The sequence below is a fragment of the Advenella faeciporci genome (genome assembly GCF_014652395.1).
In the GTDB taxonomy this organism is placed as follows: Bacteria; Pseudomonadota; Gammaproteobacteria; order Burkholderiales; family Burkholderiaceae_B; genus Advenella; species Advenella faeciporci.
On record NZ_BMYS01000020.1, the window covers coordinates 1 to 53907 of the forward strand.

At 43.6% G+C, this 53907-nt stretch carries 48 protein-coding genes, 1 tRNA gene and 1 pseudogene; 16 read left to right on the forward strand and 34 right to left on the reverse strand.

Features of this window, described 5'->3' with window-relative positions:
• Positions 1–176: 176 nt before the first annotated feature.
• Positions 177–455 (forward strand): annotated as a pseudogene (locus IE074_RS12275) (IS3 family transposase); the annotation flags it as partial.
• 279 nt (positions 456–734) lie between these two features.
• On the opposite strand, the gene IE074_RS15120 reads toward IE074_RS12275, so the two are convergent.
• The 29 genes from IE074_RS15120 to IE074_RS12420 all read right to left on the reverse strand — a co-directional run bounded on the left by IE074_RS15120 (position 735) and on the right by IE074_RS12420 (position 32606).
• Positions 735–848: a phosphoglucose isomerase-related protein gene (locus tag IE074_RS15120; RefSeq protein ID WP_425549736.1), complete on the reverse strand. Its 114-nt coding sequence runs from the start codon at positions 846–848 to the stop codon at positions 735–737.
• A 122-nt stretch (positions 849–970) separates the two neighbouring features.
• Positions 971–1633: a hypothetical protein gene (locus IE074_RS12285; RefSeq protein WP_189385753.1), complete on the reverse strand. Its 663-nt coding sequence runs from the start codon at positions 1631–1633 to the stop codon at positions 971–973.
• Between the two features lie 66 nt (positions 1634–1699).
• Entirely contained in the window at positions 1700–3478 is a 1779-nt protein-coding gene (herA, locus tag IE074_RS12290; RefSeq protein ID WP_229794019.1) for an anti-phage-associated helicase HerA, read from the reverse strand.
• A 19-nt stretch (positions 3479–3497) separates the two neighbouring features.
• On the reverse strand, positions 3498–4742 hold the full coding sequence (locus IE074_RS12295; RefSeq protein ID WP_189385755.1) for an SIR2 family anti-phage-associated protein: 1245 nt from the start codon (positions 4740–4742) through the stop codon (positions 3498–3500).
• Between the two features lie 98 nt (positions 4743–4840).
• Entirely contained in the window at positions 4841–5740 is a 900-nt protein-coding gene (locus IE074_RS12300) for a bacteriophage abortive infection AbiH family protein (protein WP_189385756.1), read from the reverse strand.
• A 141-nt stretch (positions 5741–5881) separates the two neighbouring features.
• Positions 5882–6124 (reverse strand): hypothetical protein, encoded by a 243-nt coding sequence (locus IE074_RS12305; protein WP_189385757.1) that lies wholly within the window; start codon positions 6122–6124, stop codon positions 5882–5884.
• A gap of 70 nt (positions 6125–6194) precedes the next feature.
• Positions 6195–7019 carry a hypothetical protein gene (locus tag IE074_RS12310; protein ID WP_189385758.1) on the reverse strand — a complete coding sequence of 275 codons (825 nt, stop codon included), beginning with the start codon at positions 7017–7019 and terminating at the stop codon, positions 6195–6197.
• Between the two features lie 474 nt (positions 7020–7493).
• Positions 7494–8627 (reverse strand): polysaccharide pyruvyl transferase family protein, encoded by a 1134-nt coding sequence (locus IE074_RS12315; protein ID WP_189385759.1) that lies wholly within the window; start codon positions 8625–8627, stop codon positions 7494–7496.
• Positions 8628–8629: 2 nt separating this feature from the next.
• Positions 8630–9625, reverse strand: a complete 996-nt coding sequence (locus IE074_RS12320) for a nitroreductase family protein (RefSeq protein WP_229794021.1) — start codon at positions 9623–9625, stop codon at positions 8630–8632.
• Positions 9625–11148 (reverse strand): lipopolysaccharide biosynthesis protein, encoded by a 1524-nt coding sequence (locus IE074_RS12325; RefSeq protein ID WP_189385761.1) that lies wholly within the window; start codon positions 11146–11148, stop codon positions 9625–9627. The genes IE074_RS12320 and IE074_RS12325 overlap by 1 nt, the downstream gene beginning before the upstream one ends.
• A 108-nt stretch (positions 11149–11256) precedes the next feature.
• Entirely contained in the window at positions 11257–13374 is a 2118-nt protein-coding gene (locus IE074_RS12330) for a polysaccharide biosynthesis protein (RefSeq protein ID WP_229794020.1), read from the reverse strand.
• Positions 13375–13377: 3 nt separating this feature from the next.
• A complete protein-coding gene (locus IE074_RS12335) occupies positions 13378–14556 on the reverse strand; it encodes a DegT/DnrJ/EryC1/StrS family aminotransferase (protein ID WP_189385762.1) in 1179 nt (392 codons plus the stop codon).
• A gap of 17 nt (positions 14557–14573) precedes the next feature.
• Positions 14574–15233, reverse strand: a complete 660-nt coding sequence (locus tag IE074_RS12340; RefSeq protein ID WP_189385763.1) for an acetyltransferase — start codon at positions 15231–15233, stop codon at positions 14574–14576.
• 18 nt (positions 15234–15251) lie between these two features.
• Positions 15252–15863: a sugar transferase gene (locus IE074_RS12345; protein WP_189385764.1), complete on the reverse strand. Its 612-nt coding sequence runs from the start codon at positions 15861–15863 to the stop codon at positions 15252–15254.
• A 20-nt stretch (positions 15864–15883) separates the two neighbouring features.
• Positions 15884–16117: a hypothetical protein gene (locus IE074_RS12350; RefSeq protein ID WP_189385765.1), complete on the reverse strand. Its 234-nt coding sequence runs from the start codon at positions 16115–16117 to the stop codon at positions 15884–15886.
• Between the two features lie 45 nt (positions 16118–16162).
• Positions 16163–17314 carry a glycosyltransferase family 4 protein gene (locus IE074_RS12355; protein WP_189385766.1) on the reverse strand — a complete coding sequence of 384 codons (1152 nt, stop codon included), beginning with the start codon at positions 17312–17314 and terminating at the stop codon, positions 16163–16165.
• The gene (asnB, locus tag IE074_RS12360) at positions 17315–19285 is read right to left on the reverse strand and encodes an asparagine synthase (glutamine-hydrolyzing) (protein ID WP_189385767.1); all 1971 of its coding nucleotides are present in this window, start codon (positions 19283–19285) and stop codon (positions 17315–17317) included.
• Between the two features lie 59 nt (positions 19286–19344).
• Positions 19345–20322, reverse strand: a complete 978-nt coding sequence (locus IE074_RS12365; protein WP_189385768.1) for a polysaccharide deacetylase family protein — start codon at positions 20320–20322, stop codon at positions 19345–19347.
• Positions 20323–20387: 65 nt separating this feature from the next.
• Positions 20388–20717, reverse strand: a complete 330-nt coding sequence (locus IE074_RS12370) for a hypothetical protein (RefSeq protein ID WP_189385769.1) — start codon at positions 20715–20717, stop codon at positions 20388–20390.
• Positions 20677–21351 (reverse strand): hypothetical protein, encoded by a 675-nt coding sequence (locus IE074_RS12375; protein WP_189385770.1) that lies wholly within the window; start codon positions 21349–21351, stop codon positions 20677–20679. Before IE074_RS12375 ends, IE074_RS12370 begins: the two co-directional genes overlap by 41 nt.
• A gap of 208 nt (positions 21352–21559) precedes the next feature.
• Positions 21560–22624, reverse strand: coding sequence for a GNAT family N-acetyltransferase (locus IE074_RS12380; protein ID WP_189385771.1), 1065 nt, complete (start codon positions 22622–22624; stop codon positions 21560–21562).
• Between the two features lie 17 nt (positions 22625–22641).
• Positions 22642–23739, reverse strand: coding sequence for a glycosyltransferase family 4 protein (locus IE074_RS12385; RefSeq protein WP_189385772.1), 1098 nt, complete (start codon positions 23737–23739; stop codon positions 22642–22644).
• An 89-nt stretch (positions 23740–23828) separates the two neighbouring features.
• A complete protein-coding gene (locus tag IE074_RS12390) occupies positions 23829–24941 on the reverse strand; it encodes a glycosyltransferase (RefSeq protein WP_189385773.1) in 1113 nt (370 codons plus the stop codon).
• Positions 24942–24945: 4 nt separating this feature from the next.
• Positions 24946–26301: a hypothetical protein gene (locus tag IE074_RS12395; protein ID WP_189385774.1), complete on the reverse strand. Its 1356-nt coding sequence runs from the start codon at positions 26299–26301 to the stop codon at positions 24946–24948.
• A 92-nt stretch (positions 26302–26393) separates the two neighbouring features.
• Positions 26394–27392 carry a glycosyltransferase family 2 protein gene (locus IE074_RS12400; RefSeq protein ID WP_189385775.1) on the reverse strand — a complete coding sequence of 333 codons (999 nt, stop codon included), beginning with the start codon at positions 27390–27392 and terminating at the stop codon, positions 26394–26396.
• Positions 27393–27663: 271 nt separating this feature from the next.
• Positions 27664–29904, reverse strand: coding sequence for a polysaccharide biosynthesis tyrosine autokinase (locus tag IE074_RS12405; RefSeq protein ID WP_189385776.1), 2241 nt, complete (start codon positions 29902–29904; stop codon positions 27664–27666).
• Between the two features lie 60 nt (positions 29905–29964).
• The gene (locus tag IE074_RS12410; RefSeq protein ID WP_189385777.1) at positions 29965–30408 is read right to left on the reverse strand and encodes a low molecular weight protein-tyrosine-phosphatase; all 444 of its coding nucleotides are present in this window, start codon (positions 30406–30408) and stop codon (positions 29965–29967) included.
• A gap of 11 nt (positions 30409–30419) precedes the next feature.
• Positions 30420–31535: a polysaccharide biosynthesis/export family protein gene (locus tag IE074_RS12415; protein ID WP_189385778.1), complete on the reverse strand. Its 1116-nt coding sequence runs from the start codon at positions 31533–31535 to the stop codon at positions 30420–30422.
• Positions 31536–32018: 483 nt separating this feature from the next.
• Positions 32019–32606 carry a transcription termination/antitermination NusG family protein gene (locus tag IE074_RS12420; protein ID WP_189385779.1) on the reverse strand — a complete coding sequence of 196 codons (588 nt, stop codon included), beginning with the start codon at positions 32604–32606 and terminating at the stop codon, positions 32019–32021.
• Positions 32607–32823: 217 nt separating this feature from the next.
• Here IE074_RS12420 and IE074_RS12425 point away from each other — a divergent pair.
• A tRNA-Arg gene (locus IE074_RS12425) sits at positions 32824–32898 on the forward strand.
• A gap of 106 nt (positions 32899–33004) precedes the next feature.
• Here the strand turns inward: IE074_RS12425 and IE074_RS12430 are convergent.
• The 3 genes from IE074_RS12430 to IE074_RS12440 are packed head-to-tail and all read right to left on the reverse strand — an operon-like array spanning position 33005 to position 36656.
• Positions 33005–33976, reverse strand: a complete 972-nt coding sequence (locus IE074_RS12430; protein ID WP_189385780.1) for a tripartite tricarboxylate transporter substrate-binding protein — start codon at positions 33974–33976, stop codon at positions 33005–33007.
• 38 nt (positions 33977–34014) lie between these two features.
• The gene (locus tag IE074_RS12435) at positions 34015–34791 is read right to left on the reverse strand and encodes a crotonase/enoyl-CoA hydratase family protein (protein ID WP_189385781.1); all 777 of its coding nucleotides are present in this window, start codon (positions 34789–34791) and stop codon (positions 34015–34017) included.
• Between the two features lie 23 nt (positions 34792–34814).
• Positions 34815–36656, reverse strand: coding sequence for an AMP-binding protein (locus IE074_RS12440; RefSeq protein WP_189385782.1), 1842 nt, complete (start codon positions 36654–36656; stop codon positions 34815–34817).
• A gap of 163 nt (positions 36657–36819) precedes the next feature.
• On the opposite strand from IE074_RS12440, the gene IE074_RS12445 reads away from it, so the two are divergent.
• From IE074_RS12445 to IE074_RS12500, 12 genes are all read left to right on the forward strand, one after another.
• Complete coding sequence (locus tag IE074_RS12445) at positions 36820–37989, forward strand: thiolase family protein (RefSeq protein WP_189385783.1); 1170 nt, start codon at positions 36820–36822, stop codon at positions 37987–37989.
• Positions 37990–37999: 10 nt separating this feature from the next.
• Complete coding sequence (locus IE074_RS12450; RefSeq protein WP_189385784.1) at positions 38000–39625, forward strand: 3-hydroxyacyl-CoA dehydrogenase NAD-binding domain-containing protein; 1626 nt, start codon at positions 38000–38002, stop codon at positions 39623–39625.
• Positions 39626–39640: 15 nt separating this feature from the next.
• The gene (locus IE074_RS12455) at positions 39641–41479 is read left to right on the forward strand and encodes an acyl-CoA dehydrogenase family protein (RefSeq protein ID WP_189385785.1); all 1839 of its coding nucleotides are present in this window, start codon (positions 39641–39643) and stop codon (positions 41477–41479) included.
• Positions 41469–41888 carry a MarR family winged helix-turn-helix transcriptional regulator gene (locus IE074_RS12460; protein WP_268247318.1) on the forward strand — a complete coding sequence of 140 codons (420 nt, stop codon included), beginning with the start codon at positions 41469–41471 and terminating at the stop codon, positions 41886–41888. The genes IE074_RS12455 and IE074_RS12460 overlap by 11 nt, the downstream gene beginning before the upstream one ends.
• Before the next feature lie 153 nt (positions 41889–42041).
• On the forward strand, positions 42042–42734 hold the full coding sequence (locus tag IE074_RS12465) for an IclR family transcriptional regulator (RefSeq protein WP_308429763.1): 693 nt from the start codon (positions 42042–42044) through the stop codon (positions 42732–42734).
• Positions 42735–42908: 174 nt separating this feature from the next.
• Positions 42909–43799 carry a fumarylacetoacetate hydrolase family protein gene (locus IE074_RS12470; protein ID WP_189385788.1) on the forward strand — a complete coding sequence of 297 codons (891 nt, stop codon included), beginning with the start codon at positions 42909–42911 and terminating at the stop codon, positions 43797–43799.
• Between the two features lie 2 nt (positions 43800–43801).
• A complete protein-coding gene (locus IE074_RS12475) occupies positions 43802–44746 on the forward strand; it encodes a cupin domain-containing protein (RefSeq protein ID WP_189385789.1) in 945 nt (314 codons plus the stop codon).
• 20 nt (positions 44747–44766) lie between these two features.
• Positions 44767–45738, forward strand: coding sequence for a Bug family tripartite tricarboxylate transporter substrate binding protein (locus tag IE074_RS12480; RefSeq protein WP_189385790.1), 972 nt, complete (start codon positions 44767–44769; stop codon positions 45736–45738).
• Positions 45739–45765: 27 nt separating this feature from the next.
• Entirely contained in the window at positions 45766–46965 is a 1200-nt protein-coding gene (locus tag IE074_RS12485; RefSeq protein ID WP_217734436.1) for an FAD-dependent monooxygenase, read from the forward strand.
• Between the two features lie 30 nt (positions 46966–46995).
• Positions 46996–47922: a hydroxymethylglutaryl-CoA lyase gene (locus IE074_RS12490; protein WP_189385791.1), complete on the forward strand. Its 927-nt coding sequence runs from the start codon at positions 46996–46998 to the stop codon at positions 47920–47922.
• Between the two features lie 26 nt (positions 47923–47948).
• Positions 47949–49142 carry a CaiB/BaiF CoA transferase family protein gene (locus IE074_RS12495; protein ID WP_189385792.1) on the forward strand — a complete coding sequence of 398 codons (1194 nt, stop codon included), beginning with the start codon at positions 47949–47951 and terminating at the stop codon, positions 49140–49142.
• A 144-nt stretch (positions 49143–49286) separates the two neighbouring features.
• Complete coding sequence (locus IE074_RS12500; protein WP_169293989.1) at positions 49287–49436, forward strand: hypothetical protein; 150 nt, start codon at positions 49287–49289, stop codon at positions 49434–49436.
• 86 nt (positions 49437–49522) lie between these two features.
• Here the strand turns inward: IE074_RS12500 and IE074_RS12505 are convergent, their stop codons facing one another.
• Positions 49523–49924 (reverse strand): lysozyme inhibitor LprI family protein, encoded by a 402-nt coding sequence (locus tag IE074_RS12505; RefSeq protein WP_189385793.1) that lies wholly within the window; start codon positions 49922–49924, stop codon positions 49523–49525.
• A gap of 265 nt (positions 49925–50189) precedes the next feature.
• On the opposite strand from IE074_RS12505, the gene IE074_RS12510 reads away from it, so the two are divergent.
• Positions 50190–50768: a DJ-1/PfpI family protein gene (locus tag IE074_RS12510; protein WP_189385794.1), complete on the forward strand. Its 579-nt coding sequence runs from the start codon at positions 50190–50192 to the stop codon at positions 50766–50768.
• 66 nt (positions 50769–50834) lie between these two features.
• Here IE074_RS12510 and IE074_RS12515 read toward each other — a convergent pair whose 3' ends face one another.
• Positions 50835–52112: a bifunctional O-acetylhomoserine aminocarboxypropyltransferase/cysteine synthase gene (locus IE074_RS12515; RefSeq protein ID WP_189385795.1), complete on the reverse strand. Its 1278-nt coding sequence runs from the start codon at positions 52110–52112 to the stop codon at positions 50835–50837.
• Between the two features lie 361 nt (positions 52113–52473).
• On the opposite strand from IE074_RS12515, the gene trhO reads away from it, so the two are divergent.
• A complete protein-coding gene (gene trhO, locus IE074_RS12520; RefSeq protein ID WP_189385796.1) occupies positions 52474–53499 on the forward strand; it encodes an oxygen-dependent tRNA uridine(34) hydroxylase TrhO in 1026 nt (341 codons plus the stop codon).
• Positions 53500–53907 lie beyond the last annotated feature (408 nt).

Here is a 53907-nt window from a genome sequence, read left to right on the forward strand (position 1 = left end):
GCACCCGTTACCGGCATCTCCGCCATTGATGCGGAACAAGCGGCTGTGTTAGCCAGCCTGAAGGTTAAAAAACCGACCACTGATGTTGAATATGTGAATTTGTAATGGAGCGTTTATAACATAATCCTTTATAAATCAATAACTTAAAATTTTAACTGTCGAGCTCGGGTGACCAGATTGAAGATGCCCGGCAATGGGTTCATCACTTTGTACGGTGGTATAACGAAGAACATCGTCATAGCCAAATCCGCTATGTCACACCGGCTCAGCGCCATGCTGGCCAGGATGAGAATATCCTACGGGCTCGCCACGAACTGTACCAACAGGCCCAACGTGCCAATCCCGCCCGCTGGTCAGGTCAGACACGTAACTGGCAACCGATTGGAGAAGTCTGGCTCAATCCCGATAAAAACCTGGAGATCATTCAACAGGAAAAAACGTTAGAGGCGGCATGATTCACGTTCCAACTAGGTTGACAAACACCGGTTATATTCGGGTTGTAACCCATTAAATAATGCACTTGAAATTTGTTTGTTGGTTTATAAAAGTTTTTTAGAATAGAAGTATTCTTTAAAAAAGATGCTTTACAGATACTTTGTTAAGGATAAATTGAAATGTAGTCTATTCTAACAAAACCTCAATCAACCCTCGGGTAGACCTATCCAATCCTGCCAAATCCCCAGCATCCCTATTCAACAGAGGCAGTAACTGATTGGCAATTTCCTTGCCTTTCTCTACCTCCACTGGTCAAACGGATTGATATTCCTCAGCACTGACTGCACAAACACCTTATGCTCATACATGACAATCAGTATATCCAAGCTATACGGGTTGAGTTCATTTAACAATATGGTATGCTGGGTTGATTCCCTTCATATTGTTTGTAGCCCGGCAAATTGAATGGGTTTCCTGATGCAGTAACTGATAAAACGTATGCTGGTTATCGAATAGTTGAACATTTCATTTACATTTAGGGAAAAAAATTGCTGCGTGGGCCAGGATACCCAGTTTCCATCTGGTTAGCCAAGTCTTCTCCAGAAATACGTCTTACAGCAGAAGCTGCCACAAACTGTGCGTCTAGAGCGAGGTCTATAACCGCCAGCCGCGTCAACTGTGTTGCTCGATAACGATCACCTACATAATCAGGAAATTTTTCCAAGGCTTTTAAGAGCAATGGATCATCTCTATGCTTACTCTTTTGCGTCATTTTTTGACTTAGTTTGATTAAGTCATGACCAAAGAGTTTCGGATTTTTTAATTCGTTCTCTGGTATACCTAGGTGTAAAAGGGTACCTTTCATCGCCAACTCTGCGGTTAGGCAAATTGGTTGCAATACGGCACTGCTGACTGCGCCTGTCTGTGAGAGGTTCTCCGCTACTAATTTCAGTTGTTCGGCTGCAAGCCCCCAAAATGTCTCGACGTTTCCTTGTTTGGGACTACTATTAATGCCATAGACAAGGTCATGCATATCTGCAAAAGCAAAGGCTGATCTTTCTGCAATTTTTTGGTTACCACGACACCATATAACCCATTCCTGTTGGTTTGGAAAGCCTAAGCCTTCATAGAGGGTTATATTTACCTCTCCAAAAACAATGCCAATGGTTACTTTCCTGATACGATCTATTGAGGCCACTAACCCGGTTCNCTTCGTGTGCAAAACGTTCATCAAGTTTCAGAATATCGTTATCCGTAAATTCGATCATATCAAATTCTTGTTTTTTGTTAGAGGTGAATTGATTGGTGGCTCTTCACCTAGATTCCAAGAATCGAATCTGCCATCTTCTGATTTCGGCGTTGGATCTGAGTTTTGAGCTCTAATGCATGTCGGTAAAGCAACGGTTCCTCCCATTACAATGGCGTGTTGCCTGGGGAGCCCGGCAATTCTTGATACTTCCCGTTTATCTGCCCATTCACATGCGGATGAAATAACGCGCAGGTCTTGCTCTGAGGTAAGCCGGAAAGAAACCCATGTGTTGCATTGAGAAAGCACGGTTGGCGATACTTCGGATGGCCTCTGCGTACTGAGCCATAATGCCAAACCAAATTTTCGTCCTTCCTTTGCAAGACGCTCATAAGCGAGTGATGAACTTCCAGAGTCGCCATCGGGAACGGGGCGAAGGTAATGGTGAGCCTCTTCAAGGACAAGCAAGGTTGCAGGATTTTTGCCTTGACCTCGACGAAAAAGCACTTGTGAATAAAGCTCTAACATAGACCCAAGTACAAGAGGCATTAAATCCTGAGGAACTTGGCGCAAATTCACGACATGTACTCGCCATTGAGTGTTTACGCTGCCAAAGATCCTATCTACAAGATGTTCACCTTCTGCGCGCATATCCAAGTTGCCAACTTTGACAGGTGGTCCACCAGACACATCTACCACTGCGCGTAGCATTTCATCTTCAACTAGACGATGGATTCGGGTTATTAACGGAGAGACGTTTCCATATTGAAAACCATTACGTTCAATTGTTCCTCTATTGTTAGGAGCTAAACTATGGCTTTCTGCAACTAGAGCTGACAGTGCAGACATATGTGGCCAGCTTTGCGCGGCTTGACCTTGCCTCTCTCTAAGAATATTAATGGCATGGTTCGCATCCGTTGCTCCGTTTTGCCGGCAATCATCAAAAAGCACTGGGTTTTGGCCATCTAAGGACGCACCTTGTTCGGCTTGATGCCAATGTACATATTTCAGGTTATCAATGGCAAATGAAAGTGCAGGTCGTTGTGTCTTTTCACTTGGTAACAGTAGCCGGTTTAGTCCTTGTCGTCCCAGTGCATAATAGGGGATGCGGTAACCTTGTGCGCCATCAGCATCTTCGCCAATAACGGTATGTTGATAGGCACCCTCGGAAAGTCGGCAAGTAAAATCTCCTTCAGAAATTGCGCTTTCGGATTTCCTGAATGCTCGGTCGTACTCTCCATTAATGTCGAATATAACAATACGAGAGTTAGGCATATCGGCAAGCTGCTGCAATACGGCAGCAGTGAAACAGCTCTTGCCTTGACCGGAGCTACCCAAAACCGCAATGTGTTGGGCTAATAGTCGATTCAGGCCAGTTTTAACGCTATTCCCGGTTTTATATTCGGTGCCAAGCTTGATTGGTCCGTTAGGTTCTGGTCCACCTAAAACGATTTGCGATTCGTTAGCAGTTAGCGGAAAGGCCTCGGCTCCCAATGGGGGCGATACTAAATTGTCGGGAACAAACTGCCCAGCTTCTATCCAGCCAATCAACGTGCCATGCAAATGGCGTAATGGCTGTCCATTCTCACTTTGCTTGCCATTCGTTGGTCGATGTATTTCTTTTGGTTCTGAGAAATTAAGGCCAGAAATTTTCATTACGAAAAGCCGGTAACCCCCATCAATAACAAGCAGGCCGCCTACTTCTCCCACAGGGGTGACACCTTGATAGTGACTAGCCATCTGTCCGCGATGATGGTCAAGCAAGTTCAAGGTTATCTGGCCAGCATCAATTTGCACTACATAGCCTATAGCGATTCTACTTCGCATTGATGTCACCGCTTAGTATTTTTATTTTGTCTCGAAACTCCTGTTCTTTCAGATCATAAAGCATAGGATCAGGTAGAAACTCGACCATATTATTGAAATAAGCGTTTTCTCCATTGCCAACAAAGGTCAATCTCGGCGATTTCAATGCGATTAAACGCCTGACTTCAGGTTTTAGCTTTTTAAGCTGCTCTGCCTCGGTTCCTGAAAATTCTGGTAAAAATGCCACTATTTGCAGCGTTGGGTTGAGCAAAGCAGATCGTAACAGGCGGTTGATATGCTCGTCTCCGAAAGAATAGCCAGTCAGAATAATGCAACTTTGCGGCCTGGCAAGGAAATCTGAAAATCGGCGGAATAATTCACCAGATAGAAATCCTACCGTTTGCAAGTACTTGGCCGCCCGAGGAAAAACCATCAACGACTCATCAACCGCTTTTTTTCCATTGACAATGTCACTCAGGTTTGGCCAAGCTTCAGATGCAGCCAACTCTCGATACTCACCATCAGCGCTTTCCCATGTTAGCGAACCATGTAACTTTGCCAAGTACACATCATTACAACCAAAACGAGCTTCGCCTTTAGCATTAATATTCCGATACCCTAAATCGAAGGATTGTGGAGAGAAGGTGCGGTTATGAATGCCAACAAAGCCAGTATGAGTATGAATACCTACTGACTCTGCCGCCCACTCAACAGCCAAGTCATAATTTGTAGTGAAAATCCATGGGCTGGCTTGGCCTGGTTGTCTAGCACCAACCAGCCGCTGGAGCAATTTAACGTGATAGGGGAGGCGATCAAATGCAGGGGCCTTTTCCCATGCATTCTGATCCAGAATAGCTGCCTTGACTACGTACTTTAGTAATAGCCCGATATCGGTTTTGAAAATTTTTAAATTTCTACTAGCGGGCTTACGACGCGACCAGTCAATCTGTGACATTTCCAGCTTATCAAGTAACCCCTCAATATTTGGCAGCTCTCTGGGGTTAGCACTCTCAAAATTGGCAATAACTGTGTCTTCTTTCGCGATGAAATTTTCATTAGCAAATCGCAGTGCAGTCTCGTGGTGGTGAAGGATGAAATCTTTCCATAACCGCATCATGGTCATACCACCTGCCACTACGGATGCGCCTGCGCCAAGAAGCACAGCAATGTTTTCCAAACGTAGCATGGCTGCTAAATGTGCTAGCAAATCCTGCTCGTTTAACGCAGTATCACCTCTTAAACATACAATGCTCATTTTTTCTCTTGTCTTGTTGGTTTTGATGCCTACTAAATCTGTTATCGTCGTGGACTAATCAGTTCTTTAAATCCTTTTGCTTCATTTTTGCATAGTTCTTAAAAGGCATCCCAAAGCAAAGGCACGACTTGTTGAGGATTTACCTCAAGAGTGAGTAATCGATCGTACTTTGTTTGGCGTTCTTCCTCCGAGCGGCAAGCAATATGCCAATGTGTAGAAGAATTAAGTACACTTTGCAATTTTTGGATGTAGGGACGATCCACGTCGGATAAAGAATGCCCCAATACATGTACGGTTTCAATTTCATTGAGTTGATTAAAAAAGGCTTGATGCTTGTTAATCAAATGAGCAGAAGGCTTAAACGTCTGGGAAAAATAATCGTCCAGGATGTCATTAGCCTCCATTAATCGAGTATCTATTTTATCGATATCAAACCGATCATTGAGGGATTTTCGTTGTTCTGGATCCCAAGCATGTCCGAGAATCAACTCGCTATTTTCCATCCCGGCCTCTCCGTGGATATGTAACACCCGGTTGTCGGGTACTGCATAGAGGTCTTGAAGCGTAGAAGTGTAGTTGAAGGTCAGGAAAACAGCGTTCGCATCAATGCTTTTCAAGCGTTTCGTTGCCATATAAGGAGTTGGAATTACTAAGGTGCGTATCCATTCGCCAAACAGTGCTCTGAGTTCGGTCGAGAGACGTTTCACGACCTGTTCAACTTTATACTGAAAATCATGATGACTAGCGTCACTCCAATCGTCGGCGCCATAGGGTTTCATGAAATAGCTAAAATCGTCGATGATGTTATATACGTCCAGATCAGCTAATGCGGATTCAAGATAGCTCCAGTCCTCATCGGCTGGAAGATAATTCTCAACAGCATCAAAAATATCATGATCGTGGCGTTTTACGTATTCCTTGAACTGTGAGTAGCTTGAAGGAATTTCATGCCATAGATCGAAGCCGTTACCGATGACGTAAAGCTTAGTTGGATGCATGAGCTACTTACTCTTTCATGTTATTCTTGGTTAATCGTTGAAACTGAATGGTGCCGAGCGTTGCAGATACCTTCAGCGAATCGTCGTATTCCGGGTAGCCTCCTCTGGCAGGGTAGTTGACATACATCAAGTATTGGACAACTAGTCTGACACAGGGGCACCGTTTTCGATGTTAAAAATGCGCTTCAGATGGAAGAGTTCTGACTGTAGGATGCCGAAGAAGCTTACGATTGCCGCTTTGTCCAGATTGTTTCCTTTCCTGGACATGCTTTGCTCAATACCCCTTTCTTCCAGCATTTTCCGGTAACAGGCATGTTGGTGACCAATTGAATCCGGGTACCTTGCCATCTGCCAGGCCACGATTTCACGCTTGGACAAGCTCATGAGGGTCGAGAGTTACCGCTTTTTCCTATTGAAACTACAAGTCAGATGTTTTATTTCTGCTTTATTCTGATCAAGAATTAACAATACGATCCATTTCAGATTTTAAATCTTTAATAATAATTTCAAAATCCACTTCATTCGAACTGGTTTCTACGGTAGGCAGTTCCATATAAATAACTGCTTTTGAACCATCACGGTAAGGAAAAACCTCTACAAAATAGCCTGCTGCCTTACCTTGATACTCCGTTTCAAAATATTGATTGAATATTTTTCCAGTAACAGGGTCAGCCATACCACGTGTGTTGGGTTGCACTGTTGCCATACGCATAAAGTTTGCCATAGTAGATTCAGAGTTGTATTTTGAATCTACTTCAAACTTATAGATCAAGGAAAATGCGCGAAGATACTCTCTCATAGCTTCTTCAGTGAAGTTAGGCAAGGGGAATTTACCAATCAAACCTTGCTGATACTCGGTTTTAAAATTAGGTGTTAATACCACTTGATATGCATTTCCTTTCCCAGGCAGCATCTCGTATGAAATATTATATTTAATGCCAGATCCTGCTATGCCATTATCATTTCGAGCGTGCACGACAAAATCCTTATCAGTTTTATTCTCAACAAATACACGACTATATGATGCATTGGGAATATGTGTAACGCTTAAATTCGGGATAATTAAATCACCTACGATCGTATTACTGTTTTTACGCAAAATACCCGCATCATCAGGCACTTTAATTTTAATAGGTGTGGTGTTGATGGTCTTTTTTTCTCCATCAGTAGATAAAAAATTAAGGCTACCGAGCGAACCGCCGTTTTGATTCATCGTATCACAACCGGATAATACTACTGCCACTCCAACCATCGTTAGCGTCAATAATTTTCGTTTCATCTAATTCTCCATACTAGAAAATAAAAAATTTATTAAATGATATTATTTATATATATAATCATAAGTTAATGAATAAATTTTTATTCATACCTAAAATTTCATTTTTCAATACTTTCTTTTTGACTTTTTATTTAAATCGTAACGCTCTGCCTATCCGAGCTCGATAGTTAAAAACATAAATCATTGATCTAATGAATTTTTTAAAAATCGCTCCACTGCAAGTTCATATCCCCCTTTGTCAACTATTTGTCCGATATTTCATGCAACCAACCTTCTGTTTTCAGGAGGTATTTATGCATTCTAAACAGGACCTTTGAATATGCATTATCACTATTGCTCAAAGGGTCGACTGAATGACGGTGTAACATTTCTAGGTGGGTCAAAAATATGCCCTATGTCCAACTAACTAAAACACAGATGACTTCTCAGATAAACTGTAATTCTCGCTTTTATCCCTAAAATATCGGTTAATTATTAATTTTTAAGCGATTCAGTTAAAAATCGTTCTGATTCCTCTACAAGCAGTCCCAATTTACGGTTTACATTCGCATAATCAACGGGCGTATTCAACAACTCATCTACAATATTTTTATCGTAACTATTCAAGAGTCTGTGGGTCAGACCAAGTTCATCTGCTATTGAATAAAACCTTGAGGCCCCTCTGCTTGGATTTATCAGGCTAATGAAGGGCTTATTGAAAATAATAGAAAATACCGTACCATGAAACGAGTCGGTGATAACAAAGTCAGCATCAGAAAAGCCTTTAACCCAACCTTCAAGGCTGGGCATTTTGTAGTCATCCAGGTTGCTTTTGGAAAATTTCGATAAATCGGTTTTTCGCTGGTTACTATACTGGGGCTTTTTAAGAACTTGTTTGGCAGTTTCCACTACCTGGTTTTTCCAGTCAGCCTGGTCCAAGATGTATGTGTATATTCCTTGTCTTTCAGGTATATCTTTATTTTTATAAAGCGCTTCGTAGGCTTCCCGTCCCACCAGCAGTGTTGGATCCAGGACATGGGTGGCTTCTACCCCTAGATGGGTTTTACACAGCGCTACACCTGATTTTTCCCGTACGCTGATGGCATCAAAATGTTTTGCAAGTGGAGCGCAGCGCCGGGTTTGTTCTTCGGTAAATTCCCATTCGTCAACACCGAAGGAAGACGCATAAGCAATGCGCTTAATATCATTACCTTGCAGAAAATCCAGAAAAAAATTGTCAATCTTGGGTGAATATTTTGGTCGCCAAGTCTGGTCACTCCCAACAATCACAGCATCGTACTGTTCGCGTTTAAAATGCGCCTTAAGTTTTTCTGTGCTGTTTAGCAGTTCGGACATACTAATGTGTTGATCAATAAATGCATGGGTGTGTTGCAGAATGTCCGGCAGATAGCGTTCAAGATTGATTGGTACTTTTCGTTTTCCTAATATTTTTTGCAATGTGTGGTAGCCAAAGCGGGCGGCACGGTAAGCAGGGCTTTTGGCATCTACTTGCCTGTCTATGGTTATGGGTTCATGCCCTGCATTTTTGAGTACCTGCTGCAGCGCCCATGCCTGAATCATGCCACCGTAGTTGTGGCCTAGGGGTTGGGTCATTATTGCGATTTTCATGATTAATGCTGCCTTAAAATTTTCTCAACTGGATGCTTTTCTGATTGCGCAACACTAAATTCATCCAACAAATTGCCTACTGCAATCATCATGATCACACGTTCATGTTGTGCAATACCTGCTGCTTTTTTCATTCTCTTTTCCATTAACCAAGGCATACACGTATTCAGAGGACAAGAGCCTAAACCAACGGCATGTAATGCCAACATTAGGTTCATTGAGTACAGGCCGCCATCAATAAACAACTGATTATGTTCATAACGGGTAAATGCCTTGACTGAACCGGTTACTATCAATAGTTTATCTATACTGTCAGTAAAACCAGCGTTCCCATTTTGAAAAGATAGAAGTTTTTTAATTTTTGATTTGTCGCTGTAGTAATGTACGAACCATCCTTGACGGTTGCATACTGATGGTGTGTTCTGACTGAGCGATAAAGCTTTCATAATTTCTGCATTTTCAACTGGAATATCGCTGAAATTTCGTATGCTGTGCCTGCATTTCAGAAAATCGTTAAACTGCTCACTATCAAATGTAAGCATTTTTGATTTGTTGAGGTATTTCAATCCACCTTTACTTTGTGCTGGCTTTTCTTCTATAAAGTTATTTACACCATTTAGAAAGTTATTGGGTAATTTTTGCAGATCATCTCCATGAAACTCTAAATATTCCCGAAGTGTATCACGTACCATCAGACCGATTTGGCTTTCAGCATAATGTTTTTCGTACTCACGGGTTTTTTTTATTAGGTTTGTGATTTTAGGTTGACCAAACCCTTTACGTGGTTCGGGCAATGCCAATCCTTTTTCAACAATATGGCAGTGCTTAACCAAGTAGTATTCCAGCCGCTCTTTATCTAGCCCAGGATTCCTGTCACTAAACGAAAATCTTAAATGTAATAAAAGGCTATTAAATATAGTCAGAGCTTCGCCGATGGGTGTTCTGTAAAATACATCATAATAAACTTTATTTCTGATTTTATTCATAAAAGACAACATCAAATTATTTTCCTATATAACTGAATCACAAGCATGGACAAGTGTTTTTTTTCTTTAGCATCAAGACCTAACAAATAGACAACTACCATGGTGCAAACCAAATTACTTGTTAACCCCAGGAGAAGTAGCATGCCATGGGCATTTTGAAAAACAATAAAGTAACTTAGAAGACCAGCAGTAGCTCCAACCATAGCCACTCGGCAAACAACGGTTCTGATATAAAGCATTACAGTCATTTCTGTTAAGTGCTTCAATATAAACAAACGTGCGATAAGAGCAAATATTGAAACTACGATACTGGACCATATAACAAGTGTTGGAGAGGGCCATATTTGTATGGCAATAAAAGCTAGTGGCACGTTTAATAACAGTATCCCGCCGACTACACTTTGGTATAAACGAATTTTTCCTGTGGCCTGTACCGATGTCATTAACGGTCTTGAAATTGAGTCAATCAAGGACACAATTATTGTCAACTGCAAGAATATTGCCGCATATTCTGGTGGTTCAACCAACCATATTTCTAGCAGTTGCTGAGTATAAAGGAGTACAGGCATTGCAAGAGTGACTAGCAGCAAGAAGTTATATTTTGATGCCCGCTGTACTAATTCATGCATCTGCTGGTGTTGTCCGCTTGCGTACTGCTTGACAATTTGCGGGTTAACCGCAGCCTGTATATTTGACACAAAGCTGTTCAAGGCGCCGTTGGCCTGGCTGGCAATACTGCGCCCTGCGTTGACGGTGGGACCGAAGAAAATGTTAAGCAGGACGTTATTTCCTTGCTCCGACATAGCTGCGGCAAGATTTCCCCAGGTATTCCAGGCGGTAAAACCTAGCATATTTCGAAAACTTTTTGTATTCCAGATCCACCGCAGGCGTACTGTCGGAAAGACTGAGCGATTGATGAGTACATAACCGTTAAAGCTAAGTAATGCCACCGCCAACAGCAAAGCAGCGTACATGCTTAGCTTGTCATGGGCCAGATACGACAAGAGCAATACGGCCACCAGTTTAAGCAGGACATCTGCCATGCTCATCAGGGCATACAGTCCCATTCGCTCATTGGCCATCAGCATGGCTGTTAGGGGCACGGTCATTACATTTACGGCAAAGGCACCGACCGACAGGTGATAAGCAATGAGCGCAGCATCCAGCCTGCCCGGAGGGATGGTAAGTTGGGTACTTACAAACCAATAACCTAGGGTTTCGGCTATTAAGACAATAAACATGGCCAGCAATGCATGAACCTGCAAACTGGTATTGAACAGTTCATTCAAATTTTTGCCGCTGTTTTGGCCCAAGTCGAAAGCAAAGTAACGCTGTGTAGCGGTAGTCATGGCACCTAGCATGAAACCAAGCAATGCAACGAAGCCTGCCACCACATGGTAGATACCAAAATCTTCAACCCCCAGTACATTAAGGACCACACGAGAGGTGTATAGACCAACCGCCATGGCAAACAGCATGCGTATGTAAAGCATGCTGGTGTTGCGCAGGATACGCTTGTGGTGGTCGGCTAGCATGGTTTATTCATTATAAGGGTTCTCTGTTTTCTCGTTCCCACGCTCTGCGTGGTAACAATTGTTCTGTAATGGTTTTGGTTGTTGTTTTGAGTTGGCCTGCATTCCCACTCAAGCAGAAAGCTTCTCCGCTTTCCGTTTTTTCACATCTTGCAAAATCGCCATAGGCACATAATCCGGCAGCTGCACATTCTCCCGCAGCTCTTCCTGTTGCTTATGCACCCAGTCCACAATATGCTCATCCGGTTTAAACCCTTCCACCAGCAAATGAAACACATCGCGTACTTTCTGGTAATCATACGCACGAATGGAATCATCCAAGGTAGCCAGGTGGAATTTCAGTTCTTCCCACTCTGTATGCAGTTCATTGGCGCGCTGGATCATGGGGTGTTCGGTTTTGCTGACGTTGCTGCCAATGAGCAGTTCTTCGTACAGTTTTTCACCAGGGCGCAGGCCGGTGAATTTTATTTCCATTTCACCCTCAGGGTTTTCTTTAGACTTTAAGGTTAAGCCTGAAAGCTGGATCATTTTCTTGGCTAGATCCACAATCTTTACCGGTTCACCCATGTCCAGCACGAACACGTCTCCACCACGCCCCATGGAACCGGCCTGAATCACCAGCTGGGCGGCTTCGGGGATGGTCATGAAATAGCGGGTAATTTCCGGGTGCGTGACGGTAAGGGGGCCACCGTTAGTGATTTGTTTGCGGAATAGCGGAATAACCGAGCCGGATGAACCCAGCACATTGCCAAAACGCACCATGGTGAAACGGGTCTGGTTGGAAAAGTGCCCGTATTCCTCTGCCCCAAACAGCACCGGGGTAGATTCCCGCGCCAGGGCCTGCAGCACCAGTTCGGCCATGCGCTTGGTACTGCCCATGATATTGGTGGGGCGTACGGCTTTGTCGGTGGAAATCAGCACAAAATTCTTTACATGCGCGCGAATGGCAGACTGTGCGGTATACAGGGTGCCAAAGATATTGTTTCGCACCCCCTCGGCAATATTGTGCTCCACCATGGGCACATGCTTGTAAGCGGCCGCGTGGTAAACCGTATTCACCTTCCAGCCGCTCATCACGTCAAACAGGCGGCTTTGGTTGCGAATGGAACCCAGTATGGGTACCACTTTTATATCCAGCTGCTTGTTGCGCACGTAAATACTTATTTCACGGTGAATATCGTAAAGGGCGAATTCAGAATGTTCAAATAAAATAAGTACTTTAGGCTGCAAGTGAACTATCTGGCGGCACAGTTCAGAACCAATAGAGCCACCGGCCCCGGTTACCATCACCACCTGCTGATTTACGCACTTTTCAAACAGCGCCATATTGGGGGCTACGGGGTCTCGGCCCAGCAGGTCGGCAATATCCACTTCGCGCAGGTCTTGGACTTTAATTTTGCCGCTGACCAGGTCCATCATGCCGGGTACGGTGCGAACCAGCACCTTGTAAGGTGCCAGGGCATTGATAATTTCAAGGCGGCGTGCACGCGTGGCCGAAGGAATGGCCAGCAGCACTTTTTCGGTTTGGGTGTTTACAATCACTTCGCCCAATTGTTGTGGGTCAAAAACCGTTACCCCGGCAATCACACGGCCGATCAGGGCGGGGTTGTCGTCTACAAACCCTACCACTTTCATGTCACTACCCATGTTAATGCCATTAAGCAACTGGTTGCCAGAGCGGCCGGCACCGTAGATAAGCACTTTTTTACGCTTGTCTTTACTGTTGGTGGGTTTGCCATTGTAAAAGGGAATAAATACTGATAAACCGGGTGATTCTTTGCTGAAGTAATGGCGCATTAACAGTCGCAATCCACCTGTCATTAGCAGCATAAGCAGCCAGTAAATAAAAATTACCCCACGTGGCACGACAGGGCTACTGGGCCCTATATAAATAACAATACCCAGTAAAATCGTGGCAATGGTAACTCCTTCAAAAATAGTGGTACTGGCCTGTGAACCCAGGTAACGCATCACGGCCCGGTAAAATCCTTTAACCGCAAAAATGGGCAGGCTCACCAGCGGGGCCATTATAAACAGCCAGGCATGGCCGCTAAAAGGCTGTATAAAACCGGTTGTGTCCAGCCGCAGGTAAAAAGCCAGCCACAAAGACAGCCAAATAATGGCCACATCGGCCACCACCTGCAACAGGCGTTTGTTTTTGCGGTCAAGCTGCAGTAAACGATTCCGCAGGTTTTGTTCCATGCAGGAATCCTTTTTGGAAGCCGTCATTGCCTAACTCCTGATGGCCTGTTCCATTACACTGCGCAAAACCTGGCAGGTTTTGTCTATTTCTGCCGGGGTAAGGGTAGGGTGCACCAGGAACATAAGGGAAGTTTCACCCAGTTCCATGGCTACCGGCAGGCGCTGGGCCGGGCGCAGGTTGGTATGGTCGAACGCCTTTTCCAGATACACTTCAGAGCAGGAACCTGAAAAGGCCGGTACACCCGCCGCCACCATTTCATTAATAATGCGGTCACGGTTCCAGTCAGGTTTTAACTGTTCGGGTTGCACGAATACATAACATTTGTAGGCGGCGTGTTCACTGCCTTCGGGGAATTCCGGCACCCGCAGGGCAGGCAGCTGTTTGGCGGTTGCCCATATTTTGTTGGCGTTTTGCTGGCGCAGTCGCGTCCATTCCTGCATGCGTTCCAGCTGAATCAGGCCAAGTACGGCCTGCACTTCGGTCATGCGCCAGTTGGTGCCAAAGCTTTCATGCAGCCAGCGGAAACCGGGCGGGTGTTCACGCTCATAAACCGCTTCCCAGCTTTTGCCATGGTCTTTATAGGCCCACATTGTTAGCCAGTAATCGCGGTTATTGGTGGTAACCATACCGCCTTCACCCCCGGTGGTCATGATCTTGTCCTGGCAAAAAGACCAGGCACCAATATGCCCAATGCTGCCTACCGGCTTGCCCTTGTAAATGGCCCCATGCGCCTGGGCGCAGTCTTCTATCACGTACAAACCATGTTCTTGCGCCAGTGCCATAATCGGGTCCATATCGCAGGGCCAGCCCGCCAGGTGCACGCAGACAATGGCTTTGGTGTTGGGCGTTAAGACGGCTTTGATGGTTTCTGCCGTAATGTTTTGCGAATCACGGCAAACATCGGCAAACACCGGTTTGGCACCGGTATTGATAATGCTGGACACCGAAGCCAGGAAGGTGCGGGACGTTACAATAACCTCATCACCCGGGCCAATATCCAGTGCCTTGAAAGCCAGATCCAGCGCCAGTGTGCCGTTTGCCACGGCTATTGCATGGGCGGTATCAGTCCAGGTGGCAAAGGCTTTTTCAAAATCGCGGCATTGGGTACCCGTCCAGTAATTAACCTTGTTGGATAAAATAACATCACGAACGGCATCGGCCTCTTCAACAGTGAAAGAGGGCCAGGGGGAGAAGGGGGTATTTAGCATGATGATTTGACTTTTAACTAATTTTTAACCAAGGGTTTGGCCGGATTGCCAACAACCGTGGCTCCAGCAGCAACATTCTTTGTAACCACGGCACCCATGCCAATCACGGCACCGCGACCAATAACCAGCGGTGCACCGGGTTTGCCCTGTTTTATAACGGCACCGCTACCGATATAGGCGTGGTCTTCTATAACAACATTGCCGTTGCATTTCACCCCGGGGGCGAAGGTCACGTAATCGCCAATGATGCAGTCGTGTTCAACATAACTGTATAAATTGGCGTGAAAATATTTGCCAATACGGATATTGGAGGTAATGGTTACAAACGGGCTTAATAAAGCACCTTCACCAATTACAACATTATCCATGGTGACTACATTATTGGCAGTCACTGCCCAGGGCGTAATGCCATCTGCCAGACATTGAAGGGACAATTTTTCCCTGACGGCGCTGTTGGCAATAGCGATAGCAACAAAACGCTGCCTTGCATCATGCTTCAGAAAACTGGCATAGCTTAAGACTTGATGCCCATTTATTTCAGAAGCTGTGGCATTGTCATCAATAAAAACCAGCTTTGATAGCTGAATACCGGCATTTTGCAGTTGAATGCGGGCAAGTGGCATAATGCCACGGCCACAACCACTGGCACCGTAAATGGCGTAAAGGGGTTGATTCATATTTTATAAATAAATGGATTATTGCTGCTCTTGTTTTGAAGAAGAACCTGTGAACTTGGATGTGGTGGCTTCACCTTCGGCACTAATCCCATCACGGATAAATACTTTTTTGACGGTCAGGAACAGGATTTTTACATCCAGCCAGAAAGAGTGGTTATCTACATACCATACATCCAGCTTGAACTTTTCTTCCCAACTGATGGCATTGCGACCATTAATTTGTGCCCAACCGGTCACACCCGGGCGTACCTCATGGCGGCGAGCCTGTTCTTTGCTGTACAGGGGCAGGTATTCCATTAATAAAGGGCGTGGCCCTACCAGACTCATATCGCCTTTTAATACGTTCCATAATTCTGGCAGTTCATCCAGGCTGGTGGAACGCAGGAGGTTACCAAAGGGTGTCATTCGTTCTGAATCAGGCAGGGGGTTGCCGTTTTTATTCAAGGCATCTCGCATGGTACGGAACTTGACCATGGTGAAGGGTTGGCCGTTCAGGCCAGGGCGAACCTGGCGGAAGAGAACGGGGGAGCCCAGTTTTTTTGATATGTTCCATGCAACGACCGTTATTATGGGTGATAGAAGAATTAAGGCAAAAGCTGATACAAAGATATCAATAAATCGTTTAAACATGGAGTATGGTTACAAGAAAATTAATGAAGATGGTTAAGACCTTGATTGTTTTGAATAAAATGCTTAGCTTCTTCAAGAAGTTTATTTAATATGCCAGAAAGTTCTTCTGCTATGTCGTACTTGCGCTTGGAAAGTGCCCAGTTACTGAATTCATCCATAGAATCAGGGTCTAAAATAATTTCGTTGTTTTTGTCTATAAACAAAACAAAACCGGCCTTATGCAAAATTTTGTTGGTTGAAATAAATTCAAACATGATGAGACTCCTTAGTTTTAAAAAGTATCATTTTAATAATCAAAATTAAGCATATCTATTCGTACTTTCCGAAATGCCCATTGCTTTTAGCATACTGTCATTGACTTTATGAACATCGTATTTTTCTTCTGCTATTTCTCGTGAACGCTGCCCCATTTTTTTAATCAGATCAGGGTTGTCAATTAAATTTTTCATGGCAACAACCAGTGCTTCTACTGACTTAACTGGAACAAGAAAACCATTGTCATTATCAATAACAGTTTCCCTGCAACCGGGGGCGTCCGTTGTAATAATAGTTCTACCCATTGACATGGCTTCCAGCACGGTTCTGGGTGTACCCTCTCGGTATGATGGAAGAACGTAAACAGAGCAGTTTGAAAGAGCAGGGCGTACATCTGCCAGCTTACCCAGGTAATTAAGCGTACCTTCCCCAATCCAAGTGTCTAGATCCTGTTGTTTGATGGCATCAGGGTTTTCATCTATCCAGCCAACCAGGTCAAAATTTACTTCCGGATGAGTGCTTTTTATTCTTTTGGCTGCTTGTGCATATTCACGCACACCCTTGTCACCCAACAGGCGTGCAATTAGCAAGAAACGGGGCTGTAGAGGCAAGGGTACAACTTCATATTCAGAAATATTGACACCTGATCCGTTCACTACAAAAGTGGGCGTTGATGGTTTAAGGATCTTTAACTTTTTGAATAAGGCCAGGTCATCTGGGTTCTGGAAAAACACTTTATGAGTTCTACCCAAAGCCAATGAATATAATCGTTGTACCAATTGTCGGGTTAAGCCACGTTTGGTGGAGGTACTGTCTTGCTGCCCCTGAAAAGCATAACCCAAACCGGTAATTAATGCAAAGCGGTTCGGCACTTTTGCGAGCCATGAGGCCATGGAGCCATAAATAACAGGTTTAATGGTGTATCCCAATACGTATTCCGGTTTAATGCGAAGGATAAGCTTTAATAAATGTACTAAAGTTATCATGTCAGCCAAAGGGTTCATGCCAGTTCGACGTAAAGGTATATCGTGAACAATAATACCTTTGCTTTCCAGCTCATTTTTAAGGATGTTGTTATTTGCAATATTTGGCACAGCAACATGGACTTGTAAGCCCTTTTGGCTTAGCGCATCAATTAATGGGCCACGAAATTTAATAAGTGAATCAGGATAACTGGCAATTAATAAAAATGACATTTAGGCATTTTCCTCAAGCCATGCTTGGAACATTAGTACAGGCCATAGCTGGTATTGCCAATTATATTTACCGCTTAAGTGTTCTTCCCAGAGTTTTCTAATTGGTTCAGGGTGGAAATAGCCTTCGTTACGTAAACGTTGCTCATCCAATAAAGATTCTGCCCATTCACGTAATGTACCCCTAAGCCATGCGTCAATAGGAATACCGAAACCGGTTTTAGGACGTTCAATCAACTCCTTAGGAACATGCCTATACAGAACCTGACGCAATAACCATTTACCTTGCCCATTGCGAATTTTCATATGCAAAGGCATGCGCCATGCAAGTTCAACAACCTGATGATCAATCATTGGGGTTCGTGTTTCAAGGCTGTTTGCCATGGCTGCACGATCAACTTTTACCAATACTTCTTCAGGCAAAAAACTCTGTGCATCCATTGCCATCATTGAGTGCTCAAAACAGTCTGTTGTGGGCCATGCACTATCCGTGGTTAGTAATGTGGGAGGCTCTTTTGCACCAATTACAATATTTTCAGGATTTTGCCAATGGCTGGTAAGTCGTGAGAAATAGGATTTTTCATCAGATAAACTGAGCACATCAGCCAGCTTTTGCGCTTTTGTGCCAGGTATAGCTATTTGGAAACGTCTAGGTAGTATAGGTTTTGCAACATCAAAAAGCTTATCCCAGGTAGATGGGGGCAACGCCCGTAGAAAGTGTGCGAATGTATTTCTTGCTAAAGGTGGTAGTCGCTGCATTTTTTCCCACACAGTCTTTGCTTTCAGATAGCGATTGTATCCACCAAATAATTCGTCCCCACCATCACCACTTAATGCAACGGTTACATGCTGTCTGGTTAATTCACTTAATAAAAAAATCGGGATTTGAGAGTCTGCACTAAGTGGTTCGCAATAAATTTTGGGTAATTTTGGAATGACATTAAGCGCATCTTGGGAACTAATATGTAGTTCTGTATGCTCAGTTCCTAAATGAGCGGCCACTGCTTTTGCATGCAATGTTTCGTCATATGTTGTGCCATTGCCTTCAAGCCCAATAGTAAAGGTTTTTACAGGACGACTGCTTTGAGCCTGCATTAAGGACACAATAGTACTGCTATCAATACCACCACTTAAAAAGGCCCCTAAGGGAACGTCAGACAACATTTGTGACTTTATACTGGCAGAAAGTTGGGTTTCCAAGGCATCAATAGCTTCAGAGTCGTTTCCTGTAAAGGGATTGGACAAGCCGGTTGCTACTGCACCATTAAACTGCCAATATGGTTCAGGTGATGTTTCTTTATTCAACCTACCTTCAGCTAAAGGAAGTGTTAAAAAATGCCCTGGTGAGAGCTTATGAATATTTTCATAAATACTGTATGGGGAAGGGACATAGCCATGCCGTAAAAACAAGGCAAGGGCGTTTCGGTTAATATTCGATTTGAAGGCAGGGTGGGCTTTTAAGGCTTTTAGTTCTGAACCAAATAACAAAGTGTTTTCTTGCCAACCCCAGTAGAGCGGTTTTTCACCTAATCTATCCCGTGCAAGCGTAAGTGCTTTATTTGTTTTGTCCCACAGTGCTATTGCAAACATGCCAACCGTTGCCTGTAAGGTTTTTTTGATACCCCAGGCAGAAAAGCAAGCCAGCAATGTTTCTGTATCAGAGTGACCCCGCCAAAAAGCAGGGGTCTGTAATTGTGCTTCCAGCTGTTTGCGTAATTCGAGGTGATTGTATATTTCACCATTAAATACCAATACATAACGATTGCATGAGGACAGCATGGGTTGATGCCCGGCTTCAGATAATTCCAGGATGGATAACCTGCGATGGCCTAAAGCAATACCTGATGTTTCATCAATCCAAATGCCGGAATCGTCTGGTCCACGATGAATAATTTGATTATTCATTTGGGAAATGTTTTCCTGATAATTATATTCTTTAATTGAATTGTTTAGAAATCCAGTAATGCCACACATATAAAAATGCCTTTTCTGCTGTCGTAAAAAAAATTATATATTTATATAATTTTATATTTTTATTTGTCGTTTGATATTTTAATTAAGTCATACATATTAAAAGATTTCATTCCATATTTTATATTTAAATTATTATATTCAATTAAAATTTCTTCAAGTATTTTTAAGTTTTTATCAGTATTTTTCCCAAAGTTATGTGGATGCCACCATAAATGAAATATTTCATTGTTTTTTGCAGCATGTTGGAGGGATTTTTTAATTCGTTTAGATCGATATTTTTCTAAAAAAGAGAGTTTTTCTGAGTAAGGTCTGAGTAAACGACTTGAAGGAAAATTATAAGGTTTAGTATGTTGACATGATTCTAAAGTATAGGTTTGGTGTCCGACTAAATTAATATAAGTATCAAATAGTCTCCCTAGTCTTCGAAATAAATTCTGTCCACTATCTTCAGTTGATTTATAGAACCAACTTTTTTCATTCCCTCGATATGCTTCTATTCCTACTTTCTCTAATTCATGCAGATACTCAGGATTCCATTGGTTTCGAGGGAAAATAATGCTTTTAATATCAATATTGTATTTTTCTGCTACTTTTAGAGCTGCATTGATATCCGCTTTGAAGGACTCTAATGATTGGCCTGGTTCCAGACAGTAATAATGTGAAAATGTATGCGTTGAAATTTCTTGATTTGGTGTCAAAAGTATTTTTTTTATTAAATCTGGTGCAAAATGAAATTTTGGATCAAGTATTTTATTTTTATTTATATAATTATAAGAACATAAGTTTTTATTAATGTATTTTGGTTTATTTTTGGGCGAGTAATTTATGGCTTCATTAACATTATTACAAAAAAGTAAACCAACTGTTGACCATGTAGCATGAATTTTATATTTAGTGAAAAGGTCAAGGATTTTTGGTATGGCTTGCCATACACCAATAATATTTTCTTTATAACTTTCTAAACTTCGTTGGTCATGAACACCCCAGTATAATTCAAAGTCTATAGAAATTAATAGTGAACCATGGTTTATTTTCATTATTTAAAAAAAAGAATTGAAAATTATTTAATAAAATAAAGGTTAGTGGTTTAATAGTTGTTAATTTATAAATTTGCTCTTGTTTTATTTTTATTTGATTTTTTGTCAATTAATGAAATCAAGAGGAATATTAATATAGGAGCAAACATCCATTTCTGTCTAACAGCAATTCCTAAGTTTGATGTATTCATTGCAAGTACTATCCAGATCAAAATTGTATATATCCATAGAAATGAACGGACTCCAGGTAATTCAACCTTTTCATTTTTGAAAATATTCTTACCACCTAATATTATTAGTAACAACATAATTATATTATCAATTGATGCTAATAAAGAAGTTATATTATGCGCTTCAAAGGGTAAAGGTCTCGCAATATAGGTAAATAATTGCATAGGTAAGTTCATTGATGCAATATCTACACACAGAGTCTGTGTCTTGGTAATAATTTTGTCTTTTATCAATATACTCGATAATATCATTTTTATTAGCGCCAGATTCAAGGCCAACATAATCAAGGGTGGTTGGTATTAATAAAATTGTTATCAGTAAAAATAAAAAACCAATAAAAATTCTTGGCAAGATATTTATCTTGGATTTAATTAAAATTCCAATTGCTAATGCCGCAACCATAATTGCAGCTACATGTGTTCTTACCAAAAACATGATAAAAAAGGAAAAAGTAATAAGCCATATTCTTTTATTTATATTTAAAGCTGCATATAAAGCCATTCCAACAGCCAGAAAAGAAAGAGAGTCTTTACTTAGTCCAGCACTCCAAAAGCTTATGGATGGGAGAAAGACAAGTGTAGTACCAAGTAATTGTATTATTGAGGATTTATCATATGTAACTATTTTTATGCTTTTATAAAATAAAAGTAATCCAATAGAACCAAAAATATTAAAAACTAAAAAAACTCCAAAAAAAGAAAGATTCAGACCAGATGAAAAAAAATGAGTGATATAAATAACAGCTTTAGTTCCCAAAGCAAATTCAAGATCAGAGTTAAAGGAACTGCTATAGTACATATAGGAGTCACTTATATAGAGTTTAGTATAACTAAAATTGATTATTGAAAATAATGTGTGCCAAAAATATATTAATATTCAAATTTTTTTTTTAATTTTTAAGTTGTTACTTAATTTTATAGATAAAATTAATCCTGTAATGAAAACAAGTAGGGAACTAATAACATGCCATGGAGAAGAAAAAGTATCAAACATTTATATATGTAAACTATACAGTATCAGAGTCGGAGTAAGTAATAAAGAAATCTGAATTTTTAATTTCTATATTTTTATTATTTGTTTTATAACCAAAAAATAATTTTATTGGTTGCAATTTTCTTGATAGCTTTATAAATTTGGTTTTTTTATATGATTCAAATAGAAAATGATTGTCAGGTATCCAACCAAGGATGACGTCTATTTTTTGATTAATCATTTCAATAACTGTTTGTTTTAGCAATACCTCAGCAGCTGATCTATGATTTGGGTTGCAAATTACATCCATAACATAACCAATATTTCCATTGTGTTTTTTTTCAATTGTATAAATTGATTTACCAATTAAAATATTATCTTTGTAAATGGATAAGAATTTATATTTTTTGTTTGGTTTTTCTTTATATCTCCAATTCATGTATTTACTGTCACGCCAAATGGTAGTGTTTATTTCTGATGAAAATTTTTCCCATAAATTATCATAGTCTTCAGAAAAATCTTCATTTGAATTTATTAAATAATTTGATTTTTTGCTTAATTTTGAAATTGTTTTTTTTAAATAAAATTTAATTAATGTATTTTCAAGAAATACATTTTTTTTTGTTAGATATACTAGTGGAAATAATAAATTATTAATATAAATAACAAAAGGTGGGTATCCAAGTTTTTTCCAACCTAGTCTAGAGAAAAAAACAGGTCCGGAACTTTTATTAGGGAAACCATAAATGATGTTATGATCGCTTAAATTGCATTGTTCATAAACATCATTTGCTAATATTCCGAATAAACCTTTTCCTCTATGATTTTGATCGGTTAATGTATCTAAGGATTGATATGCGAAACCCATAGAGGAATTAATTTTTGCTTTAATTTTAAAAACACTATATACGGCAGTATCATTTTTATTCTCATCAACAGAAATAGAAGTTATACTGCCATGTTGAGGTCTTAGATATTGCCAAAGTAAATGATTTTCATCTTTTTCGTTACTGTTTTTTTTAAACAATTCCCCTATTCTATAAACTGATTCTTTACTATTTGTTCGATTAATTTCGTACTTAAATTTTTCTTTAGACATTTTGATGACTAGTATATTTAAAATGAATTATTTTTATAAATTTCTTGGTATAGCTCTAAATGTTTTTTTGTTGAGGTTTCAATAGAATAAACATTTGAATACTTCATTCCATTCTTTGAATGCTCAGAAATTTTCTCTGGGTTTTCAAAATATGAAACAATTGCGTCAGCCATTTTTTGTGCGTTATCAGGCTCAACTATAATACCATTTATACATGTATTTATAATTTCAGAGCAACCGCCAACATCAGTTACAATACAGGGTAACCCTGATATAGATGCTTCAATTAAGGAAATAGGCAAACCTTCCCAAGCTGATGTCATAATAAAAATATCAAATTTTGACATGAGTTCTGGAATATTATTCTGATTACCTATTAAATGAATAGTTTTGCTTAGTTTTTTATTTTTAATATAATTTTTGAGATTTTCTAAATCTTTATTTGAGCCTTCTCCTGCAATTGATATTTTTATTTTATCTTGAATATTTAATGGTAATAATGCAATGCTATCAACCAATAAAAAATAATTTTTTTGTGGATGTATTCTTCCAACTGCTAAAAAATCTAAATTATTCTTAAATTTTCTTATTGATATATTTTTTGGAAACTTTTTTATGTTTACACCATTCATAATTGTAGTGATTTTTTTTTGTGTGTAATTTCTTAAAGCATCACTACATATATTTGATATACCTATATATCTATTAATTAATTTATCAAAAAAAATGAAAATTATTTTTTTTGTTTGAAATTTTATATTGTGGTGTGTATATATTATTGGTTTTTTTGTTAGTAACCCAAATAATGTACCATAAAGAAAATGTGAATGATAAATATCGATATTGGTTTCATTAATATATTTTTTTACTTTGAATATACCAATCCAAGGTTTTTTTCTTGATTCATATCCGATGAAGAAATATTTTATATTGTTTTTTTCTAGTTCTTTTAAATAATTATCTTCAAAATCTTTATTTCTTCCAAAATCTTTAGCATAGCCCCAAAATCCAATGTGGAGTTCGTGTCCTTTATGTGTCATAGCAATTGCAAGATCTTTGACGTATACTTCGGCACCACCTGCACCAGGGCCTGTAATTAGTTGTAAAATTTTCATTTAGATAAGAAAATAATATTAGATAAAAAATAAGTTTTAATTAGACTTGAGTAAATTTTCATTGTAAAACATAGCATATATTTATGAATTTATTTTGATGATACTTCTATTAATAATTTAATGTATTTTTCTATTGCTTTATCTACACTAAAAAAACTTGCTCTTTCTGATAGATTATACTGATTAGGGAAATTTAAAATTGACTCAATACTTGAAACTAGATCTTGAATATTATCGGGTTTTACCAACTTACCATATTTTCCATAATCTAATATTTCTCTAGGTCCACTAGGGCAGTCAACTGAAACTACAGGAGTTCCAAGAACAATTGATTCAATTAGAACATTGGGAAATCCTTCATATTTTGAAGTAAGTAAAGTTAAGTTTGCATGTCGATAATAAGGTATAACGTCAGTTTGAAATCCTTCAAAATCAATTCTATTTTTTAATCCTAATTGTTCAGCCTTCTGTTTTAGCTGAAACTTTAAACTACCTTCGCCAACAAATTTAAGTCTTAGATTTTTATAGTTATTAGCAATTATCGAAAATGCCTCAATTGCAAGATGGAAAGCTTTCACCTCTTCTAATCGTCCTATACAAAGGATGTATGATATATTGGAGCTTTTATCTAAATCGTTTTGTTTTGCGAATTGTTCTATATATGAAGCAACCGGATTATGGATAACTACACTTCTCTCTTTTAAAGAAGGTAAAGAAGTTAGTAGATCTTTTTCCATCTCATAGGATTGATTGATGATACAATCTAATTTTTCCATAGGTATGCCAAAAATTCTTTTAATGAATATCTGTTGTATAATTGATTTTTTTAATTTATTATTCTCACTGAATATACTAATATTTCTACCAATAACTTTTATATTTAAACGAAATATTTTTTTTAAAATTATAATTAAATCGATTAATTCATATTTAAATACTAGTAAAATTTTAGGTTTGTATTTAAGTAAATAAAATAGTAAAGCTGGGGCTGCATATCGTGTGCGTTGTGCTTTTAAATCAATTAGGTTAACTTTATGTGAAAGTTTATCTATATAGTTTTTTTCATTAGTATGTAAGACTAACAAATCAACTTGCAAGCCACGTTCTGCTAAACCGTTAGCTATGTTAACACAAACAGCTTCGGCACCACCATTGGATATAGTACTAACAAAAAAAGTAACTTTATTTTTTTTAGTAAGCATAAATTTAGATATTCCTTAATAGTTTTATAATGCCAATGTAAGTAAAGAATAAAAATAAAGTAAAAAAAATCAATGATGTATGTGTGGGTATTAAGTTTAAAATACTTGATAAAGCTTCATAAAAAAAATAAGGTATACAGATTAGAAAATAATTTGTTTTTTTTGCATGTAACCACATTTTTTCAAGTATGCCTATTAAATAAAATTTAATAAACCCAAAAAATATTGCCCCAATAAACGGGAAAAAATAGGCTGAGTAACCTGGTAATAGAGGTGGGATTGTACAATCACTCATTGAAAAATATCTAGTATTTACACATGCTAAGCCTGAATCAACATAACCGTAGTATAAATCTTTTAATCCTATACTTTCTAATACTTTTACAGGAATAAATCCCCAAATAGAATAAACTATATCTTTAGGTATATAAGGACCATTTGTGAAAAAATTTGTTATTCCAGCTTGTATAGAGTACCATGCAAACGAAACATTGTTAAATATTGTACTAAAAAAACCATGATCTGCTTGATAGGTAGAAACTTTGTAGATGGTTTCTCCTTGAAAATATGCAGAAACAGAATGTCCAAAAGTTTTTCCATATATTAATATAATATATGCTAAAAATATTAAAGGTATTAATTTGATAAAATTTTTTGGGCTTAGTTTATACCTGGCTATTATGAAAAATGGGATTATTAGTTGTTCCAACCACATTCCTCGACCAAAATTATTAAAATATGTAAATAGTAAAAGTATAATATATAGAACAATGAAAATATAATCAGTTTTTGTTTTTTTCTTTAACAATATCCATGGTAGAAAAATAACTGAGTATAATGAAATTTTTGCTAAAGTTTTTAAAAAAAGATATTTTTGATTTTCGCCAAAACCATCTAAAAACCCTGATCTTGCGGCTGAGGCATTTATTAATGCAGTATCAAATCCTACCAGTTGAAAAAAAATAAAATATATTACTAAACCAAATAATATTAATCTATAAAATAATTTACTTGGATTTATATAAGTTGCAATTGTATGAAAAAAATTTAATCCAACAGATTTGTTTTTTAAAGAAGCAGTATATCCTAAAAATGCAGATAAACAATATAAGAGAATATGTAATGCTACTGCTAAACTAGGAGTGTTATTAATATTGAGAAAATATTGACTTGTTTCATTAGTAATAACTAAATCAAAATAAATAAATATTGGATATATACATATTCCAATAACTAAAAACATAATTTCATTAAAAAAAACTAAAATTCCAAATTCACTTCTTTTGATTAGTATAAAAAGTAAAAATAAAATTGTTATAAGAGAAGTTGAATAAATAAGAACTAAAAGGAATTCTAACATTGTTTATATGCCAAAGAAGTTTTATACTTCTTTTTAAAATTAAATTTTATTTTTTTTAATACTGGTTGGTTTTTTTGAATAATCTATATTTTTTAGTATAAATAATTTTTTTTTGTTTTATTTTTAATTGAAATTTTTCTTAATAAGAATTTAAAGTCAAGTGCAAGTATTACTATCAATAAATTTACTGAGGCAATTTTTGAAAAAAAACTATTTAGCATTTTTTTATTTTTTATATAAAAATTTTTATATTCTTTTGCAAAAGGTTTTATGTCTATTGAGGTATTTTTATATAAAGAAAGCAAACTTCCAAAATAATTCTTTAATAATATATTTGCTTCAAATATTAATTCTTCTTTATAAGTTGAATTATCCTTTACTAAGTCAAGAATTCTATCAACAAGCATTAAGCTGTTTTTTATTTTTAATGAGTTCATTTCACTTCGAGATAAAGAGTTGGAAACAAGAAATTGTGTGTGTAGTGTTTCTCCGACAAAAATTGCACTTTTGATGTTAACCAATGTTTTATACATGAAAAGTATATCTTCGTTGTACTGCATATCTTCAGAAAATCTAATATTTTTATCTTCTATTATTTGTCTTCTAATAATATGCAGCCAAACACATAATGATCCTATGTTTGAAGTTTTTATAAAATCTGAAAATCCAGTTATTTTTTTTACTTCATGATTTTTTAAAGATTGCCTATATGAGATAATTTGGCTATTTTTTACTCTTTTTGTTCCAACTTGAATAATGTCTATTGTATCATTAAAATAAACTGATATTTTTTCAAAAAAATTTTTCTCAATATGGTCATCACTATCTAAAAAATAAATCCATTCTCCTCTCGCTAATTCAATACCTCTATTTCTGGCGGAACTAACACCATTGTTTTTTTGACATGTAAATATAATTCTTTCGTCTTTAGATGTAAATTCTTTACAAATTTCCGAAGTTAAATCTGTAGAACCATCATCAACAAGAATTAGTTCAAAATCTTTATATGTTTGTTTAATAACACTTTGAATAGTTCTTGATATATATTTATCAGAATTATATATGGGGATAATTATAGAGATTGTTGTCATATAATCTTTAAATAAATTTTAAAATTTAAGATGTTTAAGATTTAAGTGAGGATTTCGCTCAAATGCCTAAAAATTTTGCATAAGAATTATATATTTTTAGTAAGGTTATCTTTATTTTCACTAGGAGTATGTGTTTAATAAGTCCTACTTTTATATGTTTGAGTATTTTTTTTGTAATGTTATTTTTCGAGTAGATAATCCTAATTAATAAGGATTATTCAATAAGGATTATTGTGCTTTTTCATGTGTTTTTGTGATAAATTACAGTTCTTTATTTTGTTGCAGAGGAGTATGGAGTATATTCATAGCTTGAGTATTTGTAAGACCCGTATTTCGATCCATATCTACGATTTTTAGCCACCATATCGTTAAAGATCACACCCTTAACCTGTCCCCCCGCCTGACGTATACGCTTGGCTGATTCGTCCAGTTCACCCAGGGTGGTTTGATTGGCGCGTGCCAATAGGAAGGTGGCGCCAGCGTGGGGTGCCAGTGTCATGGCATCAGACACGGCCAGTACTGGGGGGCTGTCTACCAGAACCAGGTCATAATGTTTGGCCAGCTGCTGCAATTTTTCAATTGCATGTGCAGATAACAGCAGTTCTGAAGGATTGGGGGGTAGTACGCCGGTGCTCATGAAGTCTACGTTTGGCAGTACATTTTTATGAATGGCTTGTTCCGCGCTAATGGAACCGCTAATGAATTCACTGGTGCCGTTGTTACGATGCTTGCCAAAGTATTGGTTAATATAGCCTTTACGCAGGTCGGCGTCTATCAGCAATACTTTTTTGTTGGCAGAACCCAGTACGGCTGCAAAGTTCACGCTAATGAATGATTTCCCAATAGTGGGGGTAGGGCCGGTAATCAGCACGATATTGTTGGTGGCTTCCAGCATGGCAAATTGCAGGGCGGTACGCAGGCTACGCAGGCTTTCAATGGCGGGATCTTGCGGAGCGACATAAGCCAGTACATGGTTGCCGGGGGTTTTGCTGCTGGCTTGTTGGAATTGTGTGTTTTGCTGGATTGAGCGGGGTACGGTGGCAAATACATGCATGCCCAGGTTGCTTTCAATTTCATTGGCTTCTTTAATACCTGGGTGCAGCATGCTGCGTGCAATGGCAACACCCGTGCCCAGCATTAGTCCAAGTAAAACGCCTAGTGCCAATACCAATGCTTTTTTGGGCTTAATGGGGTTGTTAGGTGTTACTGCGTCGTCAATCACCCGTACATTACCCACTTTGCCTTCTTTCACCAGGCGCAGTTGCTGGGCACTGTTAAGCAGGTTAACGTACATTTCACTGTTCACCTTAACGTTGCGGGTTAGGGTTAGCAGTTGTTGTTCCAGCTCGGGCATTTTTTTCACGTTGCTGGTAACGTTGGCAATTTCCTTGTTCAGAGCGGCAATTTGCTGGTCTATGGCTTTAATGCTGGGGTGGGCAGGGGTAAACTGGGGGGTTAATTCGCGGCGTTTTTGTTGCAGCTCCAGCAATTTAAGTTGCAGGTTAACGCTGGTATCCAAAGAGGCCTTGCCTTCAGCACCCAGGTCAAAGGTGCCTTTTTTATCACGAAATTCGGTGTACTGGCTTTCAGATTCCTGCATTTGCTGGCGCAGTTCAGGCAGGAAAGCATCCAGAAAGCTTAAGGATTTGTCGGCTTCGGCTGCTTTTCGGTCTATGTTTTGTTTGACGTAAACGTTGCCTAAAGTGTTCAGGATTTCGGTAATCAAACGGCGATCTGGGCCTTCTAGCGTAACGGCCAACATGCCCGATTGCTTGCCTTTTTCACTTACTTGTAATTCTCTTTGTAATTCTGCAATTTTTGCCTGGCGAGAGGTACTGACTACTGTAAAGCGGGCACCGGGTTTGGCTTGCAGGCTGGCAATATTCACGCGACCGGGTTCACCGTTGTACAAAAATGTATGGGTTTGGTCGGTTGGGCCGCTTACCAGTAAATCATTGTTTTCGGTGTACAGGTCATAACCGGTTTCAGTGGCCACCAGTTTCAGTTCTGTGCCTAACAGTTCAGCGGGTACATCCAGTTGGCTTAAACGAATGCTTTCAGTGCCCGATACATAACCGCCAAAACCAAAAATACCCGGCTCAGACAGTTCTGTGGCCCGTTTGGCCAGCCATTGGCCAACAATAGGAATGTAATCAGGGGTGGCGCTGTTGTTCAGTTGCAGGCGGTCTACGGTTTCACCCACTACCAGGCGTGAACGCAATATTTCAATTTCAGCCGCTACCGGTGAACCGGCATCAAACAGCAGGGCCAGTTCGCCCATGGCGGGGTTGGTGTTGCCCTGGTTTTGTTCCACCTGAATTAGGGTGTTGGATTGGTAGATGGGGGTGCTGAACATGGCGTAGGCAATGGCCAGCAGGGTGCAAACGCAGGTTATGGCAACAATCAGCCATTTGGCATCTAAAATAGTGTCCAGAATGGCCAGTAAATCAATTTCGTCGTTGTCTTTTTGTTGATTTAAAGACGAAGAAGGGTTTTGCTGTGATGCGTTCATGAAATGCTTAGGTAAATAGAAAGATAGGGGTGAAACAAAAGAGGGGGCGAAAAAGCCTGCTTAACTGATTTGTTTGATCAGGTTGGCCCAGTGGCTAACGCCTTGTGCAATTAGCTGGTGCGAGGTTTCAAACGCAGTGCGGTCTTTTCGGTAGGGGTCGGCAATTTCGGTTTTTTGGCTTGGGCCGGTGTGGCCAAGGCAGTGTACTTTGCCACGGGTGAACGGGTATTTTTGTTCCAGCTCTTGTTTGTGGGTGGTTTCCATCACCAGAATTAAATCCGCCTGGGTGCACATGTAGCTGCTGATTTGCTGGGCCCGGTGGGCGGAAATGTCCAGTCCGTGTTCCAGGGCAATTTCCTGGGCGGTTTTGTCGGCCGCATGCCCTTCAAGCGCAGCCAGGCCGGCTGACCAGATGTTTTTTTCGGGCAGGGCGGCCTTCAGCAAGGCTTCGGCCACGGGGCTGCGGCAGATGTTGCCAATACAAACGGTAAGAATGTTGTTCATTACGGTTGTGTTTAGTTGGTGGCGTTTACAGTAGAGATGGCGGCACCGTAACTAGGCAGAATGTTGCTGATGACACGGTTCCAGCGTACCACGCGGGCGGGGTCTACATACACCATATCTTGCGGGTTTAGCTGGAAGCCGCTGGCCAGGATAAGGGCGGTGGGCGAATTGGCGTCCAAGTGGTAAATTTCAGCCTGCTCCTGCTTGCCTTTGCGAATCACGTAAACCTGGCCGGGGTTACTGGCAATAGAGGTACCGCCGGCTTCACCCAATGCCTGGGCCAGGGTAAGCTGGCCGTCGTTCATGACCAATGCTTGTGGTTTTAATACTTCGCCTATCATGAACACTTTGGCGCGGTCGCGGTTGTTGACCCGCAGCATGTCACCGTTTTTAAGCATGATGCGGTTGGGGTTAACGCCCTGTGCAGTCAGCTTTGCCAGGTTGATGTGGGTTTCTTTGCCATTGCGGGTTAACACAATGGAAGAACGGTCTGCATTTTGGGTAAGTCCGCCTGCACGGTTAAGAGCTTCGGGCAGGGTCATGGGGATGTCGTTCAGGTTTTGCAGGCCGGGGGTTCTTACTTCACCGTCCAGGTAAACGCGGCTGTTACGGTAAGACTGGACGCGTACGGTTAGCTGTGGGTCTGTAATGTAGGTGGCCAGTGTTTTGGTTAGTTTTTCGCGAATTTGCAGTTCGGTCAGGCCAGATACTTTAACGGCACCGGCAAACGGGAACTGGATGCGGCCATCTGAGCTTACGTTATAGCCATTACCCACGTTGCTGCCTTCCGTGCTGGCAGCGCCTGTGGCACCTGACAGGGACAGTTCGGGGTGATCCCACACAATAATGTTCAGGACGTCACCCGGGCCTACGGTGTAGGCGGTGGGGTTGCCAAACAGGTGGTTGACATTGGTAATGACGGGCTGGTTCAGGGTTTGTTGTTTAATAAGGGCTGCATCTATGGTTATTAAGGCACCGGCGGGTGCTTCACCGTCTTTTAACTGTTCGTTGTTGTTCAGTTCGTTTTGTACTGAACCGGGGCCACCCATGTACATGCCAGGGGCCATGGCGCAGGCGGAAAGGGCAACGGAAGTAACGGCTAAAAGTAAGTGTGTTTTTATACGCATGAGTCAGTTTTATGTGTGAATGGGTGTTGGTGTTATTTTGGCATTTTGCTTTTATTGTAGTGGGGTGCCAAATTGAACATGAAGCGAAATTATAGGCTTTTTATGCGCCAGTTTGGGCGATTACATAGCTGGCAGGCAGGCTGCCGCAATGTTTTCATGCGTTTTCATGAAAACATTGGTGTGAATTCTGTTTTTGATGTTGCAGGGCAATAAAGGGCAAACCCTGTGTCATGTATAAGACGCAGGTAAGTTTAGGGGAAAAAAGTTAATAATTGTCATGATTTATGTTTTATTTTAAGTTTTTGTTGTTTTATTACATGTTCTTATTCATAAACAAGCCAAATTATTATTTTTTTTATAATTTTTTTGATTTTTTCGTTCTTTTTTTGCAACATTAAGGAGTGGGGGTTGATTTTAATAATACTGAAATAGCTAATGAAAACACATGATTATGTATAAGAATTTTTAATTTGAAATGTGGTTTCAGGTAATGTCAAGCTGATTTGGTTCAAGCTTGATGGTTTTGGGTCTGCCCAGTATTTCCAGCAATACGATCACCCGTTTGGCGGAAGCGGTTTGCACCAGTCCTTCCAGCCCTTGCAGGGGGGTGTTATGGTTCAGTTTTACGCGGGTACCGGGCTTAAGGGGGCTGATCTCTTCAAAGCCGGCCTGGTTACGGTGCTGTTCATATTCCTGTATGGCGGCAATGAGCTCGGCGGGCATGATGGCCAGTTCCACACCAAAACGCACCAGCGTAACAATGCCCCGGGTGTGCTGGGCTTTACTAATGGCCTGTTCGGGGCGGGTTCTTTGCAAGAAGATATAGCGGGGAAACATGGGTTCATGCACTACCTGCATTTCTTGGCAGATGGCATTTTTGGCCGGTTTTTTAAGTTTTTTGTAGCGGGGCAGGTAGGCGTTGAAGTCTTGCTGTAATAAATGTCCTAAGGCAAATTCTTCTTGCCGGGGCTTGGTGTAGGCCACATACCATGGAAAACCGGCAGTGTCGCAGGCTGGCTGTGCAGGGTCTGGGCTGGGGTCGTGCGGAGCCGGGTGATTGGATGGTCTCATGGGAATGATATGGTTGCTTGATTAGGGATAGTGTAGCAATTCTTTGGGGCTTGATAACTGTTTCTAATTGTTGGGTCATGAATTATGGAAAAGGGTTGGCGTAAAGTGAGGTGCCAGGCAAGCGCAAGAGTGCGGGAACGAAGATAAATTAACCGTGATAAAGCGCTTGTGCTTGTTTGGGATTTATTCTAATGCTATATTAACGGGCTGATTGCGTGTCCCTGTAGTTCAATGGATAGAACAGGTTCCTCCTAAGAATCAGATCCAGGTTCGATTCCTGGTGGGGACGCCATCTTGCTTTATGCTAATTTCAATAATTATAAAAACAGGCGTTATCACGCTCTGGGCAGCCCCCAAAAGCAAAACTCGTTCTCATGCTCCACGTGGGAGCTCATACCTTAAGGCTGGTAACCAGAATCCTTGATTACTTTGCCCCAGTAGGCAATGTCACGGTTTAGCATTTTTTCCATCTCATTGGCCGGCACGAACTTGGGTGATAGCATGGCCTTGGTTCGTATTGCTTGCTGGACATCTTCCATGGCCAATACTTTTTCTAGTGCGGCTTCCATCTTATTGATGTCTGCTGTGGGGGTGGCGGCGGGTGCAAAAAATCCTTGCCAGGCTTCTGCAACTTCAAGGTTGTAACCCTGCTCAATGAAAGTGGGTGCATCAGGGGCCAGTTCCCAGCGCTTTTCGGCCATTACGCCAAGAATTTTGATTTTGTCACGTGGGTGGCCCAATATAGCGCCAGTTGGCAGAATGGCGGCCGGTAGTTGTTCGCCAAGCAAATCAACGATCATGGGGGAGGTGCCTTTATAAGTCACGGGCTCAAGGTGTGTTCCCAGTGTTTTTCCGGCAACCCAGCCAACAAACTGCACCTGGCCACCTGGTGCCGGGGTGCCAAATTGTGCTTTTTGCGGGTTCTTTTGTAACCATGCGGCATAGTCCTTCAGGTTGGTCGCCGGAACTTGATTGCTGGCGACCAAGGCCAGTGGGTATGAGACAACCTGGGCAACGGTCCGCAAATCTTTCATCAAGTCGTAGCGAAGCGTGGCGGGTGAATGCATAGCGGTTGGGAATATGGCCCAGCCATCAGGCCCGACCAGATAGGTTTTACCATCTGGCTTTGCATTTTTGACATACTCTGCGGCAATTCGTCCGCCGGCACCGGCACGATTCAACACTATGACGGTTTTCCCCAGCTCCTTGCTGAGCGGCTCAGAAAGAATTCTGGTTACGATATCGGTGGTTCCACCGGCGGCAAATCCAACGACCAGAGTAATAGGGGACTTCTCTTGGGCCATGGATGGCAGGGCAAAGGTGGCGCTGGCCAAAACCAGGGCTGATTGTAAATAAATACTCGACTTCATTTTGTCTCCTCTTTTACATCTACGGTTAGATGTATGGTTTAGTTGTGCTGAGTTTTACGTTGCTGGAAAAAATCCTTGATGCGTTTGTCGCTCTTGCCCGCATTTCGGGTCATGGAAGTCACCATGGTCTCGGCAAAAAGTCCATCGGCACTAGACATTTCACCAATCCGTGAAATACCATGAATAATCGCGTAATTAGAGGTGGGGGCATTTTGTGAAACAATGCCGGCAAGGGCTAACGCTTTATCCAGGCCTTGCCCGTTCTCAACCACATAGTGGGACAGTCCAAGGTTGGCCGACTCATCAACCGGGATTTTTCTTCCGGTTAGCATTAATTCCATGACGCGGCCTGCGCCAATAATTCTTGGAATACGAACTGAACCGCCACCGCCAACAAAAATGCCGCGCTGGCCTTCGGGGAGCTGAAAATAGGTGGATGCTTCGCTGACCCGAATATGCGTGGCAGCGGCCAGTTCAAACCCGCCCCCAATAACGCCTCCTTTAAGGACGCTGATGACGGGTACCTCGCCGTATTGGATCAAGTCAAAAACCCGGTGCCATTGTTTTGAGCGGCGCATGCTCACGATGGGGTCGGCAGATCTTTTCTCCATAAGCTCAAACAGGTCCAGACCCGCAGAAAAGTGCTCACCGGCACCCTGAATGATAATGCATTGACAATCCTCAGCGGGTTGGGAAAAAAAATCCTCAAGATCGCTTATCAATTCATCATCCAGCGCATTTCTTTTTTCGGCTCTGTTCAGGGTTAATACAGTGTGGTTGTCGATTCTTTCCACAAGGAGTTTTTTTTGATTCATGGCAATCTCGTTTGCTATCGCAGTTAAATTAAAATGAGGTTAGGCGACGCATCACCTTCATAAAGCCTTTCGACTTCGCGTTTCCTGTTTTCCAGAACCCTTCTTTGATTGATGTAACCTTTGTCGGTTGTCTCTCCGCTGTCGATAGAGGGGGGTGTTTCCAGTATCCAGATGCGTTTGATGGACATGCTTGAGCCGGGGTGGTTTTTGTTATGTTCAAGGAAGCGGTTTTTCAGGGATTCACGCAGCTTTTCGTTCTGGATGCAGGCTTTTATGTCGTTAGGGGCCAGATTGAATTGCCGGCCACATTCTGCCAGGTTCAGCCACACGAGGGCGCCCAAATAAGCCTGGTCGGCACCCGTTATGACGATGTCATTTAATAATGGAGAGTAGGCATTCAGGCAGTCCACCCGTAGGGCGCTGACCCTGACAAAGACTCCCGATTGAAGTTTAAACTCTTCAGCCACCCGGCCTGCAAAAGCGAAACCCTCTTGCGGGTTGATCGGATCAACAAAAGTGGCGGCATCTCCCATTTTGAAGAAACCTTCTTCATCAAAGCTTTCTGCGGTCAGTGCAGGCTGTTTCAGGTAGCCTGGGGTGACGGCAGCACTGCGGACTCGAATTTCATAGCGGTTTTCATCATTCAGTGGAACGAGCTTCATTTCCACGCCCGGATGCGGTAACCCGATAAGGCCCGTTTTATTGGAAGGCCAGTGTACATAGGTGACTGCGGCTGAGGTTTCGGTTGAGCCGTAAGCGGATACGAAGGGGATTTTAAAACCAGTGTGCCGGATTGCCTGCTGTTGTATGGCATCGTAGACGGTTTCGGGAAGCTTGGCGCCTGAATAGGTCATTCGCTTGAGATTACGGAAGAAACTTTTGCCAAGCGCTTCATCTTTCTGTAGCGCCTCGGCAAGCATGGTATAGGAAACAGGCATGCCACTGAATCTGACAGGGGAAATTTCCTTGAGGTTTTCGAGGGTTTGCTGAAATTCGGTCGGCGTTGGTCTTCCATTATCGATATACAGGGTGCCGCCATCTTCCAGTACGCCGTTGAAGACAGCATGCCCCCCCGCGACATGACTCCAGGGTAGCCAATCCAGTAGTATGGTTTCTGGTCGGTCATCGCCCCATTCAATCATTTGTGATGTCATTGCCATGGCCGTACACAGCATGGATTGAGTCACAATAGCGGCCTTGGGTATGCCGGTTGAGCCGGAAGTGAACTGGTATTTCGCAACGGTATCACCAGTAATTTTCTTGATGGAATCAGCGACATCCCGGGTGATAGGGGTTTGAATGACGTCATGCCATGGTTTTATTGATGGGTGCTTGATAGGGTTATCCACATAGATAACATGCGTATCTTGCCCGATGGCCTGCAGGGCCTTTTCGTACATTTTGCCGTCTTGTACAAAAATCACGGCTGGCTCCAGCAGGTCGTACATGGCCTTTAGTTTTGAGAAATCACGACTTAACAATGCATAAGCCGTTGTGATGGGGGCATAAGGCATTCGGGCTTGCATGGCGGCCACTTCAAGGATGCCGTGCTCGATAGAGTTGGCGCTTAACACCATGACGGTTTTACCCGGCTGATTCAGGTTGAGCAGGTACTGCGTGACCGCATTGACCTGTTGTTGTCCTTCCAGGTAGGAGATTGAGGCCCACTGTTGGGCTTCACCTCTTCTTTGCGCCAGCCAGGGGTGATGGGGACGCTGTTGTGAATTTCTGTGCAGCAGTGATGGAATATTCTTTTCGCACGCTTTCAAGGCGATTTTTGATCGTACGATTAACGTCCCATCCGGACGTGTTTCGATTGAAACATGACGTGGTAAAAAAGGAATGTTGAGGAACTCTGCCTTCATTTAAAATCCTTGATCCTTAACTTAAAGTAAGGTAATCTTATATTAATTAATCACCTTGCAAACTTAGGGAAATCCCCATTTTTTTATTTTAATTCAATGGTTTTTATATTTTTGAATGGGTTTTTATGGTGTTTGCATTATTTATATATAAGGTAACCATAATATGAAAATAAAAGACAAAGCATATATAGCGGGTATTTACGAGCACCCTGTCAGAAGGGCGGGGGAACGGAGCACTGCACAGCTTCACGCTGATGTTGCGTTGGGGGCCCTGGGAGACGCCGGGCTGACGCTTGATGATGTAGATGCCTACTTTTGTGGTGCCGATGCACCTGGCTTGGGTGGGCTAACCATGGCGGAATACTTGGGTTTGCATAATCTTAAATACATGGATACGACCGAAACAGGTGGTTCGTCTTATCTTTTGCACGTGCGTCATGCAGCACAGGCCATTGCCGCCGGTTACTGTCAGGTAGCGCTTATTACGATGGCTGATCGCCCGCTGGCGAACAAACAGGGAACCGCTTTATCGGGGGTGGATCGCAGCAGCATGCCCGATCTGCCTTTTGCGGCAGGTGTGCCTGGCGTGCCGGTTTACGGATACGCCATGGTGGCCAGGCGTCACATGTATGAGTTTGGCACAACGCCAGAGCAATTGGCCTGGGTGAAGGTGGCGGCATCGCATCATGCGCAGTACAACCCTCACGCGTTGCGACAAGAAGTGGTCACGGTTGAGGATGTGCTTCAGTCACCAATGGTGGCGGATCCTTTGCACCGGCTTGATTGTTGTGTGATGACCGATGGCGGTGGCGCCATTGTAGTTGTCAGCCCGGAAGTGGCTGCCGGATTAAAGCAGCCCAAGGTTAAGGTTATTGGTACCGGTGAAGCGACCAAGCACAGGGATGGCGGGTTTATGGATATCAGCTATTCGGCAGGAAAGTGGTCGGGGGAGCGGGCGTTTGCTGAAGCTGGCATTTCGGTGGACGATATCTATTACGCTTCGCTGTATGACAGCTTTACTATTACAGTCATTATGCAGCTGGAAGATCTGGGTTTCTGCCGGAAAGGAGAAGGCGGAAAATTCGTGCAGGACGGCAATCTTATCAGCGGTCAGGGTAGGCTGGCCTTTAATACGGACGGTGGGGGGTTGTGCAGCAACCATCCGGGTAACAAGGGGGGAATGACGAAGTTGCTGGAGGCGGTTCGTCAGTGTCGCGGGCAGGCGCATCCCTTGCTGCAAGTAAAAAATCACGAATTTGTCTTGGCCCATGCAACAGGTGCCATGATGTCAAGCTATCACAGCGCCGGAACAATCATTCTGCAGGCAGAGTAAAGGATATAACGTGCAAACTTCATTAAATACATCAGAGGGCGTTTTGGCGCAATTTTCGCAATTTCTTAAGGCGGGTCAACTTGGCTTCAAATGGTGTGAGCAATGCCAGAAACCTCATTTCTATCCTCGTGTTCATTGTCCTCGTTGTGGTCACCGGGAGACGGTTTGGCATGTTTCAAGTGGAAAGGGGCGCATTTATTCTTTTACGATTGCCGATCGGATTGCGCCGGCCATTATTGAAATGGAGGAAGGTTTTTGCTTGACCTCGACCATTGTCGAGGCGGATGTTCATGCGCTGACTATTGGAGACGAAGTGGTGGTGCATTGTTCTAAAGGGCCGTCAGGTGAGCCTGTCTTAAGTTTTACGACACCGGCAGCCAATTGTGCCCGGGCGTACTCCCAAAAAGCATTGGCGCAAATTCAGGCGTCCATTCCTTCTGCTGATGATGGGGCATTACCTTTGAACTGCGTGGCCATTATTGGTAGTGGTCGTATGGGGCGTGGCATTGCGATGGCCCTGATCAATGCGGGCATTGACGTAGTGCTTTATGATCAAACGCAAGAAGCACTTGATGCCGCCCACGAAGCCATTCATGACGAGCAGCAAAAACGGGTTGATAAAGCCAGAATTAGCCCGGAGGGGGCGCAGAAGCGTTTAGGACGCATACGCGCTACGCTCAATATGTCCGATATTAGCGCGGTCGATGCGGTGATTGAGGCGGTGTGGGAACAGATGGAATTGAAAAAAACCATCTTTGCACAAATAGATCAATATGCCCCACCGCGTGCGATATTGTGCAGCAATACTTCTACGCTGGATATTGATCAAATTGCATCGGTCACACGTCGTCCCGAGCGTGTGATTGGCCTGCACTTTTTCAACCCGGCGCATGTCATGCGTCTGGTTGAGGTGATTAAAGGGCCACGTACCAGTACGCAAGCCATCAATCTTGCCAAAGTGCTTTCAAACCGTCTTGGGAAGATCCCGGTGGTGGTGGGTATTTGCAAGGGTTTTGTCGGGAACCGTCTTATGATTGCGCGAGAGCGGCAGGCCGGCCAATTGTTGCTGGAAGGCGCATTGCCTCAGCAAATTGACAGGGTGTTGCGTGCGTTTGGTTTGCCCATGGGAACCTTCGAGCTGCAGGATATGGCAGGGGGGATTGCCGTGAATTACATGCGCAGGCAGGAAAGTGGCGAGAAAGACCTGATTATTGACCGGCTCTACGAAACGGGGCGAACAGGCAGGCAGGCGGGGAAAGGGTATTACGACTATGTGCCGGGAAAGCGTGCACCAGTGCCCTCGCAAGAGGTGAAAAACATGCTTGAAGCCGCCTCGGTACAGGCGCAGATTCAACGACGTGTCATTGGCGATGAGGAGATCGTGCAGCGGCTTGTTTTTCCCATGGTGAATGAGGGCTTCAAGTTGCAAGAGGAAGGTATTGTTGAGCGTGAGAGCGATATTGATATGGTATGGCAATACGGATATGGCTGGCCGTCATGGAAGGGGGGGCCGATGTATTTTGCCAGGCAGCTGGGTTATGCCAAAATTTATCATAAGCTTGTTGAGCTTGAGCAACGTTATGGCGAGTCGTTCCGGCCTGCCCGTTTACTTAAAGAACTGGCTCTTAATCAATAATACAAGGAATACGCCATGCTGGTTTACAAAGCACCTACAAAAGACTTTTTATTCATTTTGAACGACTTGCTGAAGGTACAGGAGCTTAAGGAGGTAGAGGGATTCGAAAACCTGACGCCTGAGTTCTGCCAGGAGATTCTTTATCCGGCGGCCCGGTTTCATGAGGAGGTGCTGTTCCCGGTAGGCATCGCCGGAGACCGTCATGGCGCGCATCTTGTTGATGGCAAGGTGCTGACGCCACCCGGTTATAAAGAGGCCTGGAAGCAGTACTGCGGCTCAGGTTGGCTGCAATTAAGCATGCCCGAGGAACTGGGCGGTGCGGGCTTGCCGTCCATTATGGCCTCGATGATTGGCGAAATGCGCATTACGACGGCACACTCTTTGGCCATGTATGGCAGCTTTTGCCTGTCGGCCGCGCGGATGCTGAACGCGCTTGCGCCCGAGTGGATCAGGACGCATGTTGTGCCCAATCTGGCCACCGGCAATTGGACAGCAACGATGTGTCTGACGGAAAGCCATTGCGGCACCGATCTTAAACAAATCCGGACCACTGCTGTACCGCAGCCGGATGGCAGTTATGCGATTCATGGCAGCAAAATATTTATTTCAGGGGGGGATCATGATCTGACTGATAATATCATTCATCTTGTTCTGGCAAAAATACCGGATGCCGATGGCAAGGTGGGATCCCGTCTGGATGATGTGAACGTGTTTATGGTGTCCAAGCGCAAGATAGATGTGCATACGGGGGCTCTGCTTGAGAAAAATGCATGTCATGTCAGTTCAATCGAACACAAGATGGGGATTGAGGGTAATGCAACCTGTGTGCTGAATTTTGATGGGGCACAGGCATGGCATATTGGCAGTACTTCCGGGGGTGTGAAGCGTAATTCCATGTTGCCCATGTTTCTCATGATGAATTATGCACGTTTGAGTACGGCGTTATCAGGGGTGGGGTATGCCGAGATTGCGGCTCAAAATGCCTTGTTTTATGCCAAGGAGCGCCGGTCAGGCAAAACGCCCATTTTCCCGTCGGGTACCCAGTGTGTTGCGGATCCCATTGTCAACCACCCGGATGTTCGCCGTAATATTATGGGGGCCCAGGCTTTTGCTGAGGGTGCCAGAGCGACTGCTTTGCGTGTGGCAGTCTGGCAGGCTCAGGCTGAGTCAGACAGGACAAGAGCAGAAGAAAGGATGCGTTTGAAAGATATGGTGGATCTGCTTACCCCGGTGATGAAGGCCTACTTTACCGATAAGGGGTTTGATTGTGCGAGTGATTGCCTGCAGGTGTTTGGCGGGCATGGATATACCAAGGATTATGGTATTGAGCAGGTGGTCAGGAATGCACGAATCGGAAAAATCTATGAAGGTGCCAACGGTATTCAGGCGATTGATTTGTTGCGCAGGAAGTTGCCAGACAATGATTGGAGAGCTTTCGATCATTTTTTTAACACGATCCAAATCAGCGTGGACCAGGATCGTGTGTCTGGGGTGGCCGATCAAAGTTTGGTTGGGCGTTATGCTGAAGCATTGGCTTTGCTGCACCGTACTGTAGAGGTTATTAGACAGGAAAGCCAACAAAATTCGGGCGTATTGCCGCATTTGGCCGTTGCCTATGACCTTTTGCATGCCTTCGGTATTATTGTTGTTGCATGGAATTGGCTTGGAATTCATCAATTGCTGCATGAAAAAGCGAAGGGTGCTGAATTGACATCCTTTGAGAAAAGGAAAGTTATACTGGCTTGTTTTTGGATTGAGTACGAGTTACCCTTGGTTCACGCATTATGTCAGCGAATCCAGCAGGGAATTCCCTCGGTTTTGAAACTGCCACCGGAAGGATTAGATGTCGAGTAAACGCAGACCTTTTTTTTACATTCATCAACTGGAACAGCTTGTTAGACTGCAGTTAGAGAGTACCTTGAATCCCTTGGGCATAACTGCAGGTCAGTACATGATATTAAGTCTTATTAGCCGCCATGAGCCCATATCATCGGCTGAGTTATCACGGCTTGTAAAAATTACGGCTCAATCAATGGGTGAGTTCATCAAATATCTGGAGCGTAAGGACTGGATTCTTCGAAGGGAGGATCCAGGTAACAAGCGTGTGTTACTGATCGAGACGACGGTGGCGGGGCGTGTCTTGCTTCGCCAATGTGAACAAGAGGTGGATAATCTGGAGAAGGAGTTTTTCAAGTCGGTGTCGGCGCAGGAAATGACGCTGCTTGAAGGCATTCTTAAGAAGTTAAGTGCCGGGCAACATTAAGGTGTCAGGTGCATTCACTTGTGAGCGACTCATGAAAATGATGATGGATCATCTGGAAATCAATATTCGGTTATAGCTTGAAAGGAGTGGTGAAAATGAGGTTTTACTTGGTTGCGGATGTATGTTATGCCTAAAAAATCATCAACGTTATCAATGGCTGATAATAATCCCTCGGCGGGCGGTGTGGCCGCTGTTGACAGGGCATTATCCTTGTTGGTTTCTTTTAAGAAGGACGATGAGTATCTGTCTTTGATGGAGCTTGCCGAACGTACAAAAATGTACAAAAGTACAATTTTAAGACTTCTGGCTTCTCTTGAGCATTATGGCCTGGTTCGCAGAACCGCGCAGGGACGGTATGGGCTTGGAGAGACGGTTGCCCAGTTATACGGAGTATACAACGCGTCATTTTCTCAGGCAGATGTGATTGTTCCCGTGCTTAAGGCATTGGTGGAAAAAACAAAGGAAAGTGCCTCGTATCATGTCATTAGCGGTAAGGGGCGATTATGTTTGCACCGTATTAATTCGCCGTTGCCTATCAGCTATCAAACAAGTGTTGGTGATGTTTTACCCCTGGACAAAGGGTCTGGAGGGCGTGTTCTGCAGGCCTTTAGCGGTGCTGTGGGAGAGGTTTATGAACAAATTCGTAAAGAAGGTGTGATTGTGCTGGATGGCGACAGGATACCGGATTTGGCGGGGGTTTCAGCCGCGGTGTTCAATGCGAACAACGACCTGGTTGGGGCCATTACATTAACGATGCCTTCCAGCAGGCTGATGCCTTCTTTTAAAGAAGATGTTTTACAGGCGGCCCTGACTTTAAGTCGAAAACTGGGTTATGTAAAAAAATAAATGGATGGCATCCGTTTAAATATGATATAGCCAGACAAAAGTCTGGTTTTTTTTGGGCTAAATAAATCTTAAATTGTTGACTTTAATATGAAAAAAAGTCATAATTCTATTATGCAGAATCTAATTCTATTAGATAGAATTTAAATATAAATACTGATTTTTTGGAGATGGGTAATGAAATTGGCTAGGTTTAATGAGGGGCGTATTGGTCTGGTGCTTGGCAATGAAGTGGCTGACCTTACCAAGGTCTTGGAGGTCGACACGGCAGAGTGGCCATCAATGGGCTTGTTGCGCGTCATTGCAAATATTGAAAAGTATCAGCCGGTGATCGAAGAGGCGCTTAAAAATGCCCCGCGATACAGTCTTGATGACATCAAACTGGTTACACCAATTCCCTGGCCAAATAAAGTGATTGCTTTCCCTGTTAATTACCATGACCATGGTCAGGAAATGCAGGCCGATTACCGGGCGACCCATCAAGGGTTTTTCTTGAAACCAAACTCTTCATTGTCTGGCGCCGGAGAGCCTGTTGTACTTCCAAGTGTAAATAATAGAGAAGTACATCACGAATGCGAGTTGGGTATCGTCATCGGCAAGGGCGGGAAGGATATTCCTGCTGAAAACTGGAAAGATCATATTTTTGGGTATGCTTGCCTGCTTGATATGGTTGTTCGTGGGCGCGAAGAGCGGGTGGCACGAAAAGCCTATGATACTTTTTGTCCCGTTGGTCCATGGATAACAACCGCCGATGAGGTAACTGATCCCTGTAATCTTGAAATGAAACTGTGGGTCAATGGTGAGTTACGTCAGCATGCCAATACACGGGATCTGGTGTTGGATATCCCGGGCATGATTGAAATGGCATCTGCTGTCATGACCCTGTACCCGGGCGATATCATCGCAACAGGCACCCCGGCAGGCGTGGGCCAGGTCAAAGCCGGAGACATAATACGCATTGCCATTGATGACTTGGGCGAGATGAATATCCCCGTGATACAAGGCGAGGGTGGCCACACCTTTATTTTTGAAAAAGATTACACACCAAATATTATCAAGCAGAAATAATCATGAAAAATCAAATAGACACATTAGAAAAGCTTTATGAGGCATTTGATGGCTTAAGCGTAGAGGGGGGGTGGCATCGTCGCACGCCATCATTATGGCCAGAGCCCAGAAAAACCATGCATCCTTTCATGTGGACTTACGACTCAGTGAAGCCCATTCTTGATGCTGCAGGTCATTTGGTGAGTACAGAGTTTGCAGAACGCCGCAACTTAACCATGACCAATCCCATGGAAGGCAATATTTATTCTACCGTCCGGACCATGGTTGCGGCTTATCAAATGATCAAACCGGGTGAAACCGCAGCTTCGCACAGGCATACCCCCAATGCGCTCAGGATTATCCTGGAAGGCCACGGGAGCTATACAACGGTAGAGGGAACGCGGGTTGAAATGCGCCCAGGCGATGTTTTACTGACACCCAGCATGATGTGGCACTCACATGAGAATGTGGGGAATGAGGATTGTTATTGGGTGGATATTTTAGATGTCCCGCTTGTGCATTTACTTGAGCCCATGTTTTTTGAGCGTCATCCCAACCGTGTCGAGAGCGAGTTTGTGGATGCTGAAGAGTCGCCGATTGCATTCCGCTGGGAAAACACCCTGAAAAATCTTGAGGCGGCCAGCGAAAGTGGTCACCCTATGGCAGAGCGCGAAGTGCAACTGGGCAACCCCGCGATGGTGTCGATTGCGTTATTTGTGCAGCAGTTTGGAGCTGGTTTTACCTCTGCCCGGAAACGGACAACCGCCAATCAGATTTTCACCGTTCTTGAAGGGTCAGGAAAAACGTATGTGGATGACCAGGTTTTCGAGTGGAAAAAGGGCGATGTCATTGCGGTGCCCGGCTGGAGGCCTTACAAACATGAGGTGTTGGAGCCTTCTTATATGGTATGCGCAACCGATGCCCCGGTTTATGCCGGCTTGAATCTGTTACGTGAAGAAATTAATTAAATACTGATCTGGAGACATACATGAAAATATATAAAAACCTATTAAGAAATGTTGTGTTAGGTGTTTTCGCTTTAGGCGCTAGTGCAACGTATGCCGCAGAAACTTATCCGCAAAGGCCAATCAAAATTGTGGTGCCTTATCAACCGGGTAGTGCCGTGGATACCACCAGTCGAAAAATTGCTGATCAGTTGTCAAAACGTTTAAACCAGCCGGTTGTGGTTGAAAACAAAACGGGTGCTTTCGGCCTGATTGCCTTGAAGGCCCTTAGGGATGCCCCTGCGGATGGCTACACATTAATGGTGGATACGCCTGCCATGGCGATTAATCCAAGTGTTCGCAAAGTTGACTATGATCCCTATACGGATATTCAGCCGATTGCACAGTTGATGGCTTTGCCTTTTGTGATTGGTATGAATCCGGCTGTTCCGGCGAAAAACCTGGAAGAATTCATCGCATATGGGAAGAAAAATGAAGGCAAAATGAATATTGCCGAGGGGGGTACGTCAACATTACTGACCAGTCTGCTGTTTGGCATGGAAACAGGCGTAAAGATGCAAACCATTAGCTACAAAGGTGCTGCGCCTGCTGTCATGGCGGTGCTTCAGAATGAGTGTCAGGTGATCGCCATTGATCTGGCGAATCTTGCAACGTATATCCAGGCTGGAAAAATGATCGGGTTGTTGACGACAGGGGAAAAAAGATCGCCTATGTTGCCCGATGTGCCTACCGCTAAAGAGGTGGGACTTGATAATTTTAATGTTTCAACCTGGTTCGGCTTATTTGCCAAAAAAGGCACGCCTCAAGAGATTTTGGATAAATTGAATGCAGTGATTGGCGATACGTTTAATGATCCTGATTACAAAGAGTATGTTGAAGCTCGTGGCGCGACGCTAAATCCCTATTCGGTTGAGGAGTTCACGCAATTCTTTAATAACGATGTAAAAACCTGGGCCAAAATCGTTAAAGACTCTGGCGTAAAGTTTGAGCAGTAAACCGACTTCAGTTCATAGGACAAAATTATGAAAAAAGATATAAAAGTAATTATTGCTGGTGGTGGCATTGGTGGTTTGTCGGCAGCATTGGCGTTATTGAGGCAAGGCTTTGATGTGGAAGTTTATGAACAGGCCAAAGAACTCAGGGAAGTGGGTGCAGGGATCCAGATAAGTCCTAATGGCAGTCGTGCCCTGGATGCGCTGGGCATTTATGAAAACGTTAAAGCAGACTCTTGTAATCCAGAAAAAAAAGAGTTTCGGTTGTGGAATACCGGAAAATCATGGTTGCTTTTTGATCTTGGCGATGACGCCGTTGAAAAGTACGGTTATCCCTATTTAACGGTTTATCGTCCCGACTTGCTCAAAGCCCTGGTTGACGGCGTCGAGGCCATAAAACCAAACGCCATTCATCTTGACAGTAAAGTGCATTCTTTTTCCCAAGACAAGGATTCCATCAAGCTTAAACTTGAAAATGGTCAGGAAATAAGCGGCGACTTGCTGATTGGGGCAGACGGGGTGCGCTCGGCCATTCGTAATCAATTGTGGGGGCCAACCAATCCTAATTTTTCGGGGATGGTTGCGTGGCGCGGTGTGATTCCAATGAAGAACCTGCCAGAACATTTGCAAAAAATGGTGGGTTCAACCTGGATTGGTCCAGGCGGTCATGCCGTTAATTATCCCTTGCACAGGGGTGAGATTATGAACTTTGTGGGCACCATTGAACGCAAGGATTGGCAAGTTGAATCCTGGAGCACGCAAGGCACGGTGGAAGAATGCCTGAATGACTTCAAAGGCTGGCATGAAGATGTCCAAACCATGATTCGTTTATCACCCCAGTTGTTTAAATGGGCGCTGATGCAACGTGATCCGATACCTCAATGGACGCAAGGAAGGGTGACATTGGTTGGAGATGCCGCACATGCGACCTTGCCTTTCCTCGCACAGGGGGCCGTTCAGTCGATTGAAGATGGCGTGGTGCTGGCAAGGTGTCTGGATAAATATGTCCATGATTTGCCATTGGCATTTGAAAAATATGAAAGCGCCAGGATTGAGCGGACAAGCAAAATGGTGCGTGGTGCAACGGCCAATACCGGACGTTTTCACAGCGCTGAGCTGGAAACTGAAGAGGGTGCCGAGGCCTATCTGCAGCGTGAGTGGAGCAGTAACCCTATTGCTGACAGGTATGACTGGCTGTATCGTTACGACGTATTGACAGCTGAAATTTAATCAAAATAAATCAAGATAAAAGAGAAATTCATGTCAAATCATACTGGCGATACCGTGTTGATTAGTGAAGTAGGCCCAAGGGATGGATTGCAGAGTATTAAGACCATTATGCCAACCGCATTCAAGCTTAAATGGATTTCGGCGCTTTATGATGCGGGAGTCAGGGAAATTGAAGTGGGTTCTTTTGTTCCCAGCAAGCTGTTGCCACAATTGGCTGATACAGCCGAAGTGGTGGCGCATGCATTACAGCATCCGGGTCTGACTGTGATGGCCCTAGTGCCGAACTTACGCGGCGCGGTCACGGCTTTTGAGGCGGGCGTGCATAAAATCACCTTGCCTATTTCTGCAAGTGTTGCACATTCTCAAGCCAATGTGCGCAAGACACCTGAGGAGATGATGGAAGAGGCAAAGCGAATTGTTGCCTATCGTGATGCCAATTTTCCGGCTATTAGCATAGAGGCGGGTATTTCAACCGCTTTTGGTTGCACGCTCCAGGGCAAAGTGGATGAGGACGATGTTATTCGTCTTTCAGTCATGGCTGCTCAGGCCGGTATTGATGATATCGGGCTGTCCGATACCACTGGCTATGCAAATCCCAAACAGGTACGCCGGTTATTTAGAAGGCTTTTTGATGAAGTTGGTGAGAAGGCCGGTGCGGCACATATGCATAATACCCGAGGTCTCGGGATTGCAAATTGCCTGGCTGCTTTTGAAGAGGGTGTCAGGACGTTTGATTCTTCTCAGGGCGGGTTGGGAGGGTGTCCGTATGCGCCAGGGGCTTCAGGAAATGTGGTTACCGAGGATCTGGTGTTTATGTTTGAGGCGATGAATGTAAAGACCCATATCAATTATGAAAAATTAATGCAGGCACGGGTTGCTTTGCAGGAAGGTTTGCCAAATGAGCCCATCTATGGAATGACGCCTGAGGCTGGTTTACCTAAAGGGTTCATTCAATAACAATAATTAATAATACAGGAGCAATAATGTCTGAAGATAAAAAACTGCCTTTGGAAGGTGTTAGGGTTGTTGAGTTTACCCACATGGTGATGGGGCCAACATGTGGAATGGTGCTGGCTGACTTGGGGGCTGAAGTCATTAAGATAGAGCCGGTTAAAGGTGATAGCACCCGACATTTAATGGGGTCAGGCGCGGGTTTTTTCCCACTTTTTAATCGAAATAAAAAAAGTATTGCTCTTGATTTGCAAAGTCCAGAGGGTATTGAGATCGCGTATAAATTGATCTCAACGGCGGATATTGTCAGTGAGAACTTCAAGTCGGGAACCATGCAAAAACTTGGCCTGGATTATGAGTCTTTACGTCGTCAAAACGAAAGTTTGATTTATGTGAGTCATAAGGGGTTTTTGCCCGGTCCCTATGCCCATCGTACGGCTCTTGATGAGGTGGTACAGATGATGGGGGGGCTTGCCTATATGACCGGTCGTTCAGGAGATCCTTTAAGAGCCGGCTCCAGTATTAACGACATTATGGGAGGCCTGTTTGGTGCAATAGGTGCCATGGCCGCGCTTATGCAACGCACGCATACCGGTAAAGGGATGGAAGTCCAATCCGCACTGTTTGAGAATAACGTGTTTTTGGTGGCTCAGCATATGATGCAATATGCGGTTACTGGAAATGCGGCAAAACCAATGCCAGAGCGGATTTCCGCATGGGGTATTTATGATGTTTTTACTTTGAAAGATGATGAACAGGTGTTTCTTGGTGTGGTCAGTGATACCCAATGGGATCTTTTTTGTAATGCTTTTGGTTTCAAGGATTTGCGTGCTGATGAACGCTTGAAATCCAATAATGCCCGAGTTCAGCAAAGGTCCTGGTTGATGCCTGCACTGCGTGAGAGATTGGCAGTGTTTAGTGCTAAAGAGATCATGGCGGTTTTTGAAAAGCATGGTTTACCTTTTGCTCCTATTTCTAAACCACAGGATCTTTTTGATGATATCCATTTAAAAACAACGGGTGGGCTTGAAACTATGGCGCTTCCGAATGGTAAAGAGACGTCAGTACCTCTTTTACCCATTACATTGGAAGGAGAGCGTTTGCACATACGCATGGCACCACCAAAAATCGGTCAAAACAGCGTAGAGTTATTGACAGAGTTAGGGTATTCCGAGGCTGAGACAAAACTGTTGTTTGATCGTAACGTGGTTCAGGCTATTGATTAGGTAGCGCGGCAATATCTTCCTCGTTTTCATGCTCTGAACTGATCCCAAATGTTAGACGGTTTCTGGTTCCCATGCTCCTGCGTGGGAACAAAACCGGTTTTGGCGTTAAAATCAAAGATTGCCCAACCATTTTGGAAGACTGTGATGAGTAACGATACTGATCTTGATTTTGATACCGCGTTTGAAAACATTGATTTTGATGAAATCGAAAAGAAAAACGCCGAGCGCATTCAGGAAATGGACGATAGCGTGCCCGAAGCGGATAATGACTGCGGCGATGCCTGCAAGATTTAAGCGTTTTGTTTGTAATTGTTGAATTCAAGCAAAAGGATGGTAATGGCCATCCTTTTTTATGGGCTATTGCCTATGGCGTGCTGGGTTTATTTGCACCCGGCCTGCGGACCCCCTTCATAGCGGTTGGCGGCTTCTATTTCGCAGGTGCGCTCCTGGGTCATGGCACGCAGGCATTCAGCCGCGTTAATCTGGCTAATGCTGCCATCACCCAAGGCGTAAAATTGGCAGTTGGCATCGCGGTATTGAATCCATTGGCGTTGGGCTGATTTCAGCGGGGCTTGCTGGGCGGCGTCACTGCGTTCCATTAAGGCTTTGTAGGATTTGTTCAGGCGGGTATCCCATTTTTTTGCCTGTTTGTTAACACAATCCACAATCGAAACGGTCGTGTTTTGGTTGCATTTTTCGTATTCCTGGTTAAACATTTGGGCCTGGCTGCCGGTGGATAACAAAAGGGCGGGAATGGCTAGTAGCAGGTAAAGAGGTTTCATGATGATTCCTTTTTAGGTGGGTGCTGCAGTGAAAGAAATAGCTGGATGTGTCACTGTGAAGGCCCGTGTGTTTTTGGTGTAGGGCATGAGAAACCGGTGTCTTAATGCAAAAGGTTGCTGAATAAGTTAGGAGCGGCAATATTTTTCAGCCAGCAGCCCAAACAGCCTGTTTGCCATTAAAATGATACAAAACAACAATATAGTGAATAGTAAACCTTTATTGCCAAAAGGGTAATAGGGTATTTTTCAACTTAGGAGACGTGTCATGAGTAAAGCGATTTTAATGATTGCGGGTGATTTCACCGAAGATTACGAAACCATGGTGCCGTACCAGTTTTTGCTGGGTTTGGGGTATGCCGTACATGCGGTGTGCCCCAATAAGAAAGCCGGTGACCATGTGGCCACGGCCATTCATGATTTTGAGGGTGACCAGACTTACAGCGAAAAGCGTGGCCATAATTTTGCCTTGAATTATGATTTTGACCAGGTTAATACCAATGATTATGTGGGTTTGTTAATACCCGGTGGTCGCGGTCCTGAATATTTGCGCCTGAACCGGCGGGTGCTGGATATTGTGCGTGAGTTCAATACGGCCGGCAAGCCGATTGCCGCGGTGTGCCATGGCGCGCAAATTCTGGCAGCTGCAGGTATTTTAAAAGACCGCACCTGCTCGGCCTACCCGGCCTGCGCGCCAGAGGTGGAACTGGCGGGGGGCAAATATGCCGAAATCGCCATTGATGCCGCCGTGACCGACGGTAACCTGATAACCGCCCCCGCCTGGCCCGCCCACCCTGCGTGGTTAAGCCAGTTTGTGAAAGCGCTGGGGGCGGAAATCAAGATTTAACCGTGGGCCTCTGGTTCCCATGCTCCCGCGAGGGAACCACTCCTGTTCTGGATGACAACGCAGGCATTAACCCTTGCTGGCTTCCAATGCCTGGTCCAGGTCGGCAATAATGTCATCAATATGCTCAATACCCACAGACAGCCTGATCATGTCAGCGCTTACACCAGCGGTGGCCAGTTCTTTTTCATTCAGCTGGCGGTGGGTGGTGCTGGCGGGGTGGCAGGCCAGGGATTTGGCGTCGCCAATGTTCACCAGTCGGGTAATAAGTTGCAGGGCGTCAATGAAGCGGGCGCCACTTTCGCTGCCGCCTTTAATGCCAAAGGTTAAAATGCCTGAAGGTTTGCCGCCCATGTATTTTTGTGCCAGCGCGTGTTCGGGGTGGCTAGGCAGGCCAGCGTATTTTACCCATGCCACTTGAGGGTGGTTGTTTAGGTGTTCGGCCACTTTAAGCGTGTTTTCGCAGTGGCGCTCCATGCGCAGGGAAAGGGTTTCAATGCCTTGGATAATCAAAAAAGCGCTTAATGGGGCCAGGGCGGCACCGGTGTTGCGCAGCGGGCCAACACGGCAGCGGCCAATAAATGCGGCGGGGCCAAAAGCGTCGGTGTAGACCACGCCGTGGTAGGCCGGGTCGGGTTCATTCAGAATGGCAAAGCGTTCTTTGTGTTCGGCCCAGGGGAATTTGCCTGAATCCACCACGGCACCGGCAATGGTGGTGCCATGGCCGCCAATATATTTGGTCAGCGAGTGAATCACAATATCGGCACCGTGTTCAAAGGGGCGGCACAGCGCGGGCGAGGCCACGGTGTTGTCAACAATCAGCGGTACGCCATGGCGGTGGGCGGCATCGGCCAGGGCCTGAATGTCAATGATATTGCCTGCCGGGTTGCCAATGGATTCGCAGAAAACGGCTTTGGTACTGTCATCAATCAGCGCTTCAAGAGCGGCAATGTCGTTATGGGGGGCAAAGCGCACTTCAATGCCCTGGCGCGGGAATGAATGGGCGAACAGGTTGTAGGTGCCCCCGTACAGGGTGCTGACTGAAACAATGTTGTCACCGGCACCGGCTATGGTTTGAATGGCGTAGGTAATGGCCGCCATGCCCGAGGCAACCACCAGCGCGCCAATCCCGCCTTCCAGTGCCGCCACACGCTCTTCAAGCACCGCATTGGTGGGGTTCATGATGCGGGTGTAAATATTGCCAGCCACTTTCAGGTCAAACAAATCAGCCCCGTGCTGGGTGTTGTCAAACGCGTAGGAAGTGGTTTGGTAAATGGGTACTGCCACGGCTTTGGTGGTGGGTTCGGGTTTATAGCCGGCGTGAATCGCCAGTGTCTCTAACTTCATGCTTCCTCCGGGGGATAAAAATAGTGAAATATGCGTTCCCATGCTCCCGCGTGGGAACAAAGAATTGTTAATCCGTAGACTAGCAGATTTTACATAACTTAAAATTATTTTGTTATGGCAAATGAGGGTATGCATTCCTGTGCGGGAGCATGGGAACAAGAAAAAGTTAATCTTTGCTTTATAATTCGTAGAAGTAGATGCTGCGTTCTTCGCAAATTCCTTTCTTTGTATTTGTGACAAAATTGCGTACTGTGTTTTCAACACCGTATATTGCTTGTTTCCATGCTCCTGCTTGGGAAAAAAGCGCGATTGCCTACTGTATTTTCAAATATCTTACTTTTCATCGGTTACCGATTACTTTATGTCCAACTTTACCATTGCCGCTTTATATAAATTTGTAGAATTGCCCGATTACGAGGCAATGCGTGAACCCTTGCAGGCTTTTTGCGAGCAGCATGATGTTAAGGGCACTTTGTTGCTGGCGCTGGAAGGCATTAATGGCACGATTGCCGGCCCACGCGAGGGGATTGATGCGGTGTTGGCGTATTTGCGCAATGACCCGCGCCTGGCTACGCTGGAGCATAAAGAATCCTGGTCGGAAGACCGCGAGCCGTTTCACCGCATGCGGGTGCGCCTGAAAAAAGAAATCGTGACCATGGGCCAGCCCAATGTGAATGGGCAAAATGCGGGTACGTATGTGAAGCCCGAAGACTGGAATGCCCTCATTTCCGACCCCGATGTGGTGTTGATTGATACCCGCAATGATTACGAAGTGGATATTGGCACCTTCAAGGGGGCGGTTAACCCTGAAACGGTTACCTTCCGCGAGTTTCCGCAATGGGTGCAGGAACAGGCCCGGGCGGGTGGCTTGCTGGATAAAAACAGGAAAAAGAAAGTGGCCATGTTTTGCACCGGTGGCATTCGCTGTGAAAAATCAACCGCCTATATGAAATCCCAGGGCTACGATGAGGTTTACCACCTGGAAGGCGGTATTCTTAAGTATCTGGAAACCATTCCCCAGCCACAAAGCCTGTGGGAAGGTGAGTGCTTTGTGTTTGATGAGCGGGTATCGGTGGGTCATGGCTTGGTGCCCGGGCCATATATTCAGTGTCGGGCCTGCCGTCATCCTTTAAGTGATGAAGATCGCGCTTCTGCCCATTATGTGCGCGGTGAAAGCTGCCCGCATTGCTGGGACAAGATTACTGAAGAGCAACGTGAGCGTTTTCGGGAAAGGCAGCGTCAGGTGGATTTGGCCGAGCAGCGTCACGAGGGGCATATTGGTGCAAAAATGGATGAGCAAATCCGCAAGCGTCGTGAAGAAAAACGGGCGCAAAAAGAAAAATCCCGCCAACTGGCGCATGAGCTTGATCAACAAAAGAGCAAATAGTTGTTTTTTGTGTTGAAAAAAGGTGGAAACTAGTGCATACCCTAAGTGTGAATTGTCATATTGTGGTGCATAATTCATTTCATGCAGGTGAGGAGACAAAATGCTTGGCAAAGACCGGGCAACTTGCTGGTAACGGCTCATAAGCAGTAAGCGGTTCCAAAATAAATACAAGAAAGGGCGATTAATGTCACAAGCATTAATCGCCCTTATTAATTTCAGCGCGGTTTATGCATTCCCACGCGGAGCATGGGAACGAGTACGCAAATTTTCTGGTTCCCACACTCTGAACTGACCCCAAAAAGTTGGACACCCATTCAACTTTTAGGGGTCTTTTCAATGACAAAATATGATTTGCCGTTCAAAATCAAATTAGTCCAAGCGTATCTATCCGGCCAGAGTGGCTATCGC

Excerpts from the sequence above, each read along its gene's own strand:
- IE074_RS12295 (WP_189385755.1), bottom strand. The coding sequence starts at position 4,742 with ATGAGCATTGTATGTTTAAGAGGTGATACTGCGTTAAACGAGCAGGAT.
- IE074_RS12300 (WP_189385756.1), bottom strand. The coding sequence starts at position 5,740 with ATGCATCCAACTAAGCTTTACGTCATCGGTAACGGCTTCGATCTATGG.
- IE074_RS12305 (WP_189385757.1), bottom strand. The coding sequence starts at position 6,124 with ATGAGCTTGTCCAAGCGTGAAATCGTGGCCTGGCAGATGGCAAGGTAC.
- IE074_RS12310 (WP_189385758.1), bottom strand. The coding sequence starts at position 7,019 with ATGAAACGAAAATTATTGACGCTAACGATGGTTGGAGTGGCAGTAGTA.
- IE074_RS12315 (WP_189385759.1), bottom strand. The coding sequence starts at position 8,627 with ATGAAAATCGCAATAATGACCCAACCCCTAGGCCACAACTACGGTGGC.
- IE074_RS12320 (WP_229794021.1), bottom strand. The coding sequence starts at position 9,625 with ATGTTGTCTTTTATGAATAAAATCAGAAATAAAGTTTATTATGATGTA.
- IE074_RS12325 (WP_189385761.1), bottom strand. The coding sequence starts at position 11,148 with ATGCTAGCCGACCACCACAAGCGTATCCTGCGCAACACCAGCATGCTT.
- IE074_RS12330 (WP_229794020.1), bottom strand. The coding sequence starts at position 13,374 with ATGACGGCTTCCAAAAAGGATTCCTGCATGGAACAAAACCTGCGGAAT.
- IE074_RS12335 (WP_189385762.1), bottom strand. The coding sequence starts at position 14,556 with ATGCTAAATACCCCCTTCTCCCCCTGGCCCTCTTTCACTGTTGAAGAG.
- IE074_RS12340 (WP_189385763.1), bottom strand. The coding sequence starts at position 15,233 with ATGAATCAACCCCTTTACGCCATTTACGGTGCCAGTGGTTGTGGCCGT.
- IE074_RS12345 (WP_189385764.1), bottom strand. The coding sequence starts at position 15,863 with ATGTTTAAACGATTTATTGATATCTTTGTATCAGCTTTTGCCTTAATT.
- IE074_RS12350 (WP_189385765.1), bottom strand. The coding sequence starts at position 16,117 with ATGTTTGAATTTATTTCAACCAACAAAATTTTGCATAAGGCCGGTTTT.
- IE074_RS12355 (WP_189385766.1), bottom strand. The coding sequence starts at position 17,314 with ATGTCATTTTTATTAATTGCCAGTTATCCTGATTCACTTATTAAATTT.
- asnB (WP_189385767.1), bottom strand. The coding sequence starts at position 19,285 with ATGTGTGGCATTACTGGATTTCTAAACAATTCAATTAAAGAATATAAT.
- IE074_RS12365 (WP_189385768.1), bottom strand. The coding sequence starts at position 20,322 with ATGAAAATAAACCATGGTTCACTATTAATTTCTATAGACTTTGAATTA.
- IE074_RS12370 (WP_189385769.1), bottom strand. The coding sequence starts at position 20,717 with ATGCAATTATTTACCTATATTGCGAGACCTTTACCCTTTGAAGCGCAT.
- IE074_RS12375 (WP_189385770.1), bottom strand. The coding sequence starts at position 21,351 with ATGTACTATAGCAGTTCCTTTAACTCTGATCTTGAATTTGCTTTGGGA.
- IE074_RS12380 (WP_189385771.1), bottom strand. The coding sequence starts at position 22,624 with ATGTCTAAAGAAAAATTTAAGTACGAAATTAATCGAACAAATAGTAAA.
- IE074_RS12385 (WP_189385772.1), bottom strand. The coding sequence starts at position 23,739 with ATGAAAATTTTACAACTAATTACAGGCCCTGGTGCAGGTGGTGCCGAA.
- IE074_RS12390 (WP_189385773.1), bottom strand. The coding sequence starts at position 24,941 with ATGCTTACTAAAAAAAATAAAGTTACTTTTTTTGTTAGTACTATATCC.
- IE074_RS12395 (WP_189385774.1), bottom strand. The coding sequence starts at position 26,301 with ATGTTAGAATTCCTTTTAGTTCTTATTTATTCAACTTCTCTTATAACA.
- IE074_RS12400 (WP_189385775.1), bottom strand. The coding sequence starts at position 27,392 with ATGACAACAATCTCTATAATTATCCCCATATATAATTCTGATAAATAT.
- IE074_RS12405 (WP_189385776.1), bottom strand. The coding sequence starts at position 29,904 with ATGAACGCATCACAGCAAAACCCTTCTTCGTCTTTAAATCAACAAAAA.
- IE074_RS12410 (WP_189385777.1), bottom strand. The coding sequence starts at position 30,408 with ATGAACAACATTCTTACCGTTTGTATTGGCAACATCTGCCGCAGCCCC.
- IE074_RS12415 (WP_189385778.1), bottom strand. The coding sequence starts at position 31,535 with ATGCGTATAAAAACACACTTACTTTTAGCCGTTACTTCCGTTGCCCTT.
- IE074_RS12420 (WP_189385779.1), bottom strand. The coding sequence starts at position 32,606 with ATGAGACCATCCAATCACCCGGCTCCGCACGACCCCAGCCCAGACCCT.
- IE074_RS12430 (WP_189385780.1), bottom strand. The coding sequence starts at position 33,976 with ATGAAGTCGAGTATTTATTTACAATCAGCCCTGGTTTTGGCCAGCGCC.
- IE074_RS12435 (WP_189385781.1), bottom strand. The coding sequence starts at position 34,791 with ATGAATCAAAAAAAACTCCTTGTGGAAAGAATCGACAACCACACTGTA.
- IE074_RS12440 (WP_189385782.1), bottom strand. The coding sequence starts at position 36,656 with ATGAAGGCAGAGTTCCTCAACATTCCTTTTTTACCACGTCATGTTTCA.
- IE074_RS12445 (WP_189385783.1), top strand. The coding sequence starts at position 36,820 with ATGAAAATAAAAGACAAAGCATATATAGCGGGTATTTACGAGCACCCT.
- IE074_RS12455 (WP_189385785.1), top strand. The coding sequence starts at position 39,641 with ATGCTGGTTTACAAAGCACCTACAAAAGACTTTTTATTCATTTTGAAC.
- IE074_RS12460 (WP_268247318.1), top strand. The coding sequence starts at position 41,469 with ATGTCGAGTAAACGCAGACCTTTTTTTTACATTCATCAACTGGAACAG.
- IE074_RS12465 (WP_308429763.1), top strand. The coding sequence starts at position 42,042 with ATGGCTGATAATAATCCCTCGGCGGGCGGTGTGGCCGCTGTTGACAGG.
- IE074_RS12470 (WP_189385788.1), top strand. The coding sequence starts at position 42,909 with ATGAAATTGGCTAGGTTTAATGAGGGGCGTATTGGTCTGGTGCTTGGC.
- IE074_RS12475 (WP_189385789.1), top strand. The coding sequence starts at position 43,802 with ATGAAAAATCAAATAGACACATTAGAAAAGCTTTATGAGGCATTTGAT.
- IE074_RS12480 (WP_189385790.1), top strand. The coding sequence starts at position 44,767 with ATGAAAATATATAAAAACCTATTAAGAAATGTTGTGTTAGGTGTTTTC.
- IE074_RS12485 (WP_217734436.1), top strand. The coding sequence starts at position 45,766 with ATGAAAAAAGATATAAAAGTAATTATTGCTGGTGGTGGCATTGGTGGT.
- IE074_RS12490 (WP_189385791.1), top strand. The coding sequence starts at position 46,996 with ATGTCAAATCATACTGGCGATACCGTGTTGATTAGTGAAGTAGGCCCA.
- IE074_RS12495 (WP_189385792.1), top strand. The coding sequence starts at position 47,949 with ATGTCTGAAGATAAAAAACTGCCTTTGGAAGGTGTTAGGGTTGTTGAG.
- IE074_RS12500 (WP_169293989.1), top strand. The coding sequence starts at position 49,287 with ATGAGTAACGATACTGATCTTGATTTTGATACCGCGTTTGAAAACATT.
- IE074_RS12505 (WP_189385793.1), bottom strand. The coding sequence starts at position 49,924 with ATGAAACCTCTTTACCTGCTACTAGCCATTCCCGCCCTTTTGTTATCC.
- IE074_RS12510 (WP_189385794.1), top strand. The coding sequence starts at position 50,190 with ATGAGTAAAGCGATTTTAATGATTGCGGGTGATTTCACCGAAGATTAC.
- IE074_RS12515 (WP_189385795.1), bottom strand. The coding sequence starts at position 52,112 with ATGAAGTTAGAGACACTGGCGATTCACGCCGGCTATAAACCCGAACCC.
- trhO (WP_189385796.1), top strand. The coding sequence starts at position 52,474 with ATGTCCAACTTTACCATTGCCGCTTTATATAAATTTGTAGAATTGCCC.